Genomic DNA, 54,894 nt, shown 5'->3' on the forward strand with positions numbered 1-54,894 from the left:
CGCATCGCGGTCATCGTTCTTCTGGGCCTTCACGTAGGGCCGCACATATTCCGGCGACMTCAGCCGAACCTCGTGCCCGAGCGCCGCCAGCGCTCGTCCCATGTGATGCGCGCCGCAGCAGGCCTCCATCGCCATCGTGCAGGGCGACAGTTTCGATGCGAAGGCGATCACGCTGTCACGACGCATCCGACGTCGCAGCACTACCTTCCCGCTGTCATCCAGCCCCACCAGGCTGCAGCTGTTCTTGCCGAGATCAATACCGAGGATCACAATGCTCATGGTTCGCTCCTTCCTCCTTTGAACGCCGACAGCCTACACCAGCGGCGGCGGGAGGGGCGGGCCATCCATAAAGGGGGGATGGGCATGGCGATCCTGTTGGCGGATGTGGGCGGCACCAATGCGCGGATGGCGCTGGCGCGGGACGGTGCCCTTGCACCCGAGACCATCACGCGGTTTCGCGGCGACGACCATGCCACCTTCGACGATGTGGTGGTGAAGTTCCTGGCCCAGCAGGGCAGCCCGCAGATTGAGGCGGTCTGCGTCGCCGTCGCCGGCCCGGTCTGGGGCGACGAGGCGCGGCTGACCAACCGCGACTGGACCTTTTCCGAGGCGCGGCTCTGCGCGCTGTCCGGCGCCCCGCGCGCCCGGCTGATCAACGACCTGATCGCGCTGGGCTATGCCACGCCGGCGCTGGACGGCGAGGCGGCGGGTTTCCTGCGCGCGGCGCCGGAAGGTGCGCTGTCGAACGGCCAGCGGCTGGTGGTGAATGCCGGCACCGGCTTTAACGTCTGCGCGGTCAAGGTGCTGTCCGGTGGCGGCATCGCCTGCCTGGAATCCGAGGAGGGCCATACCCGCCTGCCGCTTTCGGTGGCCGTTCCGCTGGCCGAGGCGCTGGGCGAGCCCGGCCGCGCCATCGATTCGGTCGAGGAGCTTTTCGCCGGCCGCGGTCTTGCCCGGCTGCACGCATTGCGCATGGGCGGCGCCCAGGGCCGGGCGGAAGCCGTGGTCGCGGCCGCCGCCGAAGGCGATGGCGCGGCCGAGGAAACGCTGGCGCTCTATGCGCGGCTGTTCGGGCTGTTCTGCCGCGAACTTGCCTTGCGATTCATGCCGATGGACGGGCTGTTCCTGGCCGGCAGCGTCGCGCGCTCCTGCACCGACCGGTTCGAGATCTTCGAGCGCGCCTTCCTCTCCGACCCGCTGATGGCGCGGATTCCGCAGGCGGTCCCGGTCGGCGTGATCCGCGACGACATGGCCGCGCTGCATGGCTGTCTGGCCGCAATTCGCTGAAAATTGCCTGCAAAGGGCCGGCTGCGCTGGATTTTGTTGACGCGGCCTGCAATGCTTTCGGCAAAACCGCCAGAAGCAGGGCAGTCAGGCAATGAAAAGCTGGATCAAGGCAGGAACGGCTGCCGCATTCGTGCTGGGAACCGGCGCAGGCATGGTCTGGGCGCAGTCCTCGGGCTCGCCTTCCTCCTCGCCCTTTTCCGGCTGGTTCGGCAGGGACAGCAATGACGGCTCTCCCGTCGACCTGGATTTCCAGCTGCATGGCGGCGATGACGGCCTGCTTCCGGCGATCCGGCAGACCTCGCTTCTGGTCAGCGCCCAGGACGAGGGGCGGGTGACCGGGCAGGACATGCTGGCCGCGGCGCGCGGCGATTACGCCCGCATTCTGGGCGTGCTTTACGACCAGGGCTATTACTCGGGCATCATCGACATCACGCTGGACGGGGTCGAGGCGGCCAGCATCGCCCCGCTCGATGCGCCCAGCACGGTGCGCCGGGTGGTGGTCTCGGTCCAGCCCGGGCCGCGCTTCCGCTACAGCCGGGCCGAGATCGCGCCGGTGGCGCCGGGGACCGAACTGCCGCGCGACTATCGCCGGGGCGAGATCGCCCGCACCGGCGACATGAAGAACGCCGCGACCTCGGGCGTCGCGAGCTGGCGCGATGTCGGCCATGCCAAGGCCGAGGTGGCCGAGACCGAGATCATCGCCGATCACGCCACCAACCTGATCGACAGCCGCATCCGCCTGGCGCCGGGCCCCGAACTGCGCTTTGGCCAGCTGACCATCCGCGGCCACCAGCGCATGGACCCGCGCCGGCTGCGCAAGATCGCCGGCTTCCCCGAGGGCGAGCGTTTCGATCCCGAAAAGCTCGAGGACATGCGCAAGCGCCTGCGCCGCTCGGGCGTGTTCTCGGCCATCACCCTGACCGAGGCCGACCAGATCGGCCCCGGCAACACGCTGGACGTGGATCTGCTGGTGACCGAGCAGAAGCTGCGCCGGCTGGGCGCCGGCTTCGAATATTCCAACACCGACGGGTTGTCGCTGACCGGCTATTGGATCAACCGCAACCTGTTCCGCGGCGGCGAGCGGCTGCGCGTCGATGCCAGCATCTCGGATATCGGCGGCGATACCGGGCGCGACTACAGCCTGGGGCTGCGCATCGACCGGCCGGCCACCATCACCGCCGACACCACCGGCTATGTGCTGGCCAAGGTCGAAAGCCTTCAGGAAGAGGATTACGACCTCAAGTCCGGCACCTTCGGCCTGGGCTTCACCTGGATCCCCAGCGACGAGCTGACCGCCGACATCGCCCTGCAATACCGGGCGCTGCGGGTGGACGACGACAGCGGCCGCACCGATTTCCGGCTGTTCGCCCTGCCGGCCCTGGTCACCTGGGACAAGCGCGACGAGCCGACCGACGCCAAGCGCGGCTATTGGCTGTCCGGCGGCATCACCCCCTTTGTCGGCTTGCAGGAGGAAACCGGCTCGGGCGCGCAGGTTCTGGCCGAGGGGCGGGCCTATTACAGCTTCGGTGCCGACGACCGCTTCACGCTGGCCGGCCGGGCGCGGCTGGGCACCGTGGTCGGCCCCGAGATCGAGGAAACCCCGCGCGACTATCTGTTCTGGTCGGGTGGCGGCGGCACGGTGCGCGGCCATTCCTATGAATCGCTTGGCGTCGAGGTGATCCAGGGCCCGGACGGCCCGGTCAAGACCGGCGGCATGTCCATCGTCACCCTGACCGCCGAGACCCGCATCCAGGTCCGCGAGCGCATCGGGCTGGCGCTTTTCGCCGATGCCGGCCGGGTGTGGGAGGACAGCGGCTGGTCCGGCGCCAGCGGCTGGCAGGCCGGCGCCGGGGCGGGCGTGCGCTATCAGACGCCGGTCGGACCCTTGCGCTTCGACATCGCCGCCCCGGTCGGCGGCGGCGATGGCGACGACGGCGGGGTGCAGGTCTATATCGGTCTGGGGCAGGCGTTCTGATGCGTGATCTGGCTTATCGTCTCGTTGTCGCATTTGGCCTGGCGCTGGCCGTCCCCCTGGCCGCGCTGGCGCAGGATACCGCCGCCGAGATCTCGCAGGAGGTCGAGGACGACCGCGGCTTCATCACCCGCTTCCTGGAGGAAAAGCTGTCCGGCGCCGGGCGGCAGGTGGTGATCGAGGGGTTCCGCGGCGCGCTGTCCTCGCGCGCCACCTTCGACCGCATGACCATCGCCGACGACGACGGGGTCTGGATCACGCTGGAAAACGGCGCCATGCAATGGACCCGCTCGGCGCTGCTGGCCCGCCGGGTCGAGATCAACGAGCTTTCGGCCGAGCGCATCATCCTGCCGCGCCTGCCGGGCGGCGGCGACAGCGCACCGCAGGCCGAGGCGCGGGAATTTTCCTTGCCGCAGCTGCCGGTGGGGGTGAACATCGCCCGCATCGCCGTCGGCCGGGTGGAGCTGGGCCAGCCGGTGATCGGGCAGGAGGCGGTGATCTCCATCGATGGCTCGATGAACCTGTCGGGCGGCGAGGGCGAGACCAAGCTGACCATCAACCGCGTGGACGGGCCGCGCGGCGAGTTTGCACTGGATGCGGGCTTTTCCAACGAGACCCGGGTGCTGCGCTTCGATCTCAAGCTGGACGAGGATCGCGACGGGTTGTTCGTGAACGCGGTCAAGCTGCACGACCGCCCCGCGGTCACCGCCGAGATCGCGGGCGAGGGGCCGATGTCGGATTTCACCGCCAATATCCAGCTGGCGACCGACGGCCAGCCGCGCGTGACCGGCACCGTCTCGGTCGATGCGGAAGAACGCGGCGGCGCCCCCGGCACCGCCTTCCGCGCCGAGCTGGGCGGCGACGTGGCCGCCCTGGCCCCGCCGCAGCACCGCGCCTTTTTCGGCAGCCAGTCCCAGCTTCTGGCCGAGGGCTGGCGCGGCCAGGACGGCCGGCTGGTCATCCCCTCGCTGCGCCTGGCGACCGAGGCGCTGCGGCTGGACGGCAGCCTGGCCACCACCAGCCGCGGCGCGCCGGAAAGCGCGCATCTGACGCTGCTGCTGGGCGAGGATGCGGGGGCTGCGCAATTGCCGGTGCGGCTGCCCTGGGCCGACCGGCCGACCACGGTGCGCTCGGGCAGCCTGCGGCTGGATTACGACGCGGCGCAGGGCTCGGGCTGGGTGCTCAAGGGCGTGGTGGGCGACATCGCCCGCGACGACATCTCCCTGTCGGAGCTGCGGATGGACGGGCGCGGGCGCATCGCGTTGACCGCCGAACAGGCGCTGGAGGAAGTGCGCGGCTGGATCGCCTTCGGCATGGACGAGCTGGCCCCGGCCGATCCCGGCCTGGCGCAGGCCCTGGGCGAGACGCTGAACGGCGGGCTCAACTTTGCCTTCGCCCCCGGCAATGCGCTGCGGCTCTGGGGCATGAACATCAACGGCGAGGATTTCGGCTTCAAGGGCGAGGCGACCGTCTCGGGCCTGCGGACCGGGATCACGCTGTCGGGCGACATCACCGCGCAGCACCGCAATGTCGCGCGCTTCTCGACCCTGGCCGGGCGCGAGCTCGGCGGCTCTGCCGATGCCCATATCAAGGGTCGCTACGCGCTGCTGGGCAAGGGTTTCGACGTCGAGGCGCAGGTGCTGGGCAACGACATCCGCATCGGCCAGGACCATGCCGACCGGATGCTGGCCGGCCAGTCGCGCATCGAGCTCAGCGCCCGGCGCGACACCTCGGGCATCAATCTGCGCAAGCTGATGGTGAACGCGCAGAACCTGACCGCCGAGGCGCAGGGCCGGCTGGACAGCTATTCCAGCACCCTGACCGCCACCATCGCCATGCCCGACCTGTCGGTCGCCGACCCGGATTTTTCGGGCAGCGTCCGTACCGAGGCCCGCGTCACCGGCGCCGCCGGGGCGCGCAAGGTCACCCTGACCGGCACGGCGCAGGATCTGGTCACCGGCATCGCCGAGCTTGATGGGGCGCTGAAGGGCGAAACCGATCTGCTGGTCGAGGCCGCAGAATCGCAGGGCAGTTTCGAGGTGCAGACCTTCCGGCTGACCAATCCGCAGCTCGACGCGCAGGGCCGGGGCGATTTCGCCCCGGGGACGATGGATGCGACGCTGAACCTGTCCGTGCCCGACCTTGCGGTGCTGGGGCGCGGCTTCTCGGGCGGGCTGACCGCCGAGGCGACGGCGGTGGAACAGGACGGCGCCCGCCGGATCGAGCTGACCGGGCGCGGCACCGACCTGCGCTTCGGCCAGCAGGACGTGGACGGGGCGCTGACCGGCGTGACCGACCTGCGCCTTTCGGCCGAGCAGCGCGGGGACGAGATCACCGTGCACGATTTCGACCTGACCAACCAGCAGATGCTGGCGACCGCGCAGGGCCGCATCGCGCCCAGCGGCACCGACATGGAGGGCCGGGTCGAGATCCGGTCGCTGGCCAGCTTCGGCCGCGGCTGGCGCGGCGCGCTGAACGCGCGGGGCAGCTTCAAGGACGACGGTTCCGGCGCGCGGCGGCTGGACGTGACCGGCACCGGCACCGACCTGTCCTTTGGCCAGGCGCAGGTCGATGGCGCGCTGGCCGGCGAGACCCGGCTGGCCCTGCACGGGATCGAGCGCGACGGCGTGTTTTCCATCGAGACCGCGACGGTCGAGAATCCACGCCTGAACCTTGGCGCCGAGGGCCGGGTGGGCCCGGGCGCGACCGATCTGACCGCGACCCTGCGCGCCGACGACCTGCGCTTTCTTGGCCGCGGCTTCCGGGGCGCGGTCAGTGCCTCGGGCCATGTCGTGGACCAGCCGGGCGGCGGCCGGCAGATCACCGCCAACGGCTCGGCGCGTGGGCTGGGGGTCGGCAATCCGCAGGCCGATGCCGTGCTGGCGGGCGAGACCAGCTTCGACCTTGCCGCCGTGCAACGGCCGGACGGCAGCCTGACCGTCAGCCGGCTGCGCGCGCAGAATCCGCAGCTTTCCGTCACCGGCGACGGCAGCCCCGCCGAGGGGCTGAACCTCGACGCCCGGCTGAACGATCTGGGCCTGCTGGTGTCGGGCTTCCCCGGTCCGGCGACGGTGGCCGGCCGAATCCACAACACCGGCCGTGCCTATGAGGTGAACCTGACCGCGACCGGGCCTGGCAATACCCAGGCCAGGGTGACCGGCACCGCGGCGACGGACCTGTCCACCGCCGATATCGCGGTCAGCGGCAGCAGCAATGCCGCCGCCGCCAACCCCTTTCTGCGGACCCGCTCGATCGAGGGGCCGCTGAGCTTCGATCTGCGCCTGAACGGCCGGCCGGCGCTGGAATCGCTGTCGGGCCGGGTGGCGCTGACGAATGGCCGGCTGGCCGAGCCGCGCTTCGGCCTGGCCGTCGGCAGCCTGAACGCCAATGCCGATTTCAACGCCGGCCGCATCGCCGTCGATGTGCGCGGCGCGGTCGAGGCCGGCGGCACCATCACCGTCAGCGGCCCGGTCAGCCTGGTCGGTGACCGGCAGATGAACCTGGACGTGCGGCTGTCCAACGTGGTGCTGCGCGACCCCAACCTCTACGAGACGCTGGTGAACGGCGCGATCAATGTCGCGGGCACGGTGGGGCAGGGGCCGCTGGTCTCGGGCCGCATCGATGTCGGCCATACCGAGCTGCGTATCCCCTCGACCGGGCTGGGCGGCGCCAAGGCGATCCCGGACATCATCCACCGCTCCGAACGCCCGCCGCAACGCCAGACCCGCGCCAAGGCCGGGCTGCTGGAATATCCCAGCGAGGCCTCGCGCCAGGCCGGTATGGCCGCGCCCCCGGCGACGCCGCCGGCCAATCCGGCGCGCTTCGACCTGCTGATCTCGGCCCCCTCCCAGGTCTTCATCCGCGGCCGCGGCGTCGATGCCGAACTGGGCGGCGAGTTGCGCCTGACCGGCAATGCCCGCCAGCCCATCCCCATCGGCCAGCTGGAACTGATCCGCGGCCGGGTCGATCTGCTGGGCAAGCGGTTCGACATGACCGAGGGGCTGATCGAGTTGCAGGGCAGCCTGATTCCGGTGATCCGGCTGGTGGCCGAGACGGTTCAGGACGACATCACCACCCGCATCATCATCGACGGCGAGGCGCGGGACCCCGAGATCACCTTCGAATCCTCGCCCGACATGCCGCAGGAGGAGGTGCTGTCGCAGCTGCTGTTCGGGCGCGGGCTGGATAATATCAGCGCGCTTCAGGCCGCGCAGCTGGCCAGCGCCGTGGCGACGCTCGCCGGGCGTGGCGGCGAAGGCATTGTCGGGCGGCTGCGGGCCTCGACCGGGCTGGACGATCTGGACCTGGCGACGGACGATGACGGCAATGTCTCGGTCCGGGCCGGAAAATACCTGTCCGAGAACCTCTATACCGATGTGCAGGTCGGCGCCGACGGCAAGACCAAGCTGAACCTGAACCTGGACGTCTCCGAGACGCTGACCGCGCGCGGCTCGGTGGACAGCGAGGGCGAAAGCACCATCGGCCTGTTCTACGAACGCGACTACTGACCCCGGCCCCGCAGGCCGCAGCCGCCGACCCCGCCCGCAGCCGCGCGGCGGGGTCTTGCATAACTGCGGCGAGCTCATTAGCTTGCTAATGAATTTTGCGGACAGTGGGAATCTCCATGCCAGACCGTCCCTTCACGATTGTGGAATCGCTGATCGAACTGACGCGCACGTTGCGGGCTGCCTTTGAGCAGCGCGTCGAACAATACGGGCTGACCTTTGCCCGCGCCCGGCTGCTGACCACCATCGGCCGCCATGAGGGCGCAAGCCAGGCCCAGCTGGCCGCGATCCTGGGCATCGAGACGCCCACGCTGAAACGCCTGCTGGATGCGCTGGAGAATCAGGGCCTGGCCGAGCGCCGCCCAATCCCCGAGGATGCCCGCAAGCACGCGGTCTATCTGACCGAACTCGCCCGGATCGAGCCCCTGCTGGGGTTTCGCGCCGAGGTCGATGCCACACTGGCCGAAGGCATTGCGCCCGAGGATCTGGCGGTCACGCGCCGGACGCTGACGCAGATGGCGCAGAACGCGGAAAGGCTGAGGCAGGCATGAGCCAAACCCAGGCCGCTCCGGCGGCGCCTGCGCCTGCTGCACCGGCCGCGGCGGCGCCGCCCTTCGTGCCGATGTCCTGGCCGGCCACGCTGGGCTATATCGGCGCCTCGGTCGTCATCGGCCTGACGCAGGGTCTGGCGCAGGGTTTCGTCAGCACCAACATCCCGCAGATCGCCGGCGATCTGGGCGCCACCACCACGCAGGCCAGCTGGCTGATGGCGGCCTTCATGATCCCGCGCGCCTCGATGCCGCTGTTGCTGATCAAGATCCGCACCCAGTTCGGCCTGCGCCGCTTTGCCGAGGTGGCGATCCTGATCTATCTGGCGGTTTCGCTGGCGGCCTTGGCCATCTCGGACCTGCGCTCGGCGGTGGCGGTGCAGTTCGTCGCCGGCATGGCCTCGGCGCCGCTCTCCACGCTGGCCTTCATGTATATGCTCGAGCCGCTGCCGCCGGCCTGGAAGATGCGGCTGGGCCTGCCCATGGTGCTGGCCATGGTCGCGACCGGGCCGATGCTGGCGCGGGTGATCTCGCCGGCGCTGATGGGCGATCACGGCTGGGACGGGCTGCATTACATGGCGCTGGGGCTGGCGGCGGTTTCGCTGGCGCTGGTCTATGCCCTGCCGCTGACCTCGGCGCCGCGGGTCAAGGTGATCGCCGCCATGGACCTGGTCAGCTGGCTGCTGATCGCCACCGGATTCGGCGGGCTGACGGTCGGCTTCATCATGGGCTCGATCCATTGGTGGACCGACGTGGCCTGGCTGGGCTGGGTGCTGGCGCTGTCCATCGTGGCGCTGACCCTGGCCGTGGTGATCGAGCTGCACCGCAAGGCGCCGCTGCTGGACATCCGCTGGCTGGCCAGCCCCGCCATGCTGCACCTGACGGCGACGCTGCTGATCTTTCGGCTGGTGCTGTCCGAGCAAAGCGCGGGCGCGCCGCGCATGTTCCAGGTGCTGGGCGTGACGCAGGACCAGCTGGTGCCGCTGTTCGCGATGATCTCGGTGGCCTCGGTGCTGGGCGGGCTGGCGCTGATCCCCTTCATGAAGCCCGAGCGGGTGCCGCTGTTCCACGTCATCGCGCTGGCGCTGATCGCTGCCGGAGCCTTCATGGACAGCCATGCCACCATCGACACCCGGCCGGCGCAGATGATGCTGAGCCAGGCGCTGATCGCCTTTGCCGGCTCGTTCTTCCTGGCGCCGGCGATGATGCGCGGGCTGCTTTCGGCCCTGGCGCGCGGGCCGAACTACATCCTGTCCTTCGTCATCGTTTTCCTGTCCACGCAATCCTTGGGCGGGGCCATGGGGTCGGGCCTGTTCTCGACCCTCATCAACCACCGCCAGGCCCTGCATCTGCAAGTGCTGCGTGAGGATCTGACGGCCGCCGATCCGCAAACCGCGGCCGAGATCGCGCAGCGCAGCATGGCGCTGGCGCCGCAGATCGCCGATGCCGCGCAGCGAAGCGCGCAGGCGGTGGCGCAGATCGCGCAGGATGCCAGCGCGCAGGCTTATGTCATGGCCTATAACGATGCCTATTTCCTGACCTTCCTGGTGGCGTCGGCAGCGCTTTGCGCGTTGCTCCTGCACCTGTTCCGCGACTGGCTGATGGCGCGCTTCTGGCCGCTGCCCGCCGGCGCCCAAACCCGTTCCGAGCCCGAGACATGACCAAGAACCACCTGATCCCGACGCTGATCGCCCTGGCGGCCGGCCTGGCCGGCCTGTTGATCGTGCTTTACGCCTGGCACCTGCCGCCGTTTCGCCCGGCCCATCCGCAGACCGAGAATGCCTATATCCGCGGCCAGCTGACCACCATCGCACCGCAGCTTTCGGGCTATGTCGCGGCGGTCGAGGTGCAGGACTTCCAGCCGGTCGCCGGCGGCCAGGTCATCGCCCGGCTCGACGACCGGCAATATCGCCAGAAGCTCGCGCAGGCCCAGGCCATGCTGGAAGGCGCCGAGGCGGCGCTGAAGATCCAGGAACAGAGCGTGCATTCCGCCCAGGCCAGCCTGCAATCGGCCGAGGCGGCGCTGTCGGCGGCGCAGGCGGCGCGGGACACCGCGGCCTCGACCTGGGACCGGGCGCAGGCCCTGCAATCGCGCGGCGTGACGGCGCAAAGCTCGGCCGACCAGAGCGAGCTGGCGCTGCGCCAGACCGAGGCCGCCGTCACCCAGGCCGAAAGCGCCATTGCCGTGGCGCGCGAGAACGTCGCCGGCGCCCAGGTCGGGCTGGCCGCCAAGCGCGCCGAGATCGCCTCGGCCCGCGCGGCGGTCGAACTGGCGCGGATCGACCTGGACAACACGGTGATCCGCGCGCCCTCGGATGGGCGGCTGGGTCAGGTCGGGGTGCGGCTGGGCCAGTATGTGACCGCCGGCACCGCGCTGGTCAGCCATGTCGGCCCCGAGGTCTGGGTCATCGCCAATTTCCGCGAGACCGAGCTGCACGGCATGCGCGTCGGCGACCGCGCCACATTCACCGTGGACGCCATGCGGCACCGCGCCTTTACCGGCCGGGTCGAGGCCTTCTCGCCGGCCACGGCGTCCGAGTTCAGCCTGCTGGCCGCGTCCAACGCCACCGGCAATTTCACCAAGGTCGCGCAGCGCCTGCCGGTGCGCATCGCGATCGACCCGGGGCAGGAGATGGCGGATTATCTGGAGCCGGGCCTGTCGGTGGTGGTCACGGTGGACGAGGACTCGGCCACCGGCCGCTCGGCCCAGGCCCGGCCGATCATGGGGCATGAGGGATAGAGACGGCCCGACGGGAAGCGGCCTTGCGCCTGCGCGGCTTGCCCGCTACCCGTTGCGGGCAAGGGCGAGCCCGCATCCGCCAGCCCGCCGATGGACCGGAGGCGACGATGCACATTCCCCTTTCCCGACGCAACCTCCTTGCGGCGTCGCTGATCGCCATGGCCGGCGGCATGGCGCGGGCGCAGGAACGCCGGCCGCGCGGGCTGGAGCCGGCCGAGCGGATCGACCATCCCCGCGCCAGCCATTTTGACCTTGGCCCGGCCAAGGCGCCCTGGCGCATCTTTCTGGGCCAGCCCTCGGTGGCGGCGCCGCGGGGCGGCTATTCCGCGATCCTGGCGCTGGACGGCAACGCGACCTTTCCGATCCTGTGGCATCTGCGCCAGGAACTGGCCCCCGAGGCGCCCGTGGCGCTGGTCGGCATCGGCTATCCGGTCGAGACCCGCTTCGATCCTGCCCGCCGCTGGTTCGACCTGACCTCGCCCGGCAAGCAGCCGGTGCCGGCGCAAGAGGGGCTGCGCGGTCCAGGCGATCGTCCGACCGGCGGGCAGGACGCCTTGCTGGACATGATCGCGGCGCAGCTTCTGCCCGAACTGTCCCGGCGCCTACCCCTGGACACGGGCAACCTAACGCTGTTCGGCCATTCGCTGGGCGGGCTTTTCGTGCTGAACGCGCTGTTCAGCCGGCCGCGCCTGTTCGCCCGCTATGCCGCCGCCGATCCCTCGACCTGGTGGAACGCCGGCGAGCCCCTGCGCGAGGCCCGTGCCTTTCGCGGCGGCATCATGGCGGCGGGCGGGCGGCTGGAGCCGGCGGTGCCGCTGCTGATCGCCAATTCGGGGGCGGCAGTGCCGCCGATCCTGGCCCAGCTGTCGGGCATTCCGGGGCTCGACCTGGTCTACCGCCCGCATCCTGCGGAAAACCACGGCTCGCTTATCGGTCCGGCCGCGCGCCAGGCGCTGGCGCTGCATCTGGGCAGGCTGGCCGGCTAGGCCGCAGCAGGGCGCGCAACGAGAAAGGCCGGGCGCAGCGGCCCGGCCCTTGATCCCGATGTGCGGCCCGCCTCAGACCTCCGGCACCAGAACCTCGCGCTTGCCGACATGGTTGGCCGGGGTGACGACGCCCTGTTCCTCCATCTGCTCGACCAGCCGCGCGGCCTTGTTGTAGCCGATGGCCAGCTTGCGCTGGATATAGGAGGTCGAGCATTTGCGGTCCTTGGCGACGATGGCGACGGCCATGTCGTAAAGCTCGGCATCCCCGCCTTCGCCGCTCGAAAGCCCCAGCACCTGGTCGATGCTGTCGGCGCGTTCCTCGTCCGGGCCCTCGACCACGCCGGACATGTAGCTGGGCGGGCCGAAGCTTTTCAGGTGGTTCACCACCTCCTCGACCTCCTCGTCGCTGACGAAGGGCCCGTGGACGCGGGTGATGCGCGAGCCGCCGGCCATGTAGAGCATGTCGCCCTGGCCCAGCAATTGCTCGGCGCCCTGCTCGCCCAGGATGGTGCGGCTGTCGATCTTGGAGGTGACCTGGAAGCTGATCCGGGTCGGGAAGTTGGCCTTGATCGTGCCGGTGATGACATCGACCGAGGGGCGCTGCGTCGCCATGATCAGGTGGATGCCCGAGGCCCGCGCCATCTGCGCAAGGCGCTGGATGCAGGCCTCGATCTCCTTGCCGGCAACCATCATCAGGTCGGCCATCTCGTCCACGATGACGACGATATAGGGGAAGGTCTCGGGCTGGAACTCCTCGGTCTCGAAGACCGGCTCGCCGGTGTCCTCGTCGAAGCCGGTCTGCACGGTGCGCTTGAACAGCTCGCCCTTGTCCAGCGCCTCGCGCACGCGGCCGTTATAGCCCTCGATGTTGCGCACGCCCATCTTGGACATCTTGCGATAGCGTTCCTCCATCTCGCCCACGACCCATTTCAGGGCGACCACGGCCTTCTTGGGATCGGTGACGACGGGGGAAAGCAGATGCGGGATGCCGTCATAGACCGACAGTTCCAGCATCTTGGGGTCGATCATGATGAGCCGGCATTCCTCGGGCGTCAGCTTGTAGAGCAGCGACAGGATCATGGTGTTGATCGCCACCGACTTGCCCGAGCCGGTGGTCCCGGCGATCAAGAGGTGCGGCATCTTGGCCAGGTTCGCCACCACCGGCCCGCCGCCGATATCCTTGCCAAGCGCCAGCGGCAGCGGCTGGGTGCCGTCGCCATAGGCCTTGGAGGCCAGGATCTCGCGCAGCACCACCTTCTCGCGCCGGGCATTGGGCAGCTCGATGCCGATCACCGAGCGGCCGGGCACGGTCGAGACGCGCGCCGACAGCGCCGACATGCTGCGCGCGATGTCGTCGGCCAGGCCGATCACCCGGCTGGCCTTCAGCCCCGGCGCCGGCTCCAGCTCGTAAAGCGTGACCACCGGGCCGGGGCGGACCTCGGTGATCTGGCCCTTGACGCCATAATCGTCCAGCACCGCCTCGAGCATGCGAGCGTTTTCCATCAGCGCCTCTTGCGAGAGCTGGTGGCGCTCGACGGTGGTCGGCGCGGTCAGCAGCGACAGCGGCGGATGCTCGTAATGGCTGGCCGATTCGTCGAAGCGCAACGCCGGCTGTGCCTCGGATTGCGCCTGCCGCGACGGGGCGGGCTTCTTCGGCGGCACTACGACGCGCGGCGTTTCGGCGCCGAAGGGCGCGGCGCTGACGGGTTCGGCGAAATCCTCGTCCTCCTCCTCCTCGGCGCTCAGCGGCGGCTCGGCGCGGACGGGTGCGGCGCGGGCGCCGGTCAGCCGCGCGGTTACTGCCGACAGCAGGCCCTTACCCTCGGAACGGGTGCGGATGGCATCGCTGATGCGGGCGCTGATCGCGGCGTTCGAGGGCGGCTCGTCCTCCTCGGCATAATGCGTCTCGGGGTCGATCAGCTCGGGCTGGGGCGCGAAATCGCGATCCTCGGCCAGCGGTGCCGGGGCGGGGCGCAGGCCCGGCAGGGCGCTGCGCGGCGCCTGGGGCAGGGCGGTGCTGCCGGCGCGGCCGGCGCGCTCGCGCCGGGCCTCGGCGCGGGTCCTGATCCCGCGCGCCGCGCCCGAGGACAGCCGCGCCCCGCGATCCGCCGCATGCAGCGCCAGGAGGCGGGCGGTCGCCAGCCCCTCGGCCAGGAAGGTGCGGATGACGGTCAGCTCCTTGCGGTCGAAGCCCAGCACGAAGGCCAGGAAGGCCACGGCGCCGATGGCGGTCAAGAGCGCCAGCAGCTTGATCGCGATGGACGCCTTCATCGGCATGGCCGACAGCATGCCGCCCATCAGCATGTCGCCCAGATGCCCGCCCAGGCCGAAGCTTTGCGTCCAGTCGGCCGGCGGCGCCATCGATGTGGCATAGATCGACACCAGCACCATGGCGATGGGCAGGAAGATGCCGCGCATTAGCCGCTCTTCGCCCCGGTGCAGCATCAGCCGCAGACCCCAGACCGTCGCGCCGACCACCAGCACCCAGGTGCCGTAGCCGGTGATCATGAACAGCGCCGAGGCGACATAGGCGCCGAAGCGGCCCAGATAGTTCTGCGCCGGCTGGTCGGTCGCCGACATGAAGCTGGGGTCGTCGGGGGAATAGCTGACCAGCATCATCGCGATCAGCACGCCCAGGATGACCAGGCCCGCGCCCAGCAACTCCTTGCCGCGCCGTTCCAACGCCGCCTGCGTGCTTTGGTCGAACAGTGGATCGCGGTGTTTCGCCTGCCAGCTCGCCATGCGTCAACCCCCTTGATACAAACAGTTTTTCAGGCGGTTCAGCGCCGCCTCGGTCTGGTCCGCCGGGGCGACCAGCGCCACGCGGATGAAATTCCGGCCGGGATTGCCGGCCTGGCTGTCGCGGGCCAGATAGGCGCCGGGCAGCACCTGGATGCCGGCCTCGGCCCAAAGCTTCCTGGCCGCCGCCTCGCCCTCGCCGACGCTTTCGGGCACCGGCAGCCACAGGAAGAAGCCGCCCTGCACAGGCTGATAGCCCGGCACATTGCCCAGCACCCGGTCGGCGATGGCGTATTTCTGCTGATAGAGCGCCCGGCTGGCCTCGACATGGCCCTCGTCGCCCCAGGCCATGGCGCTGACGCGCTGCACCGGCAGCGGCAGGGGCGCGCCGGCATAGCTGCGCAGCCGCCGCATCTGGGCGATCTGCTCGACCCCGCCCGCCGCGAAGCCCGAGCGCAGCCCCGGCAGGTTCGAGCGTTTCGACAGCGAGTTGAACATCACCACCCGGTCGGCCAGCCCCATGCGCGTCGCCACCGCCAAGGCGCCGGGCGGCGGCGCGTCGCGCCAGATCTCGGAATAGCATTCGTCGGAGAACACCAGGAAATCGTGCCGGTCGGCCAGCGCGATCAGCTCCTCGAGATAATCCTCGGACGCGATGCTGCCCTGCGGATTGGCGGGCGAGCACAGATAGGCCACAGTGGCACGGTCGAGCACCGCGGCCGGCAGATCGGCAAAGCGCGGCAGGTGGCCGGTTTCCGGAGTGGCGGGTACGAAGACGGGCTCGGCGCCGACGGCGGCGGCGGCCACGGCATAGACCTGATAGAACGGGTTCGGCACCAGGATTGCGGGCTTCTGGCCGTTCTTGCACTCGGGCGCCAGCGCCAGGGCAGCGTTGAACAGCCCCTCGCGCGTGCCGTTCAGCGCCATGATGCGCTCGGGCGCGACATCCAGCCCGTGCCGGCGCTGGAGCCAGCCCGAGATCGCGGCCAGCAGTTCGGCCGTGCCCTCGTTCGCGGGATATTTGCCGAAATCGGCGATGCTTTCGGCCATGACCGGCCCGACGAAATCCGGCAACGCATGGCGCGGCTCGCCAATGGTCAGGATCAGGGGATCGCCCCCGGGCTCGATGCCCGAGAGCAGTTTCCGCAGGCGCGGAAACGCGTAATCCGGCAGGTTCGAGAACCGCTCGGGAATTGCCATGACTGCCTCTCAGTCGGGGTCGTCGCGCCCCGTTTCGTCGCAAGATTACCGGCAATCCCCCGATGCGTCCAGAGTTTCACGGGCAGATTGCGCCCGCGAGGCCCGGATTTGCCCGGAAAATCCGCGGGTCAGCGCAGGGCGACCTCGGCCGCGGCGGCTGCCGCCAGCAGGGCGCGGTCGCCGCCCGCGCGGCCCATCAGCATGATGCCGCAGGCCGGATGGCCGGTCGGCAGGCTGATCGCCGGCAGGCCCAGCAGGTTGGCGATGCGGGTGTTGCGCAAGGTCAGCAGGTTCTCGCGCGCAAAGAACTCCTCCTCGGCCAGCAGCCGGTCCACCGGCGGCGGCAGGATCGGCGCCGTGGGCAGGATCACCGCATCGAAGCCGGCGACCAGCCGCGCCCAGTCGGCGCGCAGCCTTGCGATCTCCTCCCAGGCGGCGACGTAATCGGCCGCCAGCACGAATTGGCCGCCGCGAAAGCGTTCCAGGATCGGCGGATACATCAGCTCGGGCGCCGCCTCGATCTGCTCGCGCCAGATGCCATAGGCCTCGGGGGCGAACAGCAGCGGCGCCAGAACCATGGCCTCGGCCACGCAGGGCGGCGCGGCATGGGTGATGCGGGCGCCGGCGCGGGCCAGGCGGTTCACCGCATCCTCGAAACCGGCGACGGGTTCCTGGCGGGCCTCGTCGAAGGGCAGGCCGTCCAGCACCATCAGCCGCAGCCCGCGCGGGTTGGCATCGGTCAGGTCGGGCGCGGTCTCGCCGCGCAGCACGGCGAAAAGCTCGGCGCAATCCTCGACCGTGCGGGCGATGGGGCCCGCCACGTCGAAGCGGCGGCACAGCGGCACGATGCCCTCGGCGCTGACGGCGCCCTGCGTGGGCTTGAAGCCGACAAGCCCGTTCCAGGCCGCCGGCACCCGCAGCGAGCCCCCGGTATCCGAGCCGATGGCCGCCGCCGCCAGCCCCAGCGCCACCGAGACCGCCGCGCCCGAGCTTGATCCGCCCGGCGCCAGTTCCTGGTCAATGCTGTTCGGCGGCGTCGCCGTCCTGGGGTTCACGCCCAGACCGGAAAAGGCCAGCTCGGTCAAATGCGTCTTGCCCAGGCAGACCAGCCCGTCCAGCGTCGCGCCGGCCAGGATCGCGGCATCGCGCGTCGGGACGCGGCCTTCCAGCAGGCGCGAGCCCGCCTCGGTCGCGGTGCCGGCGCTGTCGATATTGTCCTTCCAGCTGATCGCCACCCCGTCCAGCAGGCCGTGGCGCAGCCCGGCGCGGGCGCGGTCATGGGCGGCGATGGCCTCGGCCCGGGCGCGTTCGGGGGTCAGGCGGGCATAGATGCGGTCGCCATAGGGATGGCGGGCCGCGGCGTCCAGATAGGCCTCGACCTGCTCGACCGGGCTGATGAGCCCGGCCAGGATCGCCCGTCCCTGTTCCGCCGCCGATGCCTTGAGCCAATCCATGCCTTCTCCCCGACCAGCATCCAAATACCAGATAATGCACAGGCTATCCCGGCCCGGGCGGGCCCGCAATGCGCTTGGTGGCGGCCGTGACGCATGGACATTGCCCGGCCGAAGGTCATATTGCGTCCCATGAGGACCGATTTCGACATCCTGATCGCGGGCGGCGGGTTGAACGGCCCGGCCCTGGCCCTGGCGCTGGCCGATGCGGGCCTGTCGGTGGCGGTGGCCGACGCCCGCCCCGCCGATGCCCGCGCCGGCGAGGCTTTCGACGGCCGCGCCTATGCGCTGGCGCTGGCCTCGCAACGGCTGCTGGCCGCGCTGGGGCTGTGGCGCGAACTGGCTCCGAACGCGCAGGAGATCCGCAAGGTCGCGGCGACGCAGGGCGTGGCGGGCGAGGGGGCCGGCCCCTTCGGCCTGCATTTCGACGGCGCCGAGATCGAGGAGGGCCGTCTCGGCTACATGCTTGAGGACCGGTTCCTTTATCGTGCGCTTCTGGCGGCGATGCAGGGGCGGGTCACGCATCTGCCGGGCCTGTCCGTCATCGGGCAGGAGCCGGATGGCCCCGCGATCCGCGCCACCCTGTCGGATGGGCGCAGCATCGGCGCCCGGCTGCTGGTCGGCGCCGACGGGCGGCAGTCGGGCGTGGCGGCGCGGGCCGGGATCCGGCGCATCGGCCACGACTACGGCCAGATCGCGCTGGTCGCGGCGGTCGATCACGAATTGCCGCATCACGGCACCGCGCATCAGTATTTCATGCCCACCGGGCCGCTGGCGATCCTGCCGCTGCCGGGCAATCGCAGCTCGATCGTCTGGTCCGAGGCCGAGGCCAGCGCCCGCGCCATCATGGATCTGCCGGATGCGGAGTTCCTGGCCGTCCTGCGCCCGCGCTTCGGCGATTTCCTGGGCGAGATCCGGCTGGCCGGCCCCCGATTCTCCTATCCGCTGAACCTGACGCTGGCCGAGCGCTACGTCGCCCCGCGCCTGGCGCTGGTCGGCGATGCGGCGCATGGCGTGCATCCCATCGCCGGGCAGGGGCTGAACCTGGGCCTGCGCGACGTGGCGGCGCTGGCCGAGGTGCTGGTCGCCGCCCGCCGCCGCGGCGAGGATATCGGCGCCGACGCGGTGCTGGCCCGCTATCAGGACTGGCGGCGGCCGGACGCGACGGCGCTGGCGCTTGGCATGGACGGGGTGAACGCGCTGTTTTCCAACGCCAATCCGCTGCTGCGCGCCGCGCGCGAGATCGGCATGGGCCTGGTCGATGCCATCCCGCCCCTGCGGCGCGGCTTCATGCGGCAGGCGGCGGGGCTGAGCCTGGAGCCGATGCCGCGCCTGCTGACCGGCCGGCGGCTCTAGGGAACACTCACGCCGCCGTCAGCGTTGGCCCTGCGCGCATCCAGCGAACGTGATGTGCAAGTCACTGAAGGATCGGTATCATCCCGCTCATGAAACTGAAATCGCTCGCCCTCGCGCCCGTCCTGTGCCTGGCCATGGCCTTTCCCGCTTTGGCCGAGAAGATCCCGCTGAACGAGATCTCGCGCTATCTCAACAGCCTCAAGACCGCCAAGGCGGATTTCACCCAGGTGAATGCCGACGGCTCGATCTCGACCGGGGTGGTCTATATCCATCGCCCGCAGCGGGTGCGCTTCGAATACAAGGGCGACCGCACGCTGGTCATGGCCTCGGCCGGCAACGTCGCGGTGTTCGACGGCAAGACGCGCGGCGCGCCGCAGCAATATCCGCTGTCCAAGACGCCGCTGTCGCTGATCCTGGCGCCGAATATCGACCTGAGCCGGGCGCGCATGGTGACGGGCTATACCGAGAAGAAGAACACCACCGTCGTCACGGCGCAGGATCCCCAGCATCCGGAATATGGCAATATCCAGATGGTGTTCACCGCCAACCCGACCCAGTTGCGGCAATGGGTGGTGACCGACGACACCGGCAAGCGCACCACGGTGATCCTGGGCGACATGCAGACCGGGGTTTCGTTCCCGGCCTCGGCCTTCGCCATCCAGAACGAGATCGCCCGCCGCAGCCGTTAGGCGGGCGAGCGCGCTCAGCGGCAGGAGGCGAGCTGGCTGCGATAGACCTCGGACCGGGCCTGGACCTTGCCAGCCACGCTCATCAGCCAGGGCTTCGAATTATGCGAGCCCCTGGAAAAGCCCGAGCGTCCCTCGTGATAGGCCAGGTATTGCGAGGCGGCGTCCCATTTGGAAATGCCCAGCACCCGCGACGAATCGTTCATGTACCAGCCCATGAAATCGGTGGCGTCGCGGATATTGTCGCGCTGGGCGCGACGATTGCCGGTCTGCTTGCGGTAATCGTCCCAGGTGCTGTCCAGCGCCTGGCTGTAGCCATAGGCCGAGCTTTGCCGCCCGATCGGAATCAGCCCCAGCGCATATTGATGCGGTGTGCGGGCATTGCCGATGAATTTCGATTCCTGGTGGATCGTCGCCATCTGGACATGGATCGGCACGCCCCAGCGCCGCTCGGTCGCCCTCATCGCGCGCATATAGGCGGGCCGTTCCGCCGCGATGGCGCAGGCGTTGTCCAGATTGCGCGGCGCCTTGTAGTTCCCGCCCCCTCCGCAAGAGGCCACCAGCCCGACGATGGCGAGCTTGAGAAACCTGTTCATACTGCCCTCATGTTTTTTACGGGCAGGATAAGCAAAACTGGCGGGGGGGCGCAAATGACAAAGGCTCGACCTGGCCTAGCTGGGCAGGACCGAGACCGATTTCACGATGGCGTGGCAGGCGGTTCCCTGCTGCAATTCCAGCGCCTTGACCGAGCGCGGCGTGATTTGCGCAAGCATCCGCTCATGCTGCGGGCCCTGTCCCAGCGCCAGCTGCACCAGCCCGCCCTCGACCCGCGTCACCGTGACCGGCAGCACGTTCAGCGCCGAGAGGCCGCGTGGCGCCTCGCGCGCCAGGATGACCTCATGCGCCAGGATTCGCAGCCGCAGCACCTGCCCCGGCGCCGGGTCCAGATCCGGCAGCAGCATCGGCCCGCCCGCGGTCGCGACCCGGACCATGCCGTCGGCCTCGCGTCCTTCGACGCGGGCCTGGATCAAGGCCCCGGCCTCGCGTGCGCCCAACTGTGGGGCCAGTTCGGGATCGGCCAGGATCTCGGTCAGCGCGCCGGAATGGATCACCCTTCCCTGCCGCATCAGCACCACCGTGGTCGCCAGCCGCAGCACCTCGGGCACCGAATGGCTGACATACAGGATCGGCAGCCGGATCTCGTCCCGCAGCCGCTCCAGCCAGGGCATGATCTCGGCCTTGCGCGCCTCGTCCAGCGCCGCCAGCGGCTCGTCCATCACCAAGAGCGCCGGGTCGGACAGCAGCGCCCGGCCGATGGCCACGCGCTGGCGCTCGCCGCCCGACAGCGTGCCGGGGCGGCGATGCAGCAGCGGTTCCAGGGCCAGCATCCCGGTGATGCGGTCGAAATCGCGTGCCGCCCCGCGCCGCCAGCGCGACGGATAGCGCAGGTTCGCCGCCACCGTCATATGCGGAAACAGCCGCGCGTCCTGGAACACGCAGCCGATGCGCCGGGCCTGCGGCGGCAGGTTGGTGCGGCCGTCGAACAGCACCCGCCCGTCCAGGGCGATCCGGCCCTGATCGGGCCGCAACAGCCCGGCGATGGCGTTGATCGCCGTGCTTTTCCCGCAGCCCGAGGGACCGAACAGCGCCGTCACACCGCCCGGCGTCCGGAACGCGACGTCCAGTGCCAGCCCAGGAAAGCGGTGGCGAAAGACAACCTCCAGCATCAGCGCCGCCCCGCCATGCGCCGCGCCAGCCATTCCGAGACCAGCACCGCCGCCATGGCGATCACCACCGAGACCAGCACCAGCCGCAGCGCCGCCGCATCGCCCGAGGGCACCTGCAACAGCGCATAGATGGCCGAGGGCAGCGTCTGGGTCTGGCCCGGGATGTTCGAGACGAAGGTGATGGTGGCGCCGAACTCGCCCATCGCCTTGGCAAAGCCCAGCGTTGCCCCGGCCAGGATCGCCGGGACGATCAGCGGCAGCGTCACCGTCAGGAAGATCCAGGCCCGCGGCGCGCCCAGCGTCGCGGCGGCCTGCTCGAGCCGGGGGTCCACCGCCTCGAAGCCCAGCCTGATGGCGCGCACCATCAGCGGAAAGCTCATGATGCCGCAGGCCAGTGCCGCGCCGGTCCAGCGAAAGGCAAAGACGATGCCCAGCGGTTTCAGCAGGCTGCCTACCGGTCCCTGGGTGCCGAAGGTGACCAGCAGCAGATAGCCGGTGACCACCGGCGGCAGGATCAGCGGCAGATGCACGATGCCGCTGACCAGCCCATGTCCGGGAAAGCGCCGCCGCGCCAGAAGCCAGGCCACGGCGATGGCAAAGGGCAGGCTGACAAGCGTGGCGACGCTGGCCACCCTCAGGGACAAGCGCACGGCCTGCCATTCCTGAGGGCCAAGCCAGTCGGTCGGGATCATTGCGTGACGGTGAAGCCTTGCGATTCAAAGATCGACTTTGCCGGCTCCTGCGACAGGCTGTCAAGGAAAGCCGCGGCCTGCGGCGTGTCGGCGGCCTTGGTCACCGCCCCGGGATAGGTGATCGGCGCGTGGCTGTCGGCGGGGAAGGTCGCGACCACGCCCACGCCCGGCTCGGCCACCGCGTCGCTGCCATAGACGATGCCCAGCGGCGCCTCGCCGGTCGCGACCAGCTTCAGCGCGGCGCGGACGTTGTCGGCCTGCGCGACATGGCTTTCCACGTGCTCCCAGAGGCCCAGCGAGGTCAGCGCCTGTTTTCCGTATTGCCCGGCAGGCACGGAATCGACCAGCGCCATGGCCAGCTTGCCGTCGCCCAGCAGGGCCGGCAGTTCGGTCACCGGCGCCTCGGCCGGCGTGCCGGTGCCGACGAGCACCAGCGTATTGCCCAGCAGGTCCTTGCGCGTCGCCGGGTCGATATCGCCCGATTCCTGCACCGCGTCCATCCAGTCCGTCGAGGCCGAGATGAACAGGTCGGCCGGTGCGCCCTCCTGGATCTGCTTGGCGAGCTGCGAGCTGCCCGCATAGGAGATCACCACCATATCATCGTGGTTTTTCTGCCAATCGGCGGCGATCTCGTCCAGCGCGTCCTTGAGGCTGGCGGCGGCAAAAATGGTGATCTCGTCGGCTTGCGCGGCGGGCGCAAATGCGATCAGGGCGGCGGCAATGAGAGACAGGCGCATCGGGCTGGTCCATTCGTTATGGTTCAATGGACATAACCAAGCGGCGGCGTGGCTGGCAACCGTTATTTATGTTGAAACAGATCGCTGTCCGGCGCGCAGCCGCGCCAATTGCTCGGCGCCCTGGTCGCGCAGCAATTGCTCCAGCGCGCGGTAATCGGCCAGCACTTGCCGGCCCCGTTCGGTCAGCTGGGCGCCGCCGCCCTTGGCGCCGCCGCGGCTGCTGTCCACCAGGGGGGCATCGAAATGCGCATTCATCTCCTCGACCAGCGACCAGGCGCGGCGATAGCTCATCTTCATGCGCCGCCCGGCCGCCGAGATCGAGCCTTCCTCGTCAATGCCTTGCAGCAGGTCGGCCTTGCCGCGCCCCAAGGTCAGGCCGGAATCGAAATGCAGGCGGAGGCTCAGCCGGGGATCGTTCGTCATGGCCGCATCTTGCCCGGTTTCCGCTACGTTGCAAGAGGCCGGGTCTTTTCCGGTCGCTGCGCTGCGGCTACGAGTAATAAAATTCCAGCATGACCGGAGGAATCATGTCCGAGAACGAAATCGTCATCCTGTCGGGGGCTCGCACGGCCATCGGCACTATCGGCGGCAGCCTGGCGGGCGTGCCGCCGATCCAGCTGGCCGCGACGGTGACCCGCGCCGCGATCGAGCGCGCCGGCATCGGCGCCGAGCGCATCGGCAGCGTGGTCTTCGGCCATGTGCTGAACACCGAGCCGCGCGACATGTACCTGTCGCGCGTGGCGATGCTGGAGGCCGGGGTGCCGGACACCACGCCGGCGATGAACGTGAACCGGCTCTGCGGCTCGGGGGCGCAGGCCATCGTCTCGGCCACGCAGGCGCTGATGCTGGGCGATGCCGATTTCGCCGTGGCGGGCGGTGCCGAATCGATGAGCCGCGCCCCCTATGCCGTGTCGGCGGCGCGGTTCGGCGCCAAAATGGGCGACGTGCAGATGCTCGACATGATGGTCGGCGCGCTGACCTGCCCGATGGGGACCGGTCATATGGGGGTGACGGCGGAAAACGTCGCGCGCGAACATGACATCTCGCGCCAGGCCCAGGACGAATTCGCGCTGGAAAGCCAGAAACGTGCCGCTGCCGCCATCGCCGAGGGCCGCTTCAAGGAACAGATCGTCCCCATCGAGATCAAGACCCGCAAGGGCATGGTGGCCTTCGACACCGACGAGCATCCGAAAGCCACCGATCTCGAGAAACTGGCCGGACTGAAGGCCGTGTTCCAGAAGGACGGCACGGTGACGGCCGGCAATGCCTCGGGCATCAACGACGGCGCGGCGGCGCTGGTGCTGGCGCGGGCCGAGGCGGCGCGGGCGGCGGGCGCCAAGCCGCTGTTCCGCGTGCTTGGCTATGCCGTGGCGGGGGTGCGCCCCGAGGTCATGGGCATCGGCCCGATCCCTGCGGTCGAGGCGCTGCTGAAGCGCACCGGCCTGAGGGCCGGCGATTTCGATGTGATCGAATCGAACGAGGCCTTTGCCGCCCAGGCGCTGGCGGTGAACAAGGGGCTCGGCCTTGATCCTGCCAAGGTGAACCCGAACGGCGGCGCCATCGCCCTGGGTCACCCGGTCGGTGCGACCGGTGCCATCGTCACCGTCAAGGCCATGTATGAGCTGATGCGAACCGGCGGCAGCAAGGGCCTGATCACCATGTGCATCGGCGGCGGCCAGGGCATCGCGCTGGCCATCGAGCGTATCTGAGCTTGGCTCGACCCGGTCCCTGCATCGGGGGCCGGGTTTTGACGGCACCCTCCTATGGGTATTTGGACAACAGAGAAGCGACCTGGACTTCTCTGTTGTCCAAATACCCATGCACCCTTGCCACGGGCGCGGCGCTTGGGGGCCTTGGCCGGAAAATGGAACGAGCCGTTCTGCTGGAGAACGGCTCGCGAGATCCACGGAGATGGTCCGGTTAGGGTTGGTGCCCACCGTCCCAGCCAGGGTTTACGACCCTTGGGGCTGCCCTCAGGCCACGGCCCCCCTGACTGTCCCGACACCTCTCTCCAATATCACTCTCGACACTGGACCACCTCCTTTCAATAAGTTGCCGTATGGGCTCAGCCTGCCACAGAACCATGAACAGTCAATGAATTTGCGCGCGGCGCTGGATCAAATTTCCGACGACGATACGGAACGGCACGAGCGCCAGGATTGCCTGCGCAAGCTTCACCGAACAGTCGGCGACTGCCAGCGAAACCCACAGAGGCTGCACGGGGCCATGGCCCAGCAGCGGAACCAGTTCATTTGCCCAGGAAACATCGTCCGCCGGGAAGAGCGGCGTCAGCTGCGCGGCAAAGGCGATGCTGAAGAAAACGGCAGTGTCGATGATCGAACCGGCGACGCTTGCCGCCAGGGGTGGTAGCCACCAGTTGTATTTTCGCAACTGGTTGAAGACCGAGATGTCCATCAGCTGTGCCGACAGGAAGGCGGCGCCCGAGGCGACGGCGATGCGCAGCGTGGTCTTGTCCATCCCGGCGGCGACGACCGAGCAGAGCACGCCGGTCACGAAACCGGCATAGACCACCTTGCGCGCCGCGGTCGGGCCATAAACCCGGTTCATGATGTCGGTCACCAGAAAGGCGACCGGATAGGTCAGTGCCCCCCAGGTCAGCCAGGAGCCCAGCAGGTGCTGGACCAGGATATTCGAGGCCACGACGATGGTGGCCATGGCGATGACGCCGGGAAGGATACGGGGCATGTCTGGTTTTCCGTTTTGGCAAGGTCGCGGAGACTCGGCCCTTGTCCGGGGCAAGGCCGCATAAGGCTGGCTCGCGCTTCTGTCAATGGTTTTGCACGGGTCTATAGCGTGGCTGCCGCGGCGATTTCCACCGCAAAGGCGCCGTTCATCCCCTCGACCGCGGTATTGGTCAGCGCGACCAGGCTGCGACACCGGGTCGGGTCGACGATCCAGCTATGGCCGTAGATGCCGCCCCAGCTGAGGCTGCCCTGCGGCAGGCCGATGCCGGCCGCCGCGGCATCGATGACCACCGCGCCAGCCCAGGCGTGGCCCCAGCCGGGACCGCGCAGCGGGTGGCGCTGGCGGATGCGGTTGCGCTGCGCCTCGGCGCGCAGGTTCTCGCCCAGGAAAGAGCCGGCGCGCAGGGTTTCCAGCAGCGCCAGCGCCGCCTCGGCCGTGCCCGCCATGCCGCCGCCGCCCGAAGGATAGGCCAAGGGGTCGCGGATGCGCTCGGGCAGGTAGGCATAGCTCTGCTCGGGTTGCAGCGGGTTCCTGACCCGGGTCGGGCCGCGCATCCGCTGCGGCTCGGGTCGGGCATCGGCGTAATTCGCGGCCAGATCGGCGGTCTCGGGGGCGTGGAAACCGGCCTCGATGCCCAGCGGATCGGTCACCAGCCGGGCCATGGCCTCGGGCAGCGGCATGTCGGCCGCGGCCTCGATCACCGCGCCCAGCACGTCGGTCGCCACCGAATAGCGCCAGCGCGTGCCGGGCGGCCGGTCCAGCGGCACCGAGGCGATGCGGCGCAGGTTCTCGGCCAGCGAGATGCCGCTGTCGCCGATCCCGTCCGAGACCCCGGCACGGGCATAGGGGCCGTCCTCGGGCTGGTTGAAGCCGTAATCCAGCCCGGCCAGATGCGACATCAGCTGATCGACGGTGATCGCGGGGCGGCTGCCGTCAGGCAGGGCGGGGGTGAAATCCGGCAGCCAGCGCGTCACCGGATCCGCGGGCGACAGCCGGTCCGCCTGCATCAGCCGCAGCGCCGCGACGGTGGTGAAGGGCTTCGAGACCGAGGCATAGCGCAGCCAGGTCGCCTGCCGCATGGGCCGGCCGGTCTCGCGGTCGGCAAGGCCAGCGGCGCGGGCATGGACCAGCTTGCCCCCCTCGGCCAGCAGCACCACGCAGCCGACGATCCGCCGCTCGGACAGGGCGCTTTCGACCGCGCGGTCCAGCGCGGCGATGCAGGCGGCAAGGCTCATTCCGTCACCCGGTATTCCACCAGTTCCGTGCGTTGCAGCCATCCGAAATTGTCGTCTGAAATCATGGTGATGCGGATGCCCTGCCCATCATGCCAGACCGAGATCCCCTCGAGGTTGTCATATTGCAGCGGCCGCGATTCCAGCAGCACCCGTTCGTTCGAGACGCCGCTTTCCGACAGGTCGAAGCGCCGGATGCGGGCGCGGAAGCCCAGAAGGCCCTTGAAATCGCGTTCCAGCAGGTAGAAGCGCCCGTCCGGGCCGATATCGGCGCCGACCGCCAGCCAGTCGCCCGAACGCGGGATCGAGAAGGGCTGGTCCCATCTGCCGTTCCGCCAGCGCCAGACCGGAAAGGGCCGGGTCAGGGTGCCCGACCGTTCGGGCAGGGTCAGCAGCGTGCCGTCGGGCAGGATCGCCAGCGCCTCCAGCGAGGAATTGCGCTGCATCGCCTTGAATTCCGGCGGGCGGGGCAGGGGCTTGGCCGGGCTGTCGGGCGTGTCGTAGCGGGCGACGCGGGTCAGCCCCTCGAAGCTGACCCAGATCGTGCCGTCGGGGGCGATGGCCAGCCCCTCGCTGTCGCCCTGCCAGCCGGGTTTCAGCGGCTTGCCGGCGCTGTCGCGCAGCTGGGCGCGGCCCGCCAGTGCCAGCCCGCGGATGCGGCCCTGCGCATCGCGCTCGACGCTGCCCCAGCGGATGGTGGCGCGGTCCGAGAGCGCGGTGAAACGCTCGCCGTCGGCGCTGATCTCGATGCCCGAGAAGCCGCCGAAGCTGTCATCCTTCATCTGCCAGACATAGCTGGCGACGTAATCCACCCTGGGCGCGGGTTGCGGTGCCGGCTCGGCCGCGCAGGCCGAGGAGGCGGAGAGCAGCAGCAGCGCCAGCGCAAGGCCCGGCAGGCGGCGGGGCCGCCCTGCCGCGCCGCCTGCCGGGCCGCCGCGCCCTAGCGGGCGGTGGCGACGACCTGGCATTGCCGGGGCATCTCGCTCAGCCGGAAGCTGCGGGGGTGGCGATAGTTCGGGTCGGGCGGAACCGGCTTGACCCGGCTGGGATCGATGCGGTTCTTGATCCATTCCGCCGCCTCGGCGCAACCGTCGCCGGGCGGCGGCGCGTCCTGCTGCTGGCAGACCGAGCCGGCCGGGCAGGCCATTCGGACGTGGAAGTGATAGTCATGGCCCCCCAGCGGCCGGATCTTGCGCAGGTAGCTGCGGTCGCCGGTCTCGGACTGGCACATGGCCAGCTTGGCGACCGGATCGACGAAGATACGCTCGACCCGCGGGTCGCGGGCCGCGGCGCGCATGATCGCCATGTGCCCGCCGCTCCACAGGCCCGAGGGCGCGGTGCCGGCCTTGTTCACTACCGATTGCGACGAGATCTTCTCGCGCTGCGCCGCGGTCAGGCGCAGGCTTTGCGGCGGCAGCATCCAGATGTCGGCGTCGAGCCCCGACTGGTGGCTGGCATGGCCCGAGGTCATCGGCCCGCCGCGCGGCTGGCCCATGTCGCCGATATAGAGCCCCTGCCAGCCGACCTGGCGCGCGGCCTGCGACAGGCCGATCAGGAAGCTGACCAGTTCGGGATGGCCCCAGTTGCGGTTCCGCGACAGGCGCATCGCCTGCCAGGTCGGGCCGGATTCCGGCAGTTGCACGGCGCCCGAGACGCAGCCCTTGGAATAGAACCCGATCGAGACCGGGGCGCCCCCGGTCGGGCCGGGTGCGGCGCCGAAGACGCTGCGGGCCAGCGGGTCGGCTGCCGCGGGCTGGACCAGGCCAAGCCCGGTCAGCGCCAGCACGGCGGCGGTCAGGAATTTGCGGATCACTGCGCGGCCTCTCCTTTTGCTTTGACCCAAATTAGCAGAACCAGCGCCAGAAGGAACATCACGATGAGCGGAGAGATGCCGAGCCGTTGGTTTCCGGTCACATCCGTCACCGTGGCGATCAGCAAGGGCGCGAGGAAAGCCGTCGCCTTGCCCGACAGCGCGTAGAGGCCGAAGGCCTCGGTGGCCCGTTCCGGCGTGGTGTGGCGCACCATCATGGTGCGGCTGGCCGATTGCAGCGCGCCCCCCGCGCCGCCGATCAGCGCGCCGCAAAGGAAGAACAGCGCATCGGGCAGACGCGAGCCCTCGGCCAGCGGCAGGCCCAGGACCTGCTGGCGGCTCATGCCGGTGACGAGGATGCAGACGACGATCAGGACCAGCGTGCAGGCGACGATCACCGGTTTCGGCCCCCAGCGCCGGTCGGCGCGGCCGCCGATCCAGCTGATGACGGCGGCCGAGACGGCGCTGACCACGCCGAAGACCCCGGCCAGGAACACCGGCCAGCCCAGCACCGTGCCGGCATAGACCCCGCCGAAGGCGTAAAGCGCGTTCAGCGCATCGCGCGAGAACATGGACGAGGCCAGCCAGGCCGCCAGCGAATGCCGGTGCCGCAGGCTGGCGAGCAGCCGGCCCAGTTCCGCCATGGCCGCGCCCAGATGCAGCGGCCGGCGCGGCCCCGGCGTCTCGGGCACCCAAAGCGCGAAGGGGATCATGAAGGCCAGATACCACAGCGCCGTGAACGGCCCCACGGCCCGCGTGCCCTCACGCAGCGCCGGATCAAGGCCCAGCACCGGCGCGATGCCCAGCATGGTGCGGCCGGTCTGGGCGTTCTCGGCCAGAAGCAGCAGCACCGCGGCCAGCGCGATGACGCCGCCGAGATAGCCGAAGGCGAAGCCCGAGCCCGAGACGCGGCCGATCTCGTCATGCGGCGCCAGCCCGGGCAGCAGGGCATTGGTGAAGATGGTGGCGAATTCCATGCCGATCAGCCCGATGCCGAAGCTGACGATGGCCAGATGCAGGTTCGGCTGGTCCGGCATCAGGAACCACAGGCCCCAGGACCCCGCCATGTAGAAGGCCGAGAACACCCAGACCCAGACCAGCCGCCGCCCGGTATTGTCGGCGATGGCGCCCAGCACCGGGGCCAGGACCGCGATGATGATCCCGCAGATGCCCAGCCCGTAGCCCCAGAGCGACTGGGCCGCGGCGCCCGCCGCCTCGGGCGTCATGCCCTGCGCGGTATAGTGCTGGCGGGCGACCTCGGCGTAATAGACCGGGAAGATGAAGGTCATCAGCAGCGTCGCAAAGGGCTGGCTGGCCCAGTCGAAGAACCACCAGCCCCAGATGCGTTTGCGTTCCATGCCGCGTCCCTCTTGCCCCCGGGCTGTGCCCGTCCCGCAGCCCGCGCGCATAAGGCCCCAGCCGGTTCAGGCTGGCAAGTCCGGATTCCGCTCGCCCGGCAGGATCGGCGGCAGCACCGGCGGCCAGGGACGCTCGGCATCCGCGGCGATCCAGGATTGCACCCAGCCCGGCAGTTCGGGGCTGACCGGATCGCGCCCGGCCGCCTGCATCAACCGCGCCGGTGCGACGATGCCCTGGGCCGAGGTGATGGCGCCGCGCAGCAGCATGTGGTTGCAGCACTCGCCCGCCCGCCACATGCTTTGCTCCATGTAAAGAAAGCGTGCGTCCCAGCCTAGGGTGCGCGAGACCATGGTGAAGCGGTTGAAGGCCCTGATCCGGCGGCGATAGCGCACCGTGTTCCCCGCCACGGTGATGCCCCAGCCGTTCCGGCGCATGGTGTCGACGATCCCGGTGCGGACCGCCATCGGCAGCCGCCCGAGGTCGTAAAGCGTCAGGGTGCGGCCGTTGTTCAGCTCGATCCAGGGATCCAGGTCCCAGGGCCAGCAGCGATGGGTCGAGACATGCGCGTCCAGCACCCCGATCCGGGGACTGCTGCGGAACTTCAGCACCTCCTTGGCAAAGCGGAAGATGGGATACATGGGCGGCTTCTCCTGCCTTGGGCACCGGAGCGGGCTAGCGGCGGTCCGCCGGGGCGTCAATCGGAACGCTGCGGCCGTGCTTGCTGCTTGCGCAACGCGGATGCCTGCCTTACCTGTCCACGGAACAGCCGGAAGGGAATGGAATGGGCACCCTCTACGAAGCCTTGATGCTGATACTCGATGTGGTCTGGTTCGTGATGATCGCCCATATCATCATGTCATGGCTGATCAACTTCCAGGTGCTGAACCTGCGCCAGCCGCTGATCTGGCAGGTCTGGAGCGGGCTGAACCGCCTGCTGGAGCCGATCTATGCGCCGGTGCGGTCCATCCTGCCGAATACCGGCGGGCTGGATCTGGCGCCGCTGGTGGTATTCATCATCATCATCATCCTGCAACGCGCGCTCGCCAATAACGCCGGCTTCTTCTACGGCTTCTAGCCATGTCGGCGGCGCCCCTTCTGCGGCAGGTCTTCGGCTTCGACGCCTTCCGGCCGGGGCAGGAGGAGATCGTCGATGCCGTGGCTGCTGGCCGCGACGTGCTGGCGATCATGCCGACCGGCGGTGGCAAGTCGCTATGCTACCAGCTTCCGGCGCTGATGCGGGACGGGCTGACGGTGGTGATCTCGCCGCTGATCGCCCTGATGCGCGACCAGGTGCGGGCGCTGACCGAGGCGGGCGTCGCCGCCGCGGCGCTGACCAGCGGCAATTCGGACGAGGAAAACACAGAAGTTCTGCGGGCGCTGGCCGCGCGCGAGCTGCGGTTGCTCTACATGGCGCCCGAGCGGCTGGCTTCGGGCGCGACCATCCCAATGCTGCGCCGCGCGGGCGTGCAGGCGATCGCGGTGGACGAGGCGCATTGCGTCAGCCAATGGGGCCATGACTTCCGACCCGATTACCTGCGCGTGGGTGAGCTGCGCCGGGCGCTTTCCGTGCCGCTGGCCGCCTTTACCGCCACCGCCGATGCGGAAACGCGCGACGAGATCGTCAAGCGCCTGTTCGACGAGGCGCAGCCGCAGATCTTCCTGCGCGGCTTCGACCGGCCGAACATCCACCTGGCCTTCCAGCCCAAGGACGGGCCGCGCCGGCAGATCCTCGACTTCGCCGCCGCGCGCCGCGGCCAGTCGGGCATCGTCTATTGCGGTACCCGCGCCAAGACCGAGACGCTGGCCGGTGCCCTGAACGAGGCCGAGCTTGCCGCCGTCGCCTATCACGGCGGCATGGAGGCCGAGGCCCGCCGCGAGGTCGAGGCGCGGTTCCAGCGCGAGGACGGGCTGATCGTGGTCGCGACCGTCGCCTTCGGCATGGGCATCGACAAGCCCGATATCCGCTGGGTCGCCCATGCCGACCTGCCGAAATCCATCGAGGCCTATTACCAGGAGATCGGCCGCGGCGGCCGCGACGGCGCCCCGGCCGAGACGCTGACGCTTTACGGTCCCGACGACATCCGCCTGCGCCGCGGCCAGATCGACGAGGGGCTGGCCCCGCCCGAGCGCAAGGCCGCCGACCATGCCCGGCTGAACGCGCTGCTGGGCCTGGCCGAGGCGACCGCCTGCCGCCGCGTGGCGCTTTTGCGCTATTTCGGCGAAGAGGCCGCGCCCTGCGGGAATTGCGACATCTGCGACAACCCGCCCGAATGCTTCGACGCGACCGAGGCGGCGCAGAAGGTGCTGTCGGCGGTGCTGCGCACCGGCCAGACCTATGGCGCCGGCCATGTCATCGACGTGCTGACCGGCACCATGACCGACCGCATCCGGGGCCGCGGCCATGACCGGCTGCCGACCTTCGGCTGCGGGCGCGACCTGTCGAAGCCGCAATGGCAGGCGGTGATCCGGCAGATGCTGGGCCGCGACCTGATCCGCCCCGATCCCGAGCGTCACGGCGGCCTTGCCATCACCGCCGCCGCCCATCCCGTGCTGCGCGGCGAGGAACGTATCACGCTGCGCCGCGACGCCATGACCCGGGCGCGTCCCGCCGTGGTGATCCGCACTCAGGTCGATGAAGAGGATGCGCCGCTGCTTTCCGCGCTCAAGGCCAAGCGCCGCGCGCTGGCCGAGGCGGCGCGGGTGCCGGCCTATGTCATCTTTCCGGACCGCACGCTGATCGAGATGGCGCAGAGCCGCCCCCGCACGCTGGACGAGATGGCCCGCGTGAACGGCGTCGGCGCCAAGAAGCTGGAAAGCTATGGCGAGGACTTCCTGCGCGTCATCGCCGGCGAGGTGGCGCCGATGCATCCCGCGCGCCGGGCGCTGGCCGGCCGGGCCTCGGGCGATCTGTTCGACCGGCTGGCCGAGGCGCAGGCCCGGCTGCTGCGCGGCGAGGACGGCACGGAAAAGCCGCTTTCGGTCGGCAATTCCGCCCTGCGCCGCATCGCCGAGGACCGGCCGCGCGACCTGTCGCGCTATCTGGACGCGGCGCGGCTCGACCGTTTCGGCGCCGCCTTCGCCGCCGAGATCGCCGCCGATCCCGAGGGCTGAGCGCGGCCAGGGCCATAAGCGGCATCGCCAGCGGCGCGGCGGGCCGCCCTTCGTCCTTGCAGCCTTATTCCTGCGCGGCGGCGCGGGCGCGGTCCTCGGGGCTGGGCATGGGATCGCCCTCGGGCGGACGGACCGCGAAGACGGCACAGTAAAGCGCCGGGACGAAGATCAGCGTTACCAGCGTGCCGGCGATGATGCCGCCCATCATGGCGAAGGCCATCGGCCCCCAGAACACCTGGCGCGAGATCGGGATCAGCGCCAGGCTGGCCGCCGCCGCCGTCAGCAGGATCGGGCGGGCGCGGCTGTCCGATGCCTCGAACACCGCGTCCCATTTCGCATGGCCCTTGGCGATCAGGACCTGGATCTCATGCACCAGGATGACAGAGTTGCGGATCAGGATGCCGATCAGCGCCAGGATGCCGAGAATGGCCACGAAGCCCATCGGCACGCCAAAGGGCAACAGTGCTGCGACCACGCCGATCAGCCCCAGCGGTGCGGCGGCAAAGACGATGAAGGACAGCCGGAAACCCTGCATCTGCATCATCACCAGCGCCGCCATGATCAGCAGCATGATCGGCACCACCGCCGCGATCGGCTCCTGGCTTTCGGCCGATGTCTCGACCGTGCCGCCGACGACGACCTTGACCCCTGGCGGCAATCCGGCCTGGAAGCGCGCGACCTTTTCGGCCAGCGCCTCGACCAGCGTAGCGGGCTGGTCCTTGCTGGCGATGTCGGCCTTGATCGTCACCGTCGGCAAGCCGTCGCGCTGCATGATCAGCGGTTGCTCGGTGTCGTATTCCAGCTTGGCCAGCGAGGCGAGCGGGATCGGTGTGCCGGTCGGCGTCGCCAGTTGCAGGTTCTGGATCGATTCCAGCGATTCGCGATCCGCCTGCGAGCCGCGGGCGATGACGTCGATCAGGAAGATCCCGTCGCGCAGCTGGGTGATGGTGCGGCCGTTGAAGGTGCCCGACAGCGCCCCCGAGATATCCTCGTTGGTCAGGCCCAGCCGGCGGGCCTGGTCCTGGTTCACCTGCAACCGCACCACGCGGGCCGGCTCGTTCCAGTCCAGCGCGATGTCGCGCAGCCGCGGCTCGGTCGCCAGCACCGCGGCAAGGTCGCGTGCCGCGTCGCGCGCCTGGTCCAGATCGGGCGACGAGACGCGGTATTGCACCGGCTTGCCGACCGGCGGCCCGATTTCCAGGTTCTTGACATAGATGTCGGTGCCGATCAGCTCGCGCCCGGCGAATTCGACCAGCCGCGCCTTGAGCCGGTCGCGCGCCGCCAGATCGGGGGTCTGGATCACGATCTGGCCCATATAGGGGCCGGGCGTGGGCACATCCATCGACAGGATGAAGCGCGGCGCGCCGCGCCCGACATAGGTGGTCCAGAATAGCGCGTCCCGTTCCTCGGCCAGCATCGCCTCGATCCTGGCCATGTCCGTATCGGTCTTGGCGATCGAGGCATTGGCGCGCTCGGTCACGTCCACGATGATCTCGGTCCGGTCCGAGGTCGGGAAGAACTGCTGCTCGACGAAGCGCATGCCCAGCACCGAAACGGCAAAGACCGCCAGGGTGATGGCGATGGTCAGCCATTTGTGGCGCATGCCCCACAGCAGCAGGCCATGGAACTGCCGGCGCAGCCAGCTTGGCCGTTCGGATTTATGCGCCATGGTCGCAGGCAGCATGGTGACGCCCAGCAGCGGCGCGAACAGCACGGCGACGATCCAGCTGACGATCAGCGAGACGGCGATCACCACGAACAGCGAAAAGGTGAACTCGCCCGCCGCGGAACTGTTCAACCCGATGGGGATGAAGCCCGCCACCGTCACCAGCGTGCCGGTCAGCATCGGGAAGGCGATGGAGCTCCAGGCATGGCTGGCGGCGCGTTCCAGGCTGTCGCCGACCTCCAGCCGCGAGATCATCGTCTCGATGGCGATCATCGCGTCGTCGACCAGCAGCCCCAGCGCGATGATCAGCGCCCCGAGCGAGATGCGTTGCAGCGTGATTCCATAGATGTCCAGCACGACGAAGGTGATCGCCAGCACCAGGGGGATGGTCAGCGTCACCACGAAGCCGGCGCGCAGGCCCAGGCTGACGAAGCTGACCAGCAGCACGATGGCCACCGCCTCGGCCAGGGCCTGGACGAAATGGCCGACGGCCTCGTCCACCACATGCGGCTGGTCGGCGAACTTGGCCATCTCGATGCCGATGGGCAGACCGCGCGCCACCTCGGCCATCAGCGCATCGACCTCCTGGCCGAATTCCAGGATGTTGCCGCCCTCGCGCATGCCGATCTGAAGGCCGACCGCCTCCTTGCCGTTATAGCGGAACAGCGCGCTCGGCGGGTCCTCGTAGCCGCGGGTGACGGTGGCCACGTCGCCGATGTTGAAGAAACGGTCGCCGACCCGCAGGTTCACCGCGGCGATCGAGGCCGCGTCGTCGAACTGCCCGCCGACGCGCACCAGCACCTGCTCGGGCCCGGCCTGCACGATCCCCGAGGGCGAGATCGCGTTTTGCAGCGCCAGCGTCTGCACCACCTGGTTGTGGTTCAGGCCCAGCGAGGCCAGCCGTGCGGTCGAGAATTCCAGATAGATCTGTTCCTTCCGCACCCCCAGGAGCGCGGTCTTGCCCGCCATGGGCAGCGCCTGCACCTGCTTGCGGATGTCCTCGACCCGGTCGCGCAGCTCGCGCTGGGTAAAGCCGTCCGAGGTGAAGGCGTAGATGTTGCCGAACACGTCGCCGAAATCGTCGTTGAACTGGAAGCCCTGGAACTCCTGCGGAAATTCCGGGCGGATGTCCGACATCATGTTGCGCACGCGCTTCCAGACCTCGGGCACCTGCGGGCCGCGGATCGTCGGGTCCAGCTCCAGATAGACCACCGACTGGCCCGGCATGGTGACCGAGCGGGTGAATTTCAGCTCGTCCAGCTCCTCGAGCCTGGTCTCGATCCGGGTCGTGACCTGGTCCAGCGTGTCCTCGATGGTGGCGCCGGGCAGCGAGGCGCTGATCACCATGATCTTGATGGTGAAATTCGGATCCTCCTCGCGGCCGAGGCGCAGATAGCTGAGCGTGCCCGCCACCATCGAGACGATCAGCAGGAACCACACCAGCGAGCGGTGATGCAGCGCCCAGTCGGACAGGTTGAAGCCGCGATTGGTCATGGTGTCACGCTGCGTCCCACGGATTGGCCCTCGGTCAGGGAATGGATGCCGCGGATCACCACCTCCTCGCCCGGGGTCAGGCCCGAGGCGATGGTGAGGCGCCCGGCGATCGGCGGGCCCAGGGTCTCGATCCGGCGCCGGGAGACGGTGCCCTGGTCGCCGTCGCGGCTGACCACCCAGACGTATTCGGCGCCGTCGCGCTCGAGGATGGCGGCCCGGGGCAGGACCAGCCGCGCGGCGGCGGCGCCGGCGGGGCGGGCCCGCACCAGCGCCCCCAGACGCAGATCGGCATCGTCGCCAAGCGCAAGATGGATGCGCCGCGTCCGGGTTGCGGCATCCGCCACCGGCTCGATCTGCGAGACCGTCGCCGGCAGGATGCGCCCGGGGTCGTTTTCCGTCCAGACTTCGTAGGGGTCGCCCTGCCTGACGCGTGACAGCACGATGTCGGGCAGGTCGATCACCGCTTCTATGCCGTCCTGGGTGGAAAGCCGCAGCACCGGCTCTCCGGCGCTGACCACGGCGCCGGCATTGACGAAAACCGCGCTGATCACCCCGTCGAAGGGCGCGCGCATTTCGGCGAAGCCCTCGGCGTCGCGGGCGCGGACCAGTTCGGACTGCGCCTGTTGCTCGGCGGCCTGGGCCGCGGCCAGCGCGCGCTCGGCCTGCTCCAGCTGCGCGGTCGAGGCGACGTTGCGCCGGGCCAGCGCCCGGGTGCGCTCGGCCGTGGCCTGGGCGGTGCGCAATTCCACCTGCGCCGCCTCGACCGCGGCCTGGGCGGCGCGGACATCGCCTTGCAGATCGTCTGGATTGAGCGTGGCCAGCACCTCGCCTTGGCGGACGACGTCGCCGATATCGACATTGCGCGCCGTCACCCGGCCAAGGGTCTGGAAACCCAGGGAAACCTCGATCCGGGCGGCGATCACGCCGGGGATGGTGTGGCCGGCAGCCTGCGTGTCGCTGACAAGGATGCTGACCACCGGGCGGGGGGTGGCGGCGGTTTCGGCCTTCGGCTTCTGCCAGGGCAGGCTGAAGCCGGCCGCGCCGCCGGCGAGTGCGATCAGGAACAGCAGTGCGGGGATCAGGGACTTGCGCATCATTCCTGCCTCGCCGCTGGGGATGCGTTCGTGACCTGGCGGCCGGGATAGAGCATTTGCGACCCGGCCCCGACCACGGTCTGCCCGGGTTCGATCCCGGCGCCGAGGATCACCGTGCCATTGGCGAACCGCTCGATCTGGACCGGCGCCAGCGAGACGCGGTTGTCGCTGTCCACCCGCCAGACGGCCGGCTGGCCATCCACCGAGGTCAGTGCCGTCCAAGGCACGGCGATGCCGCTTCCGGCAGGGAAATGCACCGCCCCCCGCACCGCCGCGCCCAGCAGGCTGGCAGTCGGCGGGGCGTTGTCGATCTCGGCCCGCACCGTGACCGAGCCGGTGGCGGGATCGACCAAAGGTGCGATTTCCGTGACATGCGCGGTCATGTGAAGATCGGGAAAGTCGATCCCCGTCAGCGTCACCGGCGCGCCGATCGCATCGCGCAGCAGCGGCGTGTCCGGGGTCTGGAACACGGCTTCGCGCCCCGTCGCCGAAGCCAGCGAGATCACCGCCTGCGCCGCCCCGACGATTTGCCCAGGCTCGGCCCGGCGCGCGGTGACAATGGCATTGCTGGGTGCGCGGATCACCGTATCCTCCAGCGCACGCTGGGCCTGGCCCAGGGCCGAGCGCGCCTGCGCCAGTCCGCCGCTGGCAGCCGACAGGGCCTGGCTTGCCGCGTCAAGGGCAGCGCGCGTGCCGACGCCGCGGTTCAGCATCGCATCGGCGCGCTCAAGCGCCTGGCGGGCCTGGGCCTCTGCCGCCTCGGCCGAGGCGACTGCCGCCTGGGCCACGCGCAGCGCCTGCTCCTGTTGCAGCGGATCGGTCCGGGCCAGCGCCTGTCCCTGGGTGACGCGGTCGCCCTCGCGCACCAAGACTTCGGTGACGCGTCCGCCCAGGCGGAAGCCGATATCGACGCTGTCCTTGGCCTGGATGGCTCCGGTCAGGGCGGCGTCAAAGGTCAGCTCGGTGCGCTCGACCCGCACGAACTCCACCCGCAGGGGAGGCTGGGCCAGGGCCGGCAGGGCCGCGGCAAGCAGCGCGAGAATCAGCAGGGGCAGGCGCGGCACGGTTGTGCGGCGCTCTGACCCTTTGTCCGTTTCCGATCGGATGCTCAAATTCGTTGCTCCTGAAATGACCCCGAGCGACAGGGCTTGCGCAAGCCCCCGGCCCGGCCGCTACCGCCGGTGGTCTGCGACAAGCGAATGCGGCATCCCGCCGGATGTCCGAGCCGCCGCATCAGGGTGCATTCGGCGATTCTGGCCCGGAACGCCCGGCGGAACGGCCCGCTATTGATAGCTTCGCACCAGCGCGGCTGCAATCATGCCCCAGCCGTCGACGACGACAAAGAATGCCAGCTTGAAGGGTAGGGCGACCACCACCGGCGGCACCATCATCATGCCCATCGACATCAGCACCGCCGAAACCACCAGGTCGATGATGAGAAAGGGCAGCGCGACCAGAAAGCCGATTTCGAAGGCGCGCTGGATCTCGCTGAGCATGAAGGCCGGGATCAGCAGTGACAACCGGTCGGGCGGGGCCCCGGGATCGGGCGCGACATCGGCAAGGGTGGCCAGCATTTCGGGATCGGTGCGGTGCTCCATGAAGCCGCGGAAGGGCGCGATGCCGCGCTCGAAGGCCTGTTCGACGGTGATCCGACCGTCGCGCAGCGGCGCGCCGGCGACCTCCCAGGCCTCGGTCAGCACCGGGTTCATCACGAACCAGGTCAGGAACATGGCCAGGCTGACGATCAGCATGTTCGGCGGCGATTGCTGCAATCCCAGCGATTGGCGCAGGATCGACAGCACCGTCACGATGAAGGGAAAGCAGGTCACCATGATGGCGATGCCCGGCGCCAGAGACAGCGCCGTCATCACCGCCAGCAGCGTGATCGCATGCCGGCCGACGCCGCCGGTGACCGCGTCGAGGCTTGCCGTGTCGATCAGCGGCAGGTCCTGCGCCGCCCCCGTCTGGGGCAGCAGCGCCGCAAGGGCAAGGCCAAGGACGAGCCGGATCACGATGCGCTGGCCGGGCCGAGGATGCGGACGCAAAGCCGGTTGTCGGTCTCGTCGCCTGCCACAAGCTCGCCCCGGGCGATGACCTTGTCGCCGACGCAGATCTCGACGCCGTCCGACATGTCCTGGTCGAGCGTCAGGATGTCGTTCGGCCGCAGGCGCGAAAGCTCGGCGACGGTAAGTTGCGTGCCGCCCAGCCGGATGGTGATTTCCACTTGGATCTGGTCGGTTGCGATCAGGCTTGCAAGGTCGTCCATACTCAGTCCTCGGTCTCGATGTCGTCAATGATGGCCTTCAGCCCGGTGGTGACGAGCGAAGGGTCGAAGGTGATCGTGCCCTGGCCGCCGACCAGTTCGACCATGTCCCGCCCCGCCGGAAGGTTCTCGATCCGCACCTGGGGAAATCGCGCGCTGTCGAGGCAATCAGCGAGGTCCGGGTGCAGATCGCCGGGGCATCGCACGATCAATGCCCGCTCCGGTGCGTGCTCGACGATCCGCGCCACCTCCTCGGCCAGCGCGACCCGCAGCCGTTCCTTTTCCGAGCGGGGGCCGAGCAGGTCCACGATGGCATGCAGGACCGGGGTCAGCGCGCCGAGAACATCCCGGCGCAGCGCGGCCTCCCGCTCCTGGCTGGCCTGGATCTCCTGGCGAAGACCGGCCAGCGCCCGGGTCAGCGCATCGAGGCTGATCTCGCGGCCGTCCTCCAGGCCCTTCTCGTAACCGTGCCGAAAGGCTTCCTCGCGCCCGATCGCGGCGGCCATTTGCGCGGCTTCCGCGGGGCCGGAGGAAAAGGAATCGAGGCGCAGCAGGGCCGGTCTCATACAGCATCCTCACGTTTCTCGATCCAGCCCGACAAGATTTGCAGGCTTTCGTCCTTGCGCGATTTCATCAGCTCCTTGAGCCGTCCGACCGGATCACCGTCCTCTGCTCCGACGGGCCGGAAGTCGATCTCGGGGACGACATTGGCGATGGCCGGGGCCGGCGCGCCGTCGGCCCGGGCGGCTTCAAGGGCTGGTGGCGGTTCAGAGCGGTCCAGCACGGCCTGGCCCGGATGGCCTGCGGATTTCGACCTCAGCAGCGGGCGCAACAGGAACGCCGCCAGCGCCAGCGCGAAAAAGCCGACCAGGGCGATGCGGATCAGCCCGTTCAGGTCCAGCTTCGACAGGAAGCCGCCGGTACTGGCCAGGGTGCCCGCCTCGGAAAGCGAGGCGAAGGGCAGCGATTTCACCGTGATCGCATCGCCCCGCGCCTCGTCGAAGCCGACGGCCGAGGCGACGAGTTCGCGGATCGCCTGAAGCTCGGCCTCCTCGCGCGGGACCAGGGCGATTTCGCCATTGGCCTCGGTCCGGGCGACGCCGTTCACCAGCACGGCGACCGTCAGGCGGCGGGTGGCGCCGGGCTGGCGCGTCACCTCGCGCGTGACCTTGCTGACCTCGAAATTCGAGCGCTGGCGGGTCTCCGACCGCGAGGAACGGCTTTGATCGCCGGCACCGTCCTGTCCCTCGGGCAGGTTCGAGGCGGCGGTGACCGCGCCCTGCTGCGAATTGGTGCTTTGATCGGCGGTTTCCTCGCTTTCCTGCGAGATCAGCGCGCGTTCCTGCGGGTCGAAACGCTGCTCGGTCAGCAATTCGGATTCGTTGACCACGTCCAGATGCAGCTCGACGATGGCATTGCCGTGGCCGACATGCGCGGCCAGGATGCGTTCGACATTGCGCTTCATCTCGGCCTCGCGATCCTCGCCGGCGAATTCCTCGCCCGAGGAGATCACGCCGCGCTCGCTGTCGATCACCGCCACCCGGTCCGCCGACATGCCCGGAACGCCAGAGGAAACAAGGAATTTCAGTGCTTTGGCTTGGCCGCGGTTGATCGGCGTGCCGTCGGTCGTCAGGGTGACCGAGGCGGTCGCCTCGGCCTCGCGCCGATAGCCGCGGCCGCTGGGGACGGCCAGATGCACGCGCGCCGCCTTGACGTTCGGCAGGGCCAGGATGGTGCGCGCCAACTCGCCCTCCTTGGCGCGCCAATAGGCGGCATCGAACATCTGCGAGGTGGTGCCGAAACCCGACATGCCGTCGAGAATCTCATAGCCCATGCCCCCGGCCGAGGGCAGCCCCTCGCCGGCCAGTGCCATGCGCAATTCGTCCCTGCGGCTTTCTGCGACCCAGATCGAATCGCCCCGGATCTCATAGCGGATGCCGGACTTCTCGACTGCGGCCATGACGGCGCCGGATTGCTGGGGATCGAGCCCGGAATAGAGCAACGCCATGCCGGGCCGGCCCGCCATCCAGGACAGCCCGGCAATGGCGGCAAATGTGAACAGGAAGGCCGCCATCAGCGTGGCCCTCTGCCTTGCGCTTCGTTCGCGCCAGTAGTCCAGCAGCTTCTGCAAAACCGTCCCCTTCGAATCGCCGTGATCCTCGTCACGACCGTCATGGCATGGGGGCGATTAAGAATTGGTTAGCCCGCGAGTGATATCCAGACCCCGGACGGATGGAGAATCACCATGACCGATGTCGCCGACATCAACGCGGAAAGAAAACCCGGCGGGAGGATCGGCCGCATCCTGTTGCCGCTGGGCTTGGCCCTTGTCCTGGGCGGCGCGGGTTTCGCCACGACCTGGCTCGGCTTCTGGTCGCCGGTGTCGCTTTTCGCAGCGAAGGAACAGGCCGCCGAGGCCGTGGCCGCGCCGGCCGTGGCCTTCGTCGATATTCCCCAGATCGTTCTGACGCTGGCCGGGCCGGGGACGCGGACCCTGGTGATGACCGTCAAGATCGAGACCGATCAGAGCCACCGGGCCGAGGTCGAGCATCTGACCCCGCGCCTGCTGGACAGTTTCAACAGCTTTCTTGCCGATATCGACCGTGCGGCCTTCGAGAAGCGCGGAATACTGGACATCGTCCGGGACGAACTGGCGACTCGCGCCGTCTTCGTCCTGGGCAAGGAGGCCTTCACCGATGTCCTCATCACGGAGTTCAGGATCCAATGACGGTTGCGCAGCTTCTACAGGTCATTCTGATTGCCTTCACCATCGGGCTATCGGGATTCTGCTTCACGCTGGCGCGGCGGCTGCGCAAGCTGAACGATCTGGAAACCGGCCTGGGCGGCGCCATCGCCGTCATGACCAGCGAAATCAGCCGGCTGGAAAAATCTATCCTGCTGGCCAAGGCGGAGGCCACCGCCGCCACGCAGGCGCTTGCCGACGAGATCGAGCGCGCCAAGCAGGAGCGCGCCTTCTGGATGTTGCAGCAGAAATTCGCCGCGGCCGGCCCGCCGCGGCCTGCCCGTCTGCAACGCCGCCGCCGGCGCGAAGGGGCGGTGGCCGATGCGTAAGCCGATCCTGTCGCTTCTGGGCGGCGTGATGATCCTGGCCGCGGCCGGCCAGGCGGTGATGCTGATGGACGGGCTGTCGCGGCTGTCTGCACATGCCGAACCCTCCGAGCTGATGGCCGGCTGCACCGACGTTCCCGAGGCCGTGGCCCTGGCCGAGACGCTGCGCGAGCGTGCCCTGCGCATCGACCGCTACATGCAGGATATCGACCGCCGCAAGGCCGAGCTCGCCTTTGCGGAAAAGCAGCTTACCGGGCGGCTTGTCGAGCTGCGCAAGCTCAAGCGGCAGATCGCCCAGGGCAATCAAGGCCAGAGCCAGGCGCAGAACGAGGATATCGCCCGCCTGATCGCGGTTTATGACCAGATGAAGCCGGAACAGGCGGCCATGGTCCTGTCGAATCTGCCTCCCGATTTCGCCGCGCAGATCCTGGCCCGGGTCCAGCCGGAAACCGGCGCACGCATCATGGCTTCGGTCGAGCCCGGCCATGCGGCGGTCCTGACCTCATATATGGGCGCCATCAGGGCAGCCAGGAAGCAGGTAGAATAATGTTCGGCATGATCGGCATCGTCGTGACCTTCGGGATGGTCTTCGGCGGCTACATCCTGGCAGGCGGAAAGCTGGGGGTGATCCTGCATTCGCTGCCCTTCGAGCTGATGATGATCGGCGGGGCGGCGATCGGTTCGTTCCTGCTCTCGAATGAGACGGCAGTCATCAAGCAGGCGCTGGCCGGCATCGGTCGCTCGCTCAAGGGGCCGCGCTGGCACGAATCCGACGTGCAGGACGTGCTTTGCCTGCTGTTTCAACTGCTGCGGATCGCCCGCGCCAGCCCGGTCGAGCTGGAGGAGCATATCGAGAATCCCGAATCCTCGCCGATTTTCCAGGCTTACCCGCGGATACTGGCCGACGAGCATGTCGTGAACCTGATTGCCGATACGCTGCGCTCGGCGAGCCTGAACTACGATGATCCCTATCAGGTGGCAGATTTTGCATGATTTTCACGATTATTCATACGGTTAATGGATTGTGTCCCGGCCTCTGGGGTGGCGTGTCCCATTTTCACACCTCCCCCATAACCAGGCGGACGATTTGTTCACGGTCGGCGGCGCGGGTGTATCGTTCCACTTCTTTCAGCGTCAGATGCCCAGCCATCGCGGCAATCTGATGGACGGTCTTGCCGTTTTCGGCCCAGTAGACGCAGAAGGCTTTCCGCAGGCCGTGCAGTCTCGCTTTCATTCCCGCCGCCACCGCTGCATCCTCGAAACGCTGTCCAAGGCTCTGCGGTTGGTATGGCTTGCGCCACTTCGACAGGATGAACGTTGGCGAAATGTCCGGCGTCCGGGCGATGACAGCCCGCAGTTCCGGGGTGATGGGCACATAGCTGGGCACGCCGGTTTTTACCCGGTTGAAGATCAGCACGTTGCCCTTGATGTTGTGCCGGCCGATCACGGCCAGGTCGGCCCGCGCCGCGCCGGTATATAGGCCGAGGTCGAATATCAGCCGCTCAACCGTCCCAACCTCCCATCGCTTGATGAACGCCGCGATATCGTCCGCGTCCGCAGTCGGAAGCTCATTCGGCACGGGCCGGTCGATCTCTATGCCAACCAGAGGGTTGCGGGCGATGAAACCGAGGCGTTTCACATGCTCGAACACCGGCCGAAGCGCCTTGAAGTCATTGACAGCCCCATGCCCGCCCTTGGCGTAAAGCGCGTTCTCGATATCGCGTGGAGTGATGGCAGAGAGCGGGCGATTGCCCTGGGCGCGCACATAACGCTTGAGGATCGCTTGCCGGGCTTTCCGGGTGCCTTCACTGTATTCGTTCAGCCACTTCCAGTTGCCGGATGTGTAAAGATCAACGGCCCAAGCGAATGTCCCGCTCTTGGGCGTGGAAGTGTCTGGCGGGCGATGTTCCCATCGAGCATGTTCGGCGCAGTAGGCGGCGAACACGCGCGGATCGGTAGGGTGTAGGCCATGCACCCCAAGCGAGATTTCTTTGTCGCCCCGGCGATAAGTGTGGAACCAGCGCCCCCGGCGCAGTTTCGAGCGGAGATAGGGCACGGTTTTCATGCGCCCTCCGCAGAGAACGGCTTGTTGTCCCAGTTGCTAACATGCTTGCGAGCTTCGGGATATTCGAAGGTGACGCCCTCCGGCCCCACCCGCGCGATTCGAGCGCCGGGATGAAGCGAAGCAACGACCTTATGCGCCTCCTGGATCTGGCGCTCGGTTGGCATGGAAGGGGCCGAGGGGCGGGACATCGCTATCCCTCCTCGCCAGTTGCCGGCTTGTCGCGCCAGACGCCACGCTTGGCCTCACGCTGCAACGCATCCACGCCGGCATAGGCTCGCACCACGCAGGCGTTCAGGATTTCCAGCACCGTCGCCACCTCATTGGTAATGCGCTCGGCATTGTTCCCGTCCGCGTCCATGAGGGCACAATGGGCAGCCGAGAGCAGGTCCAGCATGCGATCAAGGATCGCCGGGGCTTCGTCCGCCGGATCATCCTTGCAGAGCAGATCAGCAAAATCCCTCATGCCGCCACCTCGAACCGCTGGGGCGTATCGAGGCCATGCGCGATGGCGCTGGTGATCGAGGAAAGCGCCGTGGCGATCTCGATGCTGGTTTCCTGAAATTCCACGTCATCCGCCAGCGCGTTCAGCGCATCGGCCAGCGCCTGCGCCTTCACCGCGAAGGAATGCAGGCGGCCGAGATGGGCGTACAGAGCGGGCGACATGGTGCTGCCGCTCCCCTTGACTTCGTTGATGGTTTGGCCCATTTTCATGGTCAAGATCCTTTTCTCACAGGTTTAGGATTGCTTGAGACCGTCAGGGTGGCCGCCCTGGCGGTCTTGCTCGTTTCCGGCATCCCAGCCGATGGCCTTCCGCAGGTGAAAAACAATCTCTGCGTTCATCGACCGTTCATTCTGGGACGCCAGCACCTTGATCCGGTCCCGCATCCCGTCCGGAAGACGAATGATGAACCGATCAAGCTGGCCGCTAGGGTAGTCTTCTCGTTTCTTCAAAACCGACTCCTATCCGTTGGGTATGCAGGGACGCTACCCGTTGGATAGGTCTTGCGTCAATCTCAAAATACATCCAATGGGTATGAATGGCTGAAGAATCGACCCGTGCTTGGAAAGATCAGTATATGCTCCGCCTTCCGGACGGGATGCGGGACCGGATCAAGGCTGTTGCCGAGGCGAACAACCGCAGCATGAACGCCGAGATTGTCGCAACGCTTGAGGAAAAATATCCCGCACCGAAGCCGGAAAGCCGCCTGATATCGCGGCTACATCACCTTATCGACATATTCGATGACACTGTGATGAGTGACAAACTGTCGAATGAACGGCGCGAGCATATGCTTTCGCTGTTCAAGGATTCGATCGTGGATGTCATTGACCGCATGACGGAAGACGAATTAGCGCGCGTCCGGGCAGAGACGTCCTTTCCTGGCGAGCTTGACCAATTCGAGGACTGGCCTCCGCAACGCTGGCGCTCTGGCGGAACCGGCGATGCCATGGGCGGGCGAAGCTAGCCCTTCCTGCGCCTTCGCAGCTCATCCCGACAGGCCCGCGAACAGGTCACTTGCTCGATCCGGTGCGGCTTGAACACCGCCTGGCAGACCGGGCAGGTCTTGGGGTGCCGCTTGCGCCGGCTGGCCGCATAGCAGGGATGGGCACAGAATTTCCCGAAGCCTCGGAAGGTCTTGCCGCAATGCTGACAGGTCCGCCGCGTCTTCTGCATGTCTGCCTGCGCACGGCTCTGGCAAGGCTTGCTGCAATAGATCACGTCGCCGCGCGCCTCGGCCGGGATCGGGCCGCTGCACCACAGGCATGTGCGACCCTGCCGCGCCGCAATGCGTTCGGCCCGTGCCTGGGCGGTTTGCGCGGCCTGACGACAGGTCTTGCTGCAATACATGCGGTTCGCGGATGAACCTTCCGGCAACGGCCCGCCGCAATATTCACACTCGGCCGTCAGTCCGAATTGACCGCCATATGCACCGCCTGATCCTCCGACGCCTGCCGCATCCTCGTCATCCAGTTCGCATGGCTGGTGTTGCATAGCCGGCTGCAAAACTTGTAGTGCCCCTCGGGCAAGGGCTTGTGGCAGCGAACGCAGCGCGTCCGCTCGATCAGGGTTCCCGCTTCGATAGTCCATTCCGGCTGTCCTTCATACCAGTCGGGCCGCTCGGCCCCCACGCTGTTGAACACCTCGGCCATCAGGTCGCGCGCCATCAGGTCGGCCGAGGTCCAGCCCCAGCCTTGCAGGCAGAAATCGGCGCGCAGCCCCGCCCGCAGCGGCCCCTCAAGGCCGAAGATGGATGCCGTCTCGCCCGCCTCGAAAGCCAGGCGCACCAGCGCGGCCAGATCCTTGACCATGGCGTGAAACCGGCCGGCGCCGACGCGGCCGCGCAGGGCATCGCGTTCTCGGTTCCTTTCCCGGCGCAGCCGCCTTTTCATCTCGGGGGACATGACAAGCATCAGCGCGCCTCCGCCAGCATCTCAAGAAACGCGCGGTCTTGGCTTTCTCTCGGGTTTTCCTTGATCGCGTAGGTTCGCCCGTCGATTCTGGCTTTCCATTCGCTGGTGATGAGGCGGGTGTTCTCGCTGGCCCGAACCGTGATGATCGCCGGGTTCTTCGCTTCAATCCGGGCATGCATGACTTCCTCCCCGCCGCGCAACGGCAGGACATGCGCCCAGAGCGTGAATTGCGGATCATACCCTTGGATAATCCTCCCGTTCGCATCCACTTCCTTGCGCGGTTTCAGGAACTCGGCCCGGTTCGTCAGGCTATATGCGCCGTTCCTGCCCATCAGTCTGCCCAATCGATGAATTGCAGCGCATCCTTGACGGTGGCCGGGTCAAGCCCCGCCTCTTTCGCCTGCGCCATGGCCTGAAGCATCGCCGACAGTGCCCGCGCCTTGCCGCCGTGGTCATAAGCCTGCATCGGCCGCACCACGTCGATGGCGACGGGCGCGCCCAGCTTTTCGGTCGCTTCCTCGGCCATCAGGTTGACGATGGGTTGCAGCACCAGCTGCGCCAGGTGGCGCTGCGCCTCGCGCACCAGCGGGCCGGTGGTGGCCGGGTTGGTCAGGCCGGGCAGGATGCCGAATACGTTGTAAATCTCGCCCTTGGCCTCGGTCAGAAGCTTGTCGGCCAGCGTCTTGTCGAGCTGAGGCGAAAGCTGATCAGGCGACTGGCCGATGTTCGGGTTCATGCCGGCGGCCGTCGCCTGGGCGGTGCCCTCGATGACCAAGGACGCACCCCGGTTGCCTCGGAAGCTGCGGCGCATCAGGTCCATGTCTTCGGCCGAGCCCTCGGGAACCGGGATGATCTGTGAACCGATGGGCGCATCGCGGAACACGTCGCGCAGCGCCATGGTGATTTCGTCCAGCAGGGACGCCGACAGCTTGGCGCGGGCCAGCGGTGCCGATCCGGCCCATGGGGTGACGGCATCGCAGCCGATGCGGAAATGCAGCACCTCGGGCGCCAGCACGGTTTCCGACCGCCCGCCGCCGATCTCGGGCAGGCCGAGGCGATAGGCGCGCGGCTGGCCGTAGCGGGTGGACAAGGCCCAATCGGTGGCCGGGATCAGCCGGTCGCGGATCAGGAACAGGCATTCCCCCCGCAAGGCCAGTGCGCGGGCGCAGATCGCCATGCTGCGCCGGTCCAGCAGATCAGTGCCGGTCACGTCCGCCAGCGACAGCCCGCTTTCCCAGAGGCTGACCGAGGCCTGCACGGCCGAGGTCAGTTCGGCCAGGCCGGAGCCGCCGGCAATCCAGGCCTCGCGCGCCGCCATCAGCGCGGCGGTATAGCCCGGCTGCACGGCGCGGGTTTCGACCGGCTTGCGGCGGAAAAAATCCATCAGCCCCATGTCAGAGCCTCCAACGGTTCAGGTGATGCGTGACGATGCGTTCCGCGTCATCGCCCACGGGCTGCCATTCCCGCGCCTCGATCTGGGCTTGCGAATAGGCCGGCCGGGTGACGGCCGAGACCTCGAACAGGTCCGCCGCCGTGATGGTGCGCAGCGTCCCGGCCGCGCGCCGCTCGATCCGTTCGCCGCCGCGCTGGACGCGGAAACCGGGCGACAGGCCACGGATCAGGCCCGAGGCATGAGCGGCAAGGAAGTCCCGCGCCCAGCTGGTCTGGCCGTCAATCGTGGCCTCGATCTCCAATGCGGCATCGGTGTCTCGCAGCTGCAAGGTGCCGGCCGCGCGCGATGCCAGCGGGCGGTTGAAGTCATGGCCGGCCAGCAGGTGGATATCCTCGCCCCGCTCGATCCGGTCTGCGAAGGCGCGGGCGGCGATGACCTCATACCGCCCGGCTGCCAGTTCGGTTTCCGCGCCATAAGGGAACGTCGCCCGAAGGCGGGTTGCCCCGCCCTCGCTGCGCAGTTCCAGCGCCCCGAGCGACGCCCCCCACAGCATCAGGGTTCCCCGATGCCGGTCAGGATGCGGGTCTGCATCCCACGCGGCACGGTGAAATCGGCCGTGACCAGTGCCGTCAGCACCAGCTGGCCCGATTGCGCCTTGGTGTAGGGATCGCGGATCAGGTCCACGCCGCCATAGATGCCGAGATAGCCCGGCGCGATGCCCTGCACGGTCGCGGTCAGGATCGCGGTCTCAAGGGGGATCACATTGCTGATCGCCGGGATGGCAATGTGCTTGGTCAGGCGGTCCCATTCCGAAACGGCGGTGCCGGTGATCAGCGCATCATCCAGCTCGGCCCAGATCGCCGGGCCGAAACCCAGATTGACTTGGGCAGCCGAGGTGATCGCGTTGGCCTGCATGAAGGCCACCACCTGCGCCCGGAATGCCGCCCAGGTCGCAGCCGCGCCAACGGCGGTCGAGGCAATGCCATAGGTCGCCGCGCCGGGGATCATGCCCAGAGGCTGGCCGGCCGCGCCGGAACCGTTCACCACCACGCGGTCAAGCTCGGTGCCGATCACCGCGTTCAGGTCGCGGCGGATGGCCGATTCCAGCCCTTCGCCAGCCTGTTTCAGCGCCTTGCGGCTGATGACCATCTGCGCCCCGCCGGTCTGGTCGGGGTTCAGGCTGCGTTCCGAGGTCTGGTATTCCGAGGCCGCGCCGACATTGCCCAGCTCGGTGGTCTGCCAGCCGAACACCGCGCCGGCGGTCGCAACCGGGAATTCCAGCTCGCCCGAGGTGATGTTGATCGACTGGACGCCGAGGCGCGAAGCCACCGAAGCCGGGAACAGCCGGTCGATTACCGGGCGGATGGTTTTCGGGTTGATCTGGTCGGCCGCGACGGTTTCGCCAGCGCGGGTTTCCAGAGCCGCCAGCGGGACCGGGACGCCCTGATAGCCGCCCTTGCTGCGCAGTTCGTCCACGACTTCCTTGGTCGCGCCCGACAGCGCCCGCCCTTCGTCGATGGCAAGCGCAACTTGGCGCAGTTCGAAGCGGCCGACCAGTTCGGCATATTCCCGGTCCGACCGGGTTTCCAGATCGGCCCCGGCCTCGCGGCGCTCGGTATCTTCCGCGATCAGGGCGGCACGATACCGGGTTTCGTTGGCGCGATATTCCGCGTCCAGCGTCTCCATGGAGCGGGTTTCGTCCTCGGTCGGGCTGTCCTTGCCCACCAGACCCGCCAGAGCCTGCCGGATTTCCGACTGGCGACGGGCGATTTTGACACTATCCAGCATGTGATACCTCATGTTGCCGGGTTTGGGTTCGTCGCCAGATCGGCAACGGCTTGCGCCCAGGCATCGCGCTCGGGCGACCGGATCGGCGCGGGGTGGCCGCATTCGATCCGGGTTTTCTTGGTGTGGCAGGAGCTGCACCGCGTGGCGCAGTTGGCCGGGTCGAAGGCCAGTTCGGGATTGCTGCGCACCGGCTTGATGTGGTCGATTTCCAGCCGGCCGCGCTTGGTGCCGCAATCGACGCAGGCCCATCCGTCGCGTTCCAGCACGATCTGGCGCAGCACCTGCCAGCGTTTGGTTTTCAGGACGGGCCGGGAATGGCGCCGCCATTGGTCGCGCTTCATGCCCATGCCGCCCTCGCTTTCCGGGTCGGTGCGGCCTGCATCCGCGCGCCCTGGGCAACCGCCAGCACCGAAGCCGCTGCCGCGTCGATGCGGCCGAGGGCGCGGCCCTTCGCGAGCTTGGCGTTGCCGGCCGGATCGATCAGGGTCACGGCATCCGCGAAGGCGAAGCGCAGCAGCAGCGACGGCACGACCTTCACGTCGCCGTCGAACAGCGCCCGGCGGAACCGCTCGATATCCTCGGCCCCGTCCTTCCAGCCGAAGCCGCGCCAGATGAACGGGACGCGGGCGAGGCCGGCGCCGTTCATGGCCTCGGCAAATTCGGCATGGCGGAAACGGTCGCCGACGATGCAGGCGGGCTGGATACCGTCCAGCTGTCGCACGATCTCGGCCAGCCACGGGCCGGGCGGAACCGTGTTCTCGCCCATGACCGACAATTCGCCGCGCTCGTGCATTTCGACATAGCGATGGGCGACGGCATCGGCCGCGCCGCGATCCGCCAGCGACGGGAAGGCCGGGAAGGTGCCGAGGGCTTCCAGCCGTCCGGTTTCCGGCCAGTAGAACGCCGCCGCCGACATGGAGCGCGAGCCGCCCAGATCCACGCCGAGAATACAGATGCCTTCGCGGGGCGGCAGATCCTCGGGCGCGACCTCGGCCGAAAGCCATTCGTCCACCGTGACCAGCACCGACCGATTCTCGATCGACACGCGCTCGTTGCGGTTCAGGTTGCGGAAGCTGGACAGGGCCGCGCCGCCGCGGGCGATGGCGGTCTTTGCCGCCGACAGCAGCCATTCCGGGGTCGAGCCGATGCCCTCGGCCGCGCCGGGGTTCGCCAGCAGCAGGCTTTCCAGATCGTCGGCCGGCAGGCCGAAGGGCGGGCGATGCTCCTGGACGTAAGAACCGGGCGGCGGTTCATCCAGCCAGCGGGAAAAGGTGTTGGTGTCGTCGGGGGCCGAGGTCGAGATGATCAGCGCCCGGCCGTCGCGTTTGCCGAGGCCCGAGAGAATGGCGTTTTCGAGGTTGTCGCCCTTCTCGCGTTCCCAGGCGGCGCGTTCGTCCATGATCGCCAGCGTCGGGGCACCGCCGAGAATGGACTTGCCGTCAGCGGCGATGCAGCGCGCCAGCCCGCCGCCATTGCCGCCGAATTCGATCTCCAGCTTGGAGCCGCGCCGGATGGTGAACTGTGCCTGATCCGATTCCGGCAGGCCGTTGATGTAGCCCAGCACGAAATTGAAGGCGATGCGCGCCTGGTCACGGTTGCGGGCCGCGAAGATGATCTCGCGGTTCGGCTGCGGATCGTCCTGAAGCGCGCCGACCAGCTCGGCCAATGCGAGGCCCGCCGAAAGCGCGGTCTTGGCATTGCCGCGCCCGATGGACAGGACGCCGACCGTCACCCCCTTGGAAAAGGACCCTTTCACGAATTTTTTCTGGAAATTCGCCAGTTTGAGCGGTTTTCCGGCCTTTTTGCCCTCGGGAACGCGCAACAGGCCCAAAAACTGGATCGCCCGCATCGACGGCGATTTTCCCCGGATTTTTTCCAAAAGTGAGAGCGGAACACTCCGCCGCCGGTCCCCCGGCAAAACCGAAGTCTGGGCATTGGGACCATGCCCGAACAGGTCGCGCGCCGCGCCTTCCGTTCCCGTGATCATCTCTTTGCCTTCTCGCATCTAAGCTCTTGTTCCTGTTCTTCTCTTGTCCCTGCCCATCGGTTCAGACCCCGAGCGACGGTCAGGAAGCGGGTTAAAGGCCGGGGTTCAGAACCCAGCGTTCCCGCCCTGACCGCCGCGATCTTGACCTGCCCATTCGGACGAGCCCGTCGCTTAGGTCAGACCTGCCTTTCCCTCGGCCCGGTCCGCTCTCCCATGTTCGCCGCCGTGAGGGTGGCAGCGGGTTCCTGGGGCTTGGAGAGACCGCCGAAGCGGGATAGCTGCCCCTGCGGATTTCCACCGCACCGTGCGACTGTCGCCGCGCCGGTTTGCGCCTGAACCGTTCCGTCTGCTGCGCTTTAAGCCGCCGCGCATCGCTAACCCGTGAAAGCTCCACGGCGGCCGAGGCCCGCGCCATGCGGGCCGGTATGTTCAATCCTCGATCAGGTCAGGTTCATCCTCCCTGGCGACGGGTGGCAGCTCTGCCACCAGGCGGCGCATGACGGCCAACTGCCGATGGCTGGGCATCCAGCCCGGACGCTTGCGCGCCCTCTGGATCGACAGGGCAAACCCCCGCGCCCATTCGTCGGTGGCGTCCGCAATAACGCGGCGCCACCGGAACAGCAGCTGGTCAATGTCGGGATCGCCCGTGTATCCTCGCTCCGCGCTCATGCCCGCACCCCGCGATAGCGGCCGAGGATCCGGGCGAAGTGGGGCGACAGGCTGACGGCCTGCTTATCGACCGCGCCCCTGGTGTCGTAATAGACCGACACCTGGTCCAGCATCGCCTTGCGCAGATCGCCGGGAATGTCGCCGGCTGCATCACCGAACCCCGCGACATACTCGATGACGATTCCCCCCCGCGGCCTGGACCCGCTCAATCGAAGCGCGGGGCGCCGGCCGGTCATCACCGCATAGTCGTCGAACGCTTCCCCGTCCGCGGTGACGGTCACGGTTGACCAGTCCAGGAGCGGCGCTATCGGCAGGTTGAAGCTCATGGCGCGCGGCCAGCACGGCAAGGTGACGCGGATTGTCTGATTGATCAGCGCGATCTGCCCGTAATCCTCGGCTTCGCGCGCCACCGCATCAATCGCATTGACGAAATCGGCGTTGTCATCATCGAACAGGACGCGCGTATGGTTCTTGGCCTCTGTCAGGTCCAGCACCGGCTCGGGCGACCTCGAAATCCGCTCGACGTTCATGCCGCCTCCTCCCCGCTGACATGCGACAGGAAGGCCACCTGATCGGCCGGGGGCAGTGCCTCGTAGCAGGCCAGCGCATAGGCCTTGCGCTCGGCCGTGCTGGCCCAGCTGGCCCATTCCCGCGCCTCGGTCATAAGGCCGTAAGGGTTCGGGATCGGATGGCCGGGCGACAGATGGGCGTGAATGATTTCGAGGAAACGCGCCGCGTCAGCGCCGCAGTTCAGCGCGGCATTGATCAGGTGACGGGCCGCGATCTGGCGCCGGGCATTTTCCTCGATCCGGTCGAGGAAGATCACCGCGTAGTCATGCGCCGGCCGGAACGTCGAGTGTCCCGAACGCTCTTCTAAGCTATTGACCTGCAAGGGGCTGATTTTGCCCGATGTGTCCCTTTCGCTTCCTTGATTTTCAAGGAAACTTTCGAGACTGTCGCAGTTCCTATCAGGTCGAGGAGATGCTTTCGCAGCGCATCGGCCTGATGAACGAGGAGGCCATGCATGCGCCGCATGCGTTGCAGAACATGGCGGACGCCTTGCCCGCCTTGGGAATCGTCGCCGCGGTCCTGGGCGTGATCAAGACCATGAGTTCGATCGATCAGCCGCCCGAGGTGCTGGGCAAGATGATCGGCGGCGCCCTGGTCGGGACGTTCCTGGGCGTGTTCCTGGCCTATGCGATCGTCGCCCCCTTCGCCCAGCGGCTTGGGGCGGTGACGAAGCAGGACCAGGCCTTTTACGACGTGATCAAATCCGTCCTGGTGGCCGGCCTGCATCAGCATGCGACCAATCTTTGCGTCGAGGTGGGCCGGCAATCCGCGCCCGATCATGTCCGCCCCTCGTTCGGCGACCTCGAGAACGCGCTGCGCGAGTTGAAGAGGGCGTCGTGATCGCGGTGCTGATTCTGTCCGCCGCGCTGGCCGCCGAACCTGCCGGGGACGCGGCGCCGACCCGCGACGGCATGATCCGCGATGCGACCGAGCGGCTGCTTTATGGCGAGCCGCTGCCGGCGGACCTTGAGGACCGGTTGATGCGGCTGGCGCCGCCCGACCGGATCGAGGTGCTGATCTTTCTCAGGCGGTCGGGCATGCTGGCCGGCCCGGCCTGGACCACCGAGCGCCTGCTTGCACCCGCAAGAATTCAAGGAGCCCAGGAATGACCATGGCCGAGACGACCTCGGGTGCCGGCCGGGCGGCGCGGCCGCTGGTCATTACCGGGATTCTGCTGCTGATCGTGCTGTCCATGGTGATCCCCATGCCGGCGCGGCTGCTGGATCTGGGAATCGCGCTGTCCATCGCCAGCGCGACCCTGATCCTGGTGATGGCCTCGCTGGTGGAAAAGCCCACCGATTTCCAGGCTTTCCCGGTCCTGCTGCTGGTCTCGCTGCTGATCCGGCTGTCGCTCAACATCTCATCGACCCGGCTGATCCTGACCGATGGCCAGAACGGCACCGCCGCCGCCGGCCATGTCATCGAGGCCTTCGCCGAGTTCGTGGCCGGCGGCTCGCTTCTGGTGGGGCTGACGGTCTTTGCCGTGATCACGGTGGTGAACTTCATGGTCATCACCAAGGGCTCGGGGCGCATGGCCGAGGTCTCGGCCCGTTTCGCGCTGGATTCCCTGCCCGGCAAGC

At 68.4% G+C, this 54,894-nt stretch carries 54 protein-coding genes and 2 pseudogenes (1 of these 56 only partly in view); 20 read left to right on the forward strand and 36 right to left on the reverse strand.

Annotation, left to right across the window (positions count from 1 at the left end; all coding sequences use genetic code 11):
• Positions 1 to 279: pseudogene (locus AQY21_RS08095) on the reverse strand (IS110 family transposase); the annotation flags it as partial.
• Positions 280 to 363: 84 nt separating this feature from the next.
• On the opposite strand from AQY21_RS08095, the gene AQY21_RS08100 reads away from it, so the two are divergent.
• The 7 genes from AQY21_RS08100 to AQY21_RS08130 all read left to right on the forward strand — a co-directional run bounded on the left by AQY21_RS08100 (position 364) and on the right by AQY21_RS08130 (position 12,038).
• Complete coding sequence (locus AQY21_RS08100; protein ID WP_058097257.1) at positions 364 to 1,287, forward strand: glucokinase; 924 nt, start codon at positions 364 to 366, stop codon at positions 1,285 to 1,287.
• A gap of 91 nt (positions 1,288 to 1,378) precedes the next feature.
• On the forward strand, positions 1,379 to 3,262 hold the full coding sequence (locus AQY21_RS08105) for an autotransporter assembly complex family protein (RefSeq protein WP_058097195.1): 1,884 nt from the start codon (positions 1,379 to 1,381) through the stop codon (positions 3,260 to 3,262).
• Complete coding sequence (locus tag AQY21_RS08110) at positions 3,262 to 7,767, forward strand: translocation/assembly module TamB domain-containing protein (RefSeq protein WP_058097196.1); 4,506 nt, start codon at positions 3,262 to 3,264, stop codon at positions 7,765 to 7,767. The genes AQY21_RS08105 and AQY21_RS08110 overlap by 1 nt, the downstream gene beginning before the upstream one ends.
• Before the next feature lie 116 nt (positions 7,768 to 7,883).
• On the forward strand, positions 7,884 to 8,315 hold the full coding sequence (locus AQY21_RS08115; protein ID WP_058097197.1) for a MarR family winged helix-turn-helix transcriptional regulator: 432 nt from the start codon (positions 7,884 to 7,886) through the stop codon (positions 8,313 to 8,315).
• Entirely contained in the window at positions 8,312 to 9,973 is a 1,662-nt protein-coding gene (locus AQY21_RS08120) for an MFS transporter (protein WP_058097198.1), read from the forward strand. The genes AQY21_RS08115 and AQY21_RS08120 overlap by 4 nt, the downstream gene beginning before the upstream one ends.
• Positions 9,970 to 11,052, forward strand: coding sequence for an HlyD family secretion protein (locus tag AQY21_RS08125; protein WP_058097199.1), 1,083 nt, complete (start codon positions 9,970 to 9,972; stop codon positions 11,050 to 11,052). Before AQY21_RS08120 ends, AQY21_RS08125 begins: the two co-directional genes overlap by 4 nt.
• Positions 11,053 to 11,159: 107 nt before the next feature.
• Entirely contained in the window at positions 11,160 to 12,038 is an 879-nt protein-coding gene (locus AQY21_RS08130) for an alpha/beta hydrolase (protein ID WP_058097200.1), read from the forward strand.
• Between the two features lie 72 nt (positions 12,039 to 12,110).
• On the opposite strand, the gene AQY21_RS08135 is transcribed toward AQY21_RS08130, so the two are convergent.
• The 3 genes from AQY21_RS08135 to AQY21_RS08145 form a co-directional block, all read right to left on the reverse strand.
• Entirely contained in the window at positions 12,111 to 14,780 is a 2,670-nt protein-coding gene (locus AQY21_RS08135) for a DNA translocase FtsK (protein ID WP_058097201.1), read from the reverse strand.
• Between the two features lie 3 nt (positions 14,781 to 14,783).
• The gene (locus tag AQY21_RS08140) at positions 14,784 to 15,977 is read right to left on the reverse strand and encodes an aminotransferase class I/II-fold pyridoxal phosphate-dependent enzyme (protein WP_058097202.1); all 1,194 of its coding nucleotides are present in this window, start codon (positions 15,975 to 15,977) and stop codon (positions 14,784 to 14,786) included.
• Between the two features lie 128 nt (positions 15,978 to 16,105).
• The gene (locus AQY21_RS08145) at positions 16,106 to 17,431 is read right to left on the reverse strand and encodes an amidase (RefSeq protein ID WP_058097203.1); all 1,326 of its coding nucleotides are present in this window, start codon (positions 17,429 to 17,431) and stop codon (positions 16,106 to 16,108) included.
• A 93-nt stretch (positions 17,432 to 17,524) separates the two neighbouring features.
• Between AQY21_RS08145 and AQY21_RS08150 the strand changes: the two genes are divergently transcribed.
• Both AQY21_RS08150 and AQY21_RS08155 read left to right on the forward strand, forming a co-directional pair.
• Positions 17,525 to 18,784: an FAD-dependent monooxygenase gene (locus AQY21_RS08150; RefSeq protein WP_152988163.1), complete on the forward strand. Its 1,260-nt coding sequence runs from the start codon at positions 17,525 to 17,527 to the stop codon at positions 18,782 to 18,784.
• 89 nt (positions 18,785 to 18,873) lie between these two features.
• A complete protein-coding gene (locus tag AQY21_RS08155) occupies positions 18,874 to 19,473 on the forward strand; it encodes an outer membrane lipoprotein carrier protein LolA (protein WP_058097205.1) in 600 nt (199 codons plus the stop codon).
• Positions 19,474 to 19,487: 14 nt separating this feature from the next.
• Here the strand turns inward: AQY21_RS08155 and AQY21_RS08160 are convergent, their stop codons facing one another.
• The 5 genes from AQY21_RS08160 to AQY21_RS08180 form a co-directional block, all read right to left on the reverse strand.
• The gene (locus AQY21_RS08160; RefSeq protein ID WP_058097206.1) at positions 19,488 to 20,066 is read right to left on the reverse strand and encodes a hypothetical protein; all 579 of its coding nucleotides are present in this window, start codon (positions 20,064 to 20,066) and stop codon (positions 19,488 to 19,490) included.
• Positions 20,067 to 20,141: 75 nt separating this feature from the next.
• Positions 20,142 to 21,197, reverse strand: coding sequence for a molybdenum ABC transporter ATP-binding protein (gene modC / locus AQY21_RS08165; protein WP_058097258.1), 1,056 nt, complete (start codon positions 21,195 to 21,197; stop codon positions 20,142 to 20,144).
• Positions 21,197 to 21,889: a molybdate ABC transporter permease subunit gene (gene modB / locus AQY21_RS08170; protein WP_058097207.1), complete on the reverse strand. Its 693-nt coding sequence runs from the start codon at positions 21,887 to 21,889 to the stop codon at positions 21,197 to 21,199. Before modB ends, modC begins: the two co-directional genes overlap by 1 nt.
• Positions 21,886 to 22,626, reverse strand: coding sequence for a molybdate ABC transporter substrate-binding protein (gene modA, locus AQY21_RS08175; protein WP_058097208.1), 741 nt, complete (start codon positions 22,624 to 22,626; stop codon positions 21,886 to 21,888). The genes modB and modA overlap by 4 nt, the downstream gene beginning before the upstream one ends.
• 66 nt (positions 22,627 to 22,692) lie before the next feature.
• Positions 22,693 to 23,049: a winged helix-turn-helix domain-containing protein gene (locus tag AQY21_RS08180; RefSeq protein WP_058097209.1), complete on the reverse strand. Its 357-nt coding sequence runs from the start codon at positions 23,047 to 23,049 to the stop codon at positions 22,693 to 22,695.
• A 104-nt stretch (positions 23,050 to 23,153) separates the two neighbouring features.
• Here AQY21_RS08180 and AQY21_RS08185 point away from each other — a divergent pair, with 104 nt between their 5' ends.
• Positions 23,154 to 24,335 carry an acetyl-CoA C-acyltransferase family protein gene (locus AQY21_RS08185; protein WP_058097210.1) on the forward strand — a complete coding sequence of 394 codons (1,182 nt, stop codon included), beginning with the start codon at positions 23,154 to 23,156 and terminating at the stop codon, positions 24,333 to 24,335.
• 382 nt (positions 24,336 to 24,717) lie between these two features.
• Here the strand turns inward: AQY21_RS08185 and AQY21_RS08190 are convergent, their stop codons facing one another.
• From AQY21_RS08190 to AQY21_RS08215, 6 genes are all read right to left on the reverse strand, one after another.
• Positions 24,718 to 25,332, reverse strand: coding sequence for a VUT family protein (locus AQY21_RS08190; RefSeq protein ID WP_058097211.1), 615 nt, complete (start codon positions 25,330 to 25,332; stop codon positions 24,718 to 24,720).
• A gap of 101 nt (positions 25,333 to 25,433) precedes the next feature.
• Positions 25,434 to 26,567, reverse strand: coding sequence for a serine hydrolase (locus tag AQY21_RS08195; protein ID WP_058097212.1), 1,134 nt, complete (start codon positions 26,565 to 26,567; stop codon positions 25,434 to 25,436).
• Positions 26,564 to 27,532 carry an esterase-like activity of phytase family protein gene (locus tag AQY21_RS08200; protein ID WP_058097213.1) on the reverse strand — a complete coding sequence of 323 codons (969 nt, stop codon included), beginning with the start codon at positions 27,530 to 27,532 and terminating at the stop codon, positions 26,564 to 26,566. Before AQY21_RS08200 ends, AQY21_RS08195 begins: the two co-directional genes overlap by 4 nt.
• Positions 27,505 to 28,377 carry a penicillin-insensitive murein endopeptidase gene (gene mepA, locus AQY21_RS08205; protein ID WP_058097214.1) on the reverse strand — a complete coding sequence of 291 codons (873 nt, stop codon included), beginning with the start codon at positions 28,375 to 28,377 and terminating at the stop codon, positions 27,505 to 27,507. Before mepA ends, AQY21_RS08200 begins: the two co-directional genes overlap by 28 nt.
• Entirely contained in the window at positions 28,374 to 29,732 is a 1,359-nt protein-coding gene (locus tag AQY21_RS08210; protein WP_058097215.1) for an MFS transporter, read from the reverse strand. The genes mepA and AQY21_RS08210 overlap by 4 nt, the downstream gene beginning before the upstream one ends.
• A gap of 66 nt (positions 29,733 to 29,798) precedes the next feature.
• Positions 29,799 to 30,371, reverse strand: coding sequence for an acyl-CoA thioesterase (locus AQY21_RS08215; protein WP_058097216.1), 573 nt, complete (start codon positions 30,369 to 30,371; stop codon positions 29,799 to 29,801).
• 143 nt (positions 30,372 to 30,514) lie between these two features.
• On the opposite strand from AQY21_RS08215, the gene AQY21_RS08220 reads away from it, so the two are divergent.
• Positions 30,515 to 30,808, forward strand: coding sequence for a YggT family protein (locus AQY21_RS08220; RefSeq protein WP_058097217.1), 294 nt, complete (start codon positions 30,515 to 30,517; stop codon positions 30,806 to 30,808).
• Between the two features lie 2 nt (positions 30,809 to 30,810).
• Positions 30,811 to 32,844, forward strand: a complete 2,034-nt coding sequence (gene recQ, locus AQY21_RS08225) for a DNA helicase RecQ (protein ID WP_058097218.1) — start codon at positions 30,811 to 30,813, stop codon at positions 32,842 to 32,844.
• 64 nt (positions 32,845 to 32,908) lie between these two features.
• On the opposite strand, the gene AQY21_RS08230 is transcribed toward recQ, so the two are convergent.
• The 7 genes from AQY21_RS08230 to fliF all read right to left on the reverse strand — a co-directional run bounded on the left by AQY21_RS08230 (position 32,909) and on the right by fliF (position 41,492).
• A complete protein-coding gene (locus tag AQY21_RS08230) occupies positions 32,909 to 36,004 on the reverse strand; it encodes an efflux RND transporter permease subunit (protein ID WP_058097219.1) in 3,096 nt (1,031 codons plus the stop codon).
• Positions 36,001 to 37,101 carry an efflux RND transporter periplasmic adaptor subunit gene (locus AQY21_RS08235; RefSeq protein ID WP_058097220.1) on the reverse strand — a complete coding sequence of 367 codons (1,101 nt, stop codon included), beginning with the start codon at positions 37,099 to 37,101 and terminating at the stop codon, positions 36,001 to 36,003. Before AQY21_RS08235 ends, AQY21_RS08230 begins: the two co-directional genes overlap by 4 nt.
• Positions 37,098 to 38,210, reverse strand: coding sequence for an efflux RND transporter periplasmic adaptor subunit (locus tag AQY21_RS08240; protein ID WP_238986721.1), 1,113 nt, complete (start codon positions 38,208 to 38,210; stop codon positions 37,098 to 37,100). Before AQY21_RS08240 ends, AQY21_RS08235 begins: the two co-directional genes overlap by 4 nt.
• A gap of 171 nt (positions 38,211 to 38,381) precedes the next feature.
• Entirely contained in the window at positions 38,382 to 39,110 is a 729-nt protein-coding gene (gene fliP, locus AQY21_RS08245) for a flagellar type III secretion system pore protein FliP (RefSeq protein ID WP_152988164.1), read from the reverse strand.
• Positions 39,107 to 39,364 carry a FliM/FliN family flagellar motor C-terminal domain-containing protein gene (locus AQY21_RS08250; RefSeq protein WP_058097221.1) on the reverse strand — a complete coding sequence of 86 codons (258 nt, stop codon included), beginning with the start codon at positions 39,362 to 39,364 and terminating at the stop codon, positions 39,107 to 39,109. Before AQY21_RS08250 ends, fliP begins: the two co-directional genes overlap by 4 nt.
• A 2-nt stretch (positions 39,365 to 39,366) precedes the next feature.
• Positions 39,367 to 39,927: a hypothetical protein gene (locus AQY21_RS08255; RefSeq protein ID WP_058097222.1), complete on the reverse strand. Its 561-nt coding sequence runs from the start codon at positions 39,925 to 39,927 to the stop codon at positions 39,367 to 39,369.
• On the reverse strand, positions 39,924 to 41,492 hold the full coding sequence (fliF, locus tag AQY21_RS08260; RefSeq protein WP_058097223.1) for a flagellar basal-body MS-ring/collar protein FliF: 1,569 nt from the start codon (positions 41,490 to 41,492) through the stop codon (positions 39,924 to 39,926). The genes AQY21_RS08255 and fliF overlap by 4 nt, the downstream gene beginning before the upstream one ends.
• 114 nt (positions 41,493 to 41,606) lie before the next feature.
• Here fliF and fliL point away from each other — a divergent pair, with 114 nt between their 5' ends.
• From fliL to AQY21_RS08280, 4 genes and pseudogenes are all read left to right on the forward strand, one after another.
• Positions 41,607 to 42,089, forward strand: a complete 483-nt coding sequence (gene fliL / locus AQY21_RS08265) for a flagellar basal body-associated protein FliL (RefSeq protein WP_058097224.1) — start codon at positions 41,607 to 41,609, stop codon at positions 42,087 to 42,089.
• Positions 42,086 to 42,433, forward strand: coding sequence for a hypothetical protein (locus tag AQY21_RS08270; RefSeq protein ID WP_058097225.1), 348 nt, complete (start codon positions 42,086 to 42,088; stop codon positions 42,431 to 42,433). The genes fliL and AQY21_RS08270 overlap by 4 nt, the downstream gene beginning before the upstream one ends.
• Positions 42,426 to 42,977, forward strand: a complete 552-nt coding sequence (locus AQY21_RS08275) for a MotE family protein (protein ID WP_058097226.1) — start codon at positions 42,426 to 42,428, stop codon at positions 42,975 to 42,977. Before AQY21_RS08270 ends, AQY21_RS08275 begins: the two co-directional genes overlap by 8 nt.
• A pseudogene (locus AQY21_RS08280) lies at positions 42,977 to 43,414 on the forward strand (motility-associated protein); the annotation flags it as partial. The gene AQY21_RS08275 and the pseudogene AQY21_RS08280, both read left to right, overlap by 1 nt.
• A gap of 73 nt (positions 43,415 to 43,487) precedes the next feature.
• Here the strand turns inward: AQY21_RS08280 and AQY21_RS08285 are convergent.
• The 4 genes from AQY21_RS08285 to AQY21_RS08305 all read right to left on the reverse strand — a co-directional run bounded on the left by AQY21_RS08285 (position 43,488) and on the right by AQY21_RS08305 (position 45,446).
• The gene (locus AQY21_RS08285) at positions 43,488 to 44,495 is read right to left on the reverse strand and encodes a tyrosine-type recombinase/integrase (protein ID WP_082658038.1); all 1,008 of its coding nucleotides are present in this window, start codon (positions 44,493 to 44,495) and stop codon (positions 43,488 to 43,490) included.
• A 190-nt stretch (positions 44,496 to 44,685) separates the two neighbouring features.
• Entirely contained in the window at positions 44,686 to 44,958 is a 273-nt protein-coding gene (locus tag AQY21_RS08295) for a hypothetical protein (protein WP_058097229.1), read from the reverse strand.
• A complete protein-coding gene (locus AQY21_RS08300) occupies positions 44,955 to 45,206 on the reverse strand; it encodes a hypothetical protein (RefSeq protein WP_058097230.1) in 252 nt (83 codons plus the stop codon). The genes AQY21_RS08295 and AQY21_RS08300 overlap by 4 nt, the downstream gene beginning before the upstream one ends.
• A gap of 24 nt (positions 45,207 to 45,230) precedes the next feature.
• Entirely contained in the window at positions 45,231 to 45,446 is a 216-nt protein-coding gene (locus tag AQY21_RS08305) for an Arc family DNA-binding protein (RefSeq protein ID WP_058097231.1), read from the reverse strand.
• Positions 45,447 to 45,532: 86 nt separating this feature from the next.
• Between AQY21_RS08305 and AQY21_RS08310 the strand changes: the two genes are divergently transcribed.
• Complete coding sequence (locus tag AQY21_RS08310; RefSeq protein ID WP_082658039.1) at positions 45,533 to 45,961, forward strand: Arc family DNA-binding protein; 429 nt, start codon at positions 45,533 to 45,535, stop codon at positions 45,959 to 45,961.
• Positions 45,962 to 46,400: 439 nt separating this feature from the next.
• Here AQY21_RS08310 and AQY21_RS08320 read toward each other — a convergent pair whose 3' ends face one another.
• The 10 genes from AQY21_RS08320 to AQY21_RS28990 all read right to left on the reverse strand — a co-directional run bounded on the left by AQY21_RS08320 (position 46,401) and on the right by AQY21_RS28990 (position 53,570).
• Positions 46,401 to 46,907: a hypothetical protein gene (locus AQY21_RS08320; protein WP_058097234.1), complete on the reverse strand. Its 507-nt coding sequence runs from the start codon at positions 46,905 to 46,907 to the stop codon at positions 46,401 to 46,403.
• Positions 46,907 to 47,239, reverse strand: a complete 333-nt coding sequence (locus AQY21_RS08325) for a phage head closure protein (RefSeq protein ID WP_058097235.1) — start codon at positions 47,237 to 47,239, stop codon at positions 46,907 to 46,909. The genes AQY21_RS08320 and AQY21_RS08325 overlap by 1 nt, the downstream gene beginning before the upstream one ends.
• Positions 47,239 to 48,300, reverse strand: a complete 1,062-nt coding sequence (locus AQY21_RS08330) for a hypothetical protein (RefSeq protein ID WP_058097236.1) — start codon at positions 48,298 to 48,300, stop codon at positions 47,239 to 47,241. The genes AQY21_RS08325 and AQY21_RS08330 overlap by 1 nt, the downstream gene beginning before the upstream one ends.
• Before the next feature lies 1 nt (position 48,301).
• Positions 48,302 to 48,853 (reverse strand): HK97 family phage prohead protease, encoded by a 552-nt coding sequence (locus AQY21_RS08335; RefSeq protein ID WP_058097237.1) that lies wholly within the window; start codon positions 48,851 to 48,853, stop codon positions 48,302 to 48,304.
• Entirely contained in the window at positions 48,853 to 50,088 is a 1,236-nt protein-coding gene (locus tag AQY21_RS08340) for a phage major capsid protein (RefSeq protein WP_058097238.1), read from the reverse strand. Before AQY21_RS08340 ends, AQY21_RS08335 begins: the two co-directional genes overlap by 1 nt.
• A gap of 8 nt (positions 50,089 to 50,096) precedes the next feature.
• Positions 50,097 to 50,429: an HNH endonuclease gene (locus tag AQY21_RS08345; protein WP_082658044.1), complete on the reverse strand. Its 333-nt coding sequence runs from the start codon at positions 50,427 to 50,429 to the stop codon at positions 50,097 to 50,099.
• Positions 50,426 to 52,075 (reverse strand): terminase large subunit domain-containing protein, encoded by a 1,650-nt coding sequence (locus AQY21_RS08350; RefSeq protein WP_203416457.1) that lies wholly within the window; start codon positions 52,073 to 52,075, stop codon positions 50,426 to 50,428. The genes AQY21_RS08345 and AQY21_RS08350 overlap by 4 nt, the downstream gene beginning before the upstream one ends.
• 429 nt (positions 52,076 to 52,504) lie before the next feature.
• Positions 52,505 to 52,744, reverse strand: a complete 240-nt coding sequence (locus tag AQY21_RS08355) for a hypothetical protein (protein ID WP_028710965.1) — start codon at positions 52,742 to 52,744, stop codon at positions 52,505 to 52,507.
• Complete coding sequence (locus tag AQY21_RS08360; protein WP_058097241.1) at positions 52,741 to 53,274, reverse strand: hypothetical protein; 534 nt, start codon at positions 53,272 to 53,274, stop codon at positions 52,741 to 52,743. The genes AQY21_RS08355 and AQY21_RS08360 overlap by 4 nt, the downstream gene beginning before the upstream one ends.
• Positions 53,271 to 53,570, reverse strand: a complete 300-nt coding sequence (locus tag AQY21_RS28990; RefSeq protein ID WP_058097242.1) for a hypothetical protein — start codon at positions 53,568 to 53,570, stop codon at positions 53,271 to 53,273. The genes AQY21_RS08360 and AQY21_RS28990 overlap by 4 nt, the downstream gene beginning before the upstream one ends.
• A gap of 83 nt (positions 53,571 to 53,653) precedes the next feature.
• Here AQY21_RS28990 and AQY21_RS08370 point away from each other — a divergent pair, with 83 nt between their 5' ends.
• The 3 genes in view from AQY21_RS08370 to AQY21_RS08380 are tightly spaced (each overlapping or abutting the next) and all read left to right on the forward strand, a layout consistent with a single transcriptional unit that may run on beyond the window.
• Positions 53,654 to 54,154: a MotA/TolQ/ExbB proton channel family protein gene (locus tag AQY21_RS08370; protein ID WP_058097243.1), complete on the forward strand. Its 501-nt coding sequence runs from the start codon at positions 53,654 to 53,656 to the stop codon at positions 54,152 to 54,154.
• Positions 54,151 to 54,423 (forward strand): hypothetical protein, encoded by a 273-nt coding sequence (locus tag AQY21_RS08375; protein ID WP_058097244.1) that lies wholly within the window; start codon positions 54,151 to 54,153, stop codon positions 54,421 to 54,423. The genes AQY21_RS08370 and AQY21_RS08375 overlap by 4 nt, the downstream gene beginning before the upstream one ends.
• A protein-coding gene (locus AQY21_RS08380) for a flagellar biosynthesis protein FlhA (RefSeq protein ID WP_058097245.1) crosses the window boundary here: on the forward strand, positions 54,420 to 54,894 show its 5' portion. The gene runs 1,613 nt beyond the window's last position; 475 of the gene's 2,088 nt are visible here — the first part of the coding sequence; it begins with the start codon at positions 54,420 to 54,422; its stop codon lies beyond the right edge, outside the window. Before AQY21_RS08375 ends, AQY21_RS08380 begins: the two co-directional genes overlap by 4 nt.

This window comes from Paracoccus sp. MKU1 (assembly GCF_001447385.1).
Classification (GTDB): domain Bacteria; phylum Pseudomonadota; class Alphaproteobacteria; order Rhodobacterales; family Rhodobacteraceae; genus Paracoccus.

What these genes read in the sequence shown, in the direction of transcription:
- AQY21_RS08100 (WP_058097257.1), top strand. Translation starts at nt 364, where the DNA reads ATGGCGATCCTGTTGGCGGATGTGGGCGGCACCAATGCGCGGATGGCG.
- AQY21_RS08105 (WP_058097195.1), top strand. Translation starts at nt 1,379, where the DNA reads ATGAAAAGCTGGATCAAGGCAGGAACGGCTGCCGCATTCGTGCTGGGA.
- AQY21_RS08110 (WP_058097196.1), top strand. Translation starts at nt 3,262, where the DNA reads ATGCGTGATCTGGCTTATCGTCTCGTTGTCGCATTTGGCCTGGCGCTG.
- AQY21_RS08115 (WP_058097197.1), top strand. Translation starts at nt 7,884, where the DNA reads ATGCCAGACCGTCCCTTCACGATTGTGGAATCGCTGATCGAACTGACG.
- AQY21_RS08120 (WP_058097198.1), top strand. Translation starts at nt 8,312, where the DNA reads ATGAGCCAAACCCAGGCCGCTCCGGCGGCGCCTGCGCCTGCTGCACCG.
- AQY21_RS08125 (WP_058097199.1), top strand. Translation starts at nt 9,970, where the DNA reads ATGACCAAGAACCACCTGATCCCGACGCTGATCGCCCTGGCGGCCGGC.
- AQY21_RS08130 (WP_058097200.1), top strand. Translation starts at nt 11,160, where the DNA reads ATGCACATTCCCCTTTCCCGACGCAACCTCCTTGCGGCGTCGCTGATC.
- AQY21_RS08135 (WP_058097201.1), bottom strand. Translation starts at nt 14,780, where the DNA reads ATGGCGAGCTGGCAGGCGAAACACCGCGATCCACTGTTCGACCAAAGC.
- AQY21_RS08140 (WP_058097202.1), bottom strand. Translation starts at nt 15,977, where the DNA reads ATGGCAATTCCCGAGCGGTTCTCGAACCTGCCGGATTACGCGTTTCCG.
- AQY21_RS08145 (WP_058097203.1), bottom strand. Translation starts at nt 17,431, where the DNA reads ATGGATTGGCTCAAGGCATCGGCGGCGGAACAGGGACGGGCGATCCTG.
- AQY21_RS08150 (WP_152988163.1), top strand. Translation starts at nt 17,525, where the DNA reads ATGGACATTGCCCGGCCGAAGGTCATATTGCGTCCCATGAGGACCGAT.
- AQY21_RS08155 (WP_058097205.1), top strand. Translation starts at nt 18,874, where the DNA reads ATGAAACTGAAATCGCTCGCCCTCGCGCCCGTCCTGTGCCTGGCCATG.
- AQY21_RS08160 (WP_058097206.1), bottom strand. Translation starts at nt 20,066, where the DNA reads ATGAACAGGTTTCTCAAGCTCGCCATCGTCGGGCTGGTGGCCTCTTGC.
- modC (WP_058097258.1), bottom strand. Translation starts at nt 21,197, where the DNA reads ATGCTGGAGGTTGTCTTTCGCCACCGCTTTCCTGGGCTGGCACTGGAC.
- modB (WP_058097207.1), bottom strand. Translation starts at nt 21,889, where the DNA reads ATGATCCCGACCGACTGGCTTGGCCCTCAGGAATGGCAGGCCGTGCGC.
- modA (WP_058097208.1), bottom strand. Translation starts at nt 22,626, where the DNA reads ATGCGCCTGTCTCTCATTGCCGCCGCCCTGATCGCATTTGCGCCCGCC.
- AQY21_RS08180 (WP_058097209.1), bottom strand. Translation starts at nt 23,049, where the DNA reads ATGACGAACGATCCCCGGCTGAGCCTCCGCCTGCATTTCGATTCCGGC.
- AQY21_RS08185 (WP_058097210.1), top strand. Translation starts at nt 23,154, where the DNA reads ATGTCCGAGAACGAAATCGTCATCCTGTCGGGGGCTCGCACGGCCATC.
- AQY21_RS08190 (WP_058097211.1), bottom strand. Translation starts at nt 25,332, where the DNA reads ATGCCCCGTATCCTTCCCGGCGTCATCGCCATGGCCACCATCGTCGTG.
- AQY21_RS08195 (WP_058097212.1), bottom strand. Translation starts at nt 26,567, where the DNA reads ATGAGCCTTGCCGCCTGCATCGCCGCGCTGGACCGCGCGGTCGAAAGC.
- AQY21_RS08200 (WP_058097213.1), bottom strand. Translation starts at nt 27,532, where the DNA reads ATGCCAGGTCGTCGCCACCGCCCGCTAGGGCGCGGCGGCCCGGCAGGC.
- AQY21_RS08210 (WP_058097215.1), bottom strand. Translation starts at nt 29,732, where the DNA reads ATGGAACGCAAACGCATCTGGGGCTGGTGGTTCTTCGACTGGGCCAGC.
- AQY21_RS08215 (WP_058097216.1), bottom strand. Translation starts at nt 30,371, where the DNA reads ATGTATCCCATCTTCCGCTTTGCCAAGGAGGTGCTGAAGTTCCGCAGC.
- AQY21_RS08220 (WP_058097217.1), top strand. Translation starts at nt 30,515, where the DNA reads ATGGGCACCCTCTACGAAGCCTTGATGCTGATACTCGATGTGGTCTGG.
- recQ (WP_058097218.1), top strand. Translation starts at nt 30,811, where the DNA reads ATGTCGGCGGCGCCCCTTCTGCGGCAGGTCTTCGGCTTCGACGCCTTC.
- AQY21_RS08230 (WP_058097219.1), bottom strand. Translation starts at nt 36,004, where the DNA reads ATGACCAATCGCGGCTTCAACCTGTCCGACTGGGCGCTGCATCACCGC.
- AQY21_RS08235 (WP_058097220.1), bottom strand. Translation starts at nt 37,101, where the DNA reads ATGATGCGCAAGTCCCTGATCCCCGCACTGCTGTTCCTGATCGCACTC.
- AQY21_RS08250 (WP_058097221.1), bottom strand. Translation starts at nt 39,364, where the DNA reads ATGGACGACCTTGCAAGCCTGATCGCAACCGACCAGATCCAAGTGGAA.
- AQY21_RS08255 (WP_058097222.1), bottom strand. Translation starts at nt 39,927, where the DNA reads ATGAGACCGGCCCTGCTGCGCCTCGATTCCTTTTCCTCCGGCCCCGCG.
- fliL (WP_058097224.1), top strand. Translation starts at nt 41,607, where the DNA reads ATGACCGATGTCGCCGACATCAACGCGGAAAGAAAACCCGGCGGGAGG.
- AQY21_RS08270 (WP_058097225.1), top strand. Translation starts at nt 42,086, where the DNA reads ATGACGGTTGCGCAGCTTCTACAGGTCATTCTGATTGCCTTCACCATC.
- AQY21_RS08275 (WP_058097226.1), top strand. Translation starts at nt 42,426, where the DNA reads ATGCGTAAGCCGATCCTGTCGCTTCTGGGCGGCGTGATGATCCTGGCC.
- AQY21_RS08285 (WP_082658038.1), bottom strand. Translation starts at nt 44,495, where the DNA reads ATGAAAACCGTGCCCTATCTCCGCTCGAAACTGCGCCGGGGGCGCTGG.
- AQY21_RS08295 (WP_058097229.1), bottom strand. Translation starts at nt 44,958, where the DNA reads ATGAGGGATTTTGCTGATCTGCTCTGCAAGGATGATCCGGCGGACGAA.
- AQY21_RS08300 (WP_058097230.1), bottom strand. Translation starts at nt 45,206, where the DNA reads ATGAAAATGGGCCAAACCATCAACGAAGTCAAGGGGAGCGGCAGCACC.
- AQY21_RS08310 (WP_082658039.1), top strand. Translation starts at nt 45,533, where the DNA reads ATGGCTGAAGAATCGACCCGTGCTTGGAAAGATCAGTATATGCTCCGC.
- AQY21_RS08320 (WP_058097234.1), bottom strand. Translation starts at nt 46,907, where the DNA reads ATGCTTGTCATGTCCCCCGAGATGAAAAGGCGGCTGCGCCGGGAAAGG.
- AQY21_RS08325 (WP_058097235.1), bottom strand. Translation starts at nt 47,239, where the DNA reads ATGGGCAGGAACGGCGCATATAGCCTGACGAACCGGGCCGAGTTCCTG.
- AQY21_RS08330 (WP_058097236.1), bottom strand. Translation starts at nt 48,300, where the DNA reads ATGGGGCTGATGGATTTTTTCCGCCGCAAGCCGGTCGAAACCCGCGCC.
- AQY21_RS08335 (WP_058097237.1), bottom strand. Translation starts at nt 48,853, where the DNA reads ATGCTGTGGGGGGCGTCGCTCGGGGCGCTGGAACTGCGCAGCGAGGGC.
- AQY21_RS08340 (WP_058097238.1), bottom strand. Translation starts at nt 50,088, where the DNA reads ATGCTGGATAGTGTCAAAATCGCCCGTCGCCAGTCGGAAATCCGGCAG.
- AQY21_RS08345 (WP_082658044.1), bottom strand. Translation starts at nt 50,429, where the DNA reads ATGAAGCGCGACCAATGGCGGCGCCATTCCCGGCCCGTCCTGAAAACC.
- AQY21_RS08350 (WP_203416457.1), bottom strand. Translation starts at nt 52,075, where the DNA reads ATGATCACGGGAACGGAAGGCGCGGCGCGCGACCTGTTCGGGCATGGT.
- AQY21_RS08355 (WP_028710965.1), bottom strand. Translation starts at nt 52,744, where the DNA reads ATGAGCGCGGAGCGAGGATACACGGGCGATCCCGACATTGACCAGCTG.
- AQY21_RS08360 (WP_058097241.1), bottom strand. Translation starts at nt 53,274, where the DNA reads ATGAACGTCGAGCGGATTTCGAGGTCGCCCGAGCCGGTGCTGGACCTG.
- AQY21_RS08370 (WP_058097243.1), top strand. Translation starts at nt 53,654, where the DNA reads ATGTGTCCCTTTCGCTTCCTTGATTTTCAAGGAAACTTTCGAGACTGT.